Origin of the sequence: Brumimicrobium salinarum (assembly GCF_002844555.1) — a bacterium.
GTDB lineage: Bacteria > Bacteroidota > Bacteroidia > Flavobacteriales_D > Crocinitomicaceae > Brumimicrobium > Brumimicrobium salinarum.
Map to the genome: position 1 here is coordinate 1 of NZ_PJNI01000002.1, position 57,671 is coordinate 57,671.

The 57,671-nt window shown below is 33.4% G+C and carries 51 protein-coding genes and 3 pseudogenes (1 of these 54 running past the window's edge); 14 read left to right on the top strand and 40 right to left on the bottom strand.

Features of this window, described 5'->3' with window-relative positions; genetic code table 11:
- Positions 1 to 537 precede the first annotated feature (537 nt).
- The 16 genes and pseudogenes from CW751_RS03035 to dnaA form a co-directional block, all read right to left on the bottom strand.
- Positions 538 to 1,371 (bottom strand): DUF2797 domain-containing protein, encoded by an 834-nt coding sequence (locus CW751_RS03035; protein WP_101333531.1) that lies wholly within the window; start codon positions 1,369 to 1,371, stop codon positions 538 to 540.
- Between the two features lie 12 nt (positions 1,372 to 1,383).
- The gene (locus tag CW751_RS03040; RefSeq protein ID WP_101333532.1) at positions 1,384 to 3,030 is read right to left on the bottom strand and encodes a nucleoside transporter C-terminal domain-containing protein; all 1,647 of its coding nucleotides are present in this window, start codon (positions 3,028 to 3,030) and stop codon (positions 1,384 to 1,386) included.
- Positions 3,005 to 3,610, bottom strand: a complete 606-nt coding sequence (locus CW751_RS03045; RefSeq protein WP_101333533.1) for a bifunctional nuclease family protein — start codon at positions 3,608 to 3,610, stop codon at positions 3,005 to 3,007. Before CW751_RS03045 ends, CW751_RS03040 begins: the two co-directional genes overlap by 26 nt.
- A gap of 102 nt (positions 3,611 to 3,712) precedes the next feature.
- Positions 3,713 to 4,654: an electron transfer flavoprotein subunit alpha/FixB family protein gene (locus CW751_RS03050; RefSeq protein ID WP_101333534.1), complete on the bottom strand. Its 942-nt coding sequence runs from the start codon at positions 4,652 to 4,654 to the stop codon at positions 3,713 to 3,715.
- Between the two features lie 24 nt (positions 4,655 to 4,678).
- On the bottom strand, positions 4,679 to 5,419 hold the full coding sequence (locus CW751_RS03055) for an electron transfer flavoprotein subunit beta/FixA family protein (RefSeq protein ID WP_101333535.1): 741 nt from the start codon (positions 5,417 to 5,419) through the stop codon (positions 4,679 to 4,681).
- A 494-nt stretch (positions 5,420 to 5,913) separates the two neighbouring features.
- Entirely contained in the window at positions 5,914 to 6,090 is a 177-nt protein-coding gene (locus tag CW751_RS15350; RefSeq protein WP_165779202.1) for a hypothetical protein, read from the bottom strand.
- Between the two features lie 191 nt (positions 6,091 to 6,281).
- A complete protein-coding gene (locus CW751_RS03060) occupies positions 6,282 to 6,686 on the bottom strand; it encodes a 3D domain-containing protein (protein ID WP_101333536.1) in 405 nt (134 codons plus the stop codon).
- A gap of 190 nt (positions 6,687 to 6,876) precedes the next feature.
- A complete protein-coding gene (locus CW751_RS03065) occupies positions 6,877 to 8,538 on the bottom strand; it encodes a SulP family inorganic anion transporter (RefSeq protein ID WP_101333537.1) in 1,662 nt (553 codons plus the stop codon).
- Between the two features lie 405 nt (positions 8,539 to 8,943).
- On the bottom strand, positions 8,944 to 9,612 hold the full coding sequence (locus tag CW751_RS03070) for a peroxiredoxin (RefSeq protein ID WP_101333538.1): 669 nt from the start codon (positions 9,610 to 9,612) through the stop codon (positions 8,944 to 8,946).
- 145 nt (positions 9,613 to 9,757) lie between these two features.
- Positions 9,758 to 10,687, bottom strand: a pseudogene (locus CW751_RS03075) (efflux RND transporter permease subunit); the annotation flags it as partial.
- Positions 10,621 to 11,100: an efflux RND transporter periplasmic adaptor subunit gene (locus tag CW751_RS03080; protein ID WP_101333539.1), complete on the bottom strand. Its 480-nt coding sequence runs from the start codon at positions 11,098 to 11,100 to the stop codon at positions 10,621 to 10,623. The gene CW751_RS03080 and the pseudogene CW751_RS03075, both read right to left, overlap by 67 nt.
- A 95-nt stretch (positions 11,101 to 11,195) precedes the next feature.
- Positions 11,196 to 12,500: a TolC family protein gene (locus CW751_RS03085; protein WP_101333540.1), complete on the bottom strand. Its 1,305-nt coding sequence runs from the start codon at positions 12,498 to 12,500 to the stop codon at positions 11,196 to 11,198.
- Between the two features lie 120 nt (positions 12,501 to 12,620).
- Positions 12,621 to 13,469 (bottom strand): hypothetical protein, encoded by an 849-nt coding sequence (locus tag CW751_RS03090; protein WP_101333541.1) that lies wholly within the window; start codon positions 13,467 to 13,469, stop codon positions 12,621 to 12,623.
- A gap of 53 nt (positions 13,470 to 13,522) precedes the next feature.
- Positions 13,523 to 13,864, bottom strand: a complete 342-nt coding sequence (locus CW751_RS03095) for a hypothetical protein (protein ID WP_101333542.1) — start codon at positions 13,862 to 13,864, stop codon at positions 13,523 to 13,525.
- Between the two features lie 134 nt (positions 13,865 to 13,998).
- Complete coding sequence (locus CW751_RS03100; RefSeq protein ID WP_101333543.1) at positions 13,999 to 14,412, bottom strand: hypothetical protein; 414 nt, start codon at positions 14,410 to 14,412, stop codon at positions 13,999 to 14,001.
- 306 nt (positions 14,413 to 14,718) lie between these two features.
- Entirely contained in the window at positions 14,719 to 16,149 is a 1,431-nt protein-coding gene (dnaA, locus tag CW751_RS03105; protein WP_101333544.1) for a chromosomal replication initiator protein DnaA, read from the bottom strand.
- 302 nt (positions 16,150 to 16,451) lie between these two features.
- Here dnaA and CW751_RS03110 point away from each other — a divergent pair, with 302 nt between their 5' ends.
- From CW751_RS03110 to CW751_RS03125, 4 genes are read left to right on the top strand one after another with little or no spacing between them, the layout of a single operon-like run.
- Positions 16,452 to 16,883, top strand: a complete 432-nt coding sequence (locus CW751_RS03110; RefSeq protein WP_101333545.1) for an acyl-CoA thioesterase — start codon at positions 16,452 to 16,454, stop codon at positions 16,881 to 16,883.
- Positions 16,883 to 17,845: a formimidoylglutamase gene (locus tag CW751_RS03115; RefSeq protein ID WP_101333546.1), complete on the top strand. Its 963-nt coding sequence runs from the start codon at positions 16,883 to 16,885 to the stop codon at positions 17,843 to 17,845. The genes CW751_RS03110 and CW751_RS03115 overlap by 1 nt, the downstream gene beginning before the upstream one ends.
- A 39-nt stretch (positions 17,846 to 17,884) precedes the next feature.
- Positions 17,885 to 20,167 (top strand): patatin-like phospholipase family protein, encoded by a 2,283-nt coding sequence (locus CW751_RS03120; RefSeq protein WP_165779203.1) that lies wholly within the window; start codon positions 17,885 to 17,887, stop codon positions 20,165 to 20,167.
- Positions 20,151 to 20,492, top strand: a complete 342-nt coding sequence (locus tag CW751_RS03125; RefSeq protein WP_101333548.1) for a translation initiation factor — start codon at positions 20,151 to 20,153, stop codon at positions 20,490 to 20,492. The genes CW751_RS03120 and CW751_RS03125 overlap by 17 nt, the downstream gene beginning before the upstream one ends.
- A 368-nt stretch (positions 20,493 to 20,860) precedes the next feature.
- On the opposite strand, the gene CW751_RS03130 is transcribed toward CW751_RS03125, so the two are convergent.
- Complete coding sequence (locus CW751_RS03130; protein WP_101333549.1) at positions 20,861 to 21,715, bottom strand: Cbp1 family collagen-binding glycoprotein adhesin; 855 nt, start codon at positions 21,713 to 21,715, stop codon at positions 20,861 to 20,863.
- Between the two features lie 83 nt (positions 21,716 to 21,798).
- Between CW751_RS03130 and CW751_RS03135 the strand changes: the two genes are divergently transcribed.
- On the top strand, positions 21,799 to 23,583 hold the full coding sequence (locus CW751_RS03135; RefSeq protein ID WP_101333550.1) for a M61 family metallopeptidase: 1,785 nt from the start codon (positions 21,799 to 21,801) through the stop codon (positions 23,581 to 23,583).
- 48 nt (positions 23,584 to 23,631) lie between these two features.
- Here the strand turns inward: CW751_RS03135 and CW751_RS03140 are convergent, their stop codons facing one another.
- The 5 genes from CW751_RS03140 to CW751_RS03160 all read right to left on the bottom strand — a co-directional run bounded on the left by CW751_RS03140 (position 23,632) and on the right by CW751_RS03160 (position 29,064).
- Positions 23,632 to 24,765: an alginate O-acetyltransferase AlgX-related protein gene (locus tag CW751_RS03140; protein ID WP_101333551.1), complete on the bottom strand. Its 1,134-nt coding sequence runs from the start codon at positions 24,763 to 24,765 to the stop codon at positions 23,632 to 23,634.
- A gap of 3 nt (positions 24,766 to 24,768) precedes the next feature.
- Positions 24,769 to 25,794 carry an MBOAT family O-acyltransferase gene (locus CW751_RS03145; RefSeq protein WP_205677774.1) on the bottom strand — a complete coding sequence of 342 codons (1,026 nt, stop codon included), beginning with the start codon at positions 25,792 to 25,794 and terminating at the stop codon, positions 24,769 to 24,771.
- 599 nt (positions 25,795 to 26,393) lie between these two features.
- On the bottom strand, positions 26,394 to 26,981 hold the full coding sequence (locus tag CW751_RS03150) for an acyl carrier protein phosphodiesterase (protein ID WP_101333552.1): 588 nt from the start codon (positions 26,979 to 26,981) through the stop codon (positions 26,394 to 26,396).
- A gap of 3 nt (positions 26,982 to 26,984) precedes the next feature.
- On the bottom strand, positions 26,985 to 27,986 hold the full coding sequence (locus tag CW751_RS03155) for a PorP/SprF family type IX secretion system membrane protein (RefSeq protein WP_101333553.1): 1,002 nt from the start codon (positions 27,984 to 27,986) through the stop codon (positions 26,985 to 26,987).
- 7 nt (positions 27,987 to 27,993) lie between these two features.
- Positions 27,994 to 29,064: a T9SS type B sorting domain-containing protein gene (locus tag CW751_RS03160; RefSeq protein ID WP_101333554.1), complete on the bottom strand. Its 1,071-nt coding sequence runs from the start codon at positions 29,062 to 29,064 to the stop codon at positions 27,994 to 27,996.
- Between the two features lie 743 nt (positions 29,065 to 29,807).
- Between CW751_RS03160 and miaE the strand changes: the two genes are divergently transcribed.
- The 3 genes from miaE (at position 29,808) to CW751_RS03175 (ending at position 33,961) form a co-directional block, all read left to right on the top strand.
- Entirely contained in the window at positions 29,808 to 30,389 is a 582-nt protein-coding gene (gene miaE, locus CW751_RS03165; protein WP_101333765.1) for a tRNA-(ms[2]io[6]A)-hydroxylase, read from the top strand.
- 91 nt (positions 30,390 to 30,480) lie between these two features.
- Positions 30,481 to 33,432, top strand: a complete 2,952-nt coding sequence (locus CW751_RS03170; protein ID WP_133122108.1) for a glycosyltransferase family protein — start codon at positions 30,481 to 30,483, stop codon at positions 33,430 to 33,432.
- Positions 33,425 to 33,961: a hypothetical protein gene (locus CW751_RS03175; RefSeq protein WP_101333556.1), complete on the top strand. Its 537-nt coding sequence runs from the start codon at positions 33,425 to 33,427 to the stop codon at positions 33,959 to 33,961. Before CW751_RS03170 ends, CW751_RS03175 begins: the two co-directional genes overlap by 8 nt.
- Here CW751_RS03175 and CW751_RS03180 read toward each other — a convergent pair.
- A complete protein-coding gene (locus tag CW751_RS03180; RefSeq protein ID WP_101333557.1) occupies positions 33,951 to 34,856 on the bottom strand; it encodes a C40 family peptidase in 906 nt (301 codons plus the stop codon). The two genes, CW751_RS03175 and CW751_RS03180, sit on opposite strands and share 11 nt — an antisense overlap.
- A 471-nt stretch (positions 34,857 to 35,327) precedes the next feature.
- Between CW751_RS03180 and CW751_RS03185 the strand changes: the two genes are divergently transcribed.
- Entirely contained in the window at positions 35,328 to 36,908 is a 1,581-nt protein-coding gene (locus tag CW751_RS03185; RefSeq protein ID WP_101333558.1) for a S41 family peptidase, read from the top strand.
- Positions 36,909 to 36,963: 55 nt separating this feature from the next.
- Positions 36,964 to 37,488, top strand: coding sequence for a DUF1573 domain-containing protein (locus CW751_RS03190; protein ID WP_101333559.1), 525 nt, complete (start codon positions 36,964 to 36,966; stop codon positions 37,486 to 37,488).
- 426 nt (positions 37,489 to 37,914) lie between these two features.
- On the opposite strand, the gene CW751_RS03195 is transcribed toward CW751_RS03190, so the two are convergent.
- The 16 genes and pseudogenes from CW751_RS03195 to CW751_RS03265 form a co-directional block, all read right to left on the bottom strand.
- On the bottom strand, positions 37,915 to 38,226 hold the full coding sequence (locus CW751_RS03195) for a rhodanese-like domain-containing protein (protein ID WP_101333560.1): 312 nt from the start codon (positions 38,224 to 38,226) through the stop codon (positions 37,915 to 37,917).
- 22 nt (positions 38,227 to 38,248) lie between these two features.
- A complete protein-coding gene (locus CW751_RS03200; RefSeq protein WP_101333561.1) occupies positions 38,249 to 39,025 on the bottom strand; it encodes a sulfite exporter TauE/SafE family protein in 777 nt (258 codons plus the stop codon).
- Positions 39,013 to 39,435 (bottom strand): FixH family protein, encoded by a 423-nt coding sequence (locus tag CW751_RS03205; protein ID WP_101333562.1) that lies wholly within the window; start codon positions 39,433 to 39,435, stop codon positions 39,013 to 39,015. Before CW751_RS03205 ends, CW751_RS03200 begins: the two co-directional genes overlap by 13 nt.
- A 15-nt stretch (positions 39,436 to 39,450) precedes the next feature.
- A complete protein-coding gene (locus CW751_RS15880; RefSeq protein WP_317045784.1) occupies positions 39,451 to 39,942 on the bottom strand; it encodes a FixG Ig-like domain-containing protein in 492 nt (163 codons plus the stop codon).
- Positions 39,943 to 39,954: 12 nt separating this feature from the next.
- Positions 39,955 to 40,862, bottom strand: a pseudogene (gene ccoG, locus CW751_RS15885) (cytochrome c oxidase accessory protein CcoG); the annotation flags it as partial.
- Between the two features lie 104 nt (positions 40,863 to 40,966).
- Positions 40,967 to 42,433, bottom strand: coding sequence for a c-type cytochrome (locus tag CW751_RS03215; protein WP_101333563.1), 1,467 nt, complete (start codon positions 42,431 to 42,433; stop codon positions 40,967 to 40,969).
- 2 nt (positions 42,434 to 42,435) lie between these two features.
- On the bottom strand, positions 42,436 to 42,639 hold the full coding sequence (locus CW751_RS03220; RefSeq protein ID WP_101333564.1) for a cbb3-type cytochrome c oxidase subunit 3: 204 nt from the start codon (positions 42,637 to 42,639) through the stop codon (positions 42,436 to 42,438).
- Positions 42,640 to 42,646: 7 nt separating this feature from the next.
- A pseudogene (gene ccoN / locus CW751_RS03225) lies at positions 42,647 to 44,832 on the bottom strand (cytochrome-c oxidase, cbb3-type subunit I).
- Entirely contained in the window at positions 44,807 to 45,040 is a 234-nt protein-coding gene (gene ccoS, locus CW751_RS03230; RefSeq protein WP_101333565.1) for a cbb3-type cytochrome oxidase assembly protein CcoS, read from the bottom strand. Before ccoS ends, ccoN begins: the two are co-directional and overlap by 26 nt.
- Positions 45,041 to 45,251: 211 nt before the next feature.
- Positions 45,252 to 45,683 carry an FKBP-type peptidyl-prolyl cis-trans isomerase gene (locus CW751_RS03235; RefSeq protein WP_101333566.1) on the bottom strand — a complete coding sequence of 144 codons (432 nt, stop codon included), beginning with the start codon at positions 45,681 to 45,683 and terminating at the stop codon, positions 45,252 to 45,254.
- A gap of 238 nt (positions 45,684 to 45,921) precedes the next feature.
- Positions 45,922 to 47,661, bottom strand: a complete 1,740-nt coding sequence (locus tag CW751_RS03240; protein WP_101333567.1) for a hypothetical protein — start codon at positions 47,659 to 47,661, stop codon at positions 45,922 to 45,924.
- 516 nt (positions 47,662 to 48,177) lie between these two features.
- Positions 48,178 to 48,339, bottom strand: coding sequence for a DUF1328 family protein (locus tag CW751_RS03245; protein WP_101333568.1), 162 nt, complete (start codon positions 48,337 to 48,339; stop codon positions 48,178 to 48,180).
- A 154-nt stretch (positions 48,340 to 48,493) separates the two neighbouring features.
- The gene (locus CW751_RS03250) at positions 48,494 to 49,483 is read right to left on the bottom strand and encodes an endonuclease I family protein (RefSeq protein WP_101333569.1); all 990 of its coding nucleotides are present in this window, start codon (positions 49,481 to 49,483) and stop codon (positions 48,494 to 48,496) included.
- 165 nt (positions 49,484 to 49,648) lie between these two features.
- The gene (gene glyA / locus CW751_RS03255; protein ID WP_101333570.1) at positions 49,649 to 50,923 is read right to left on the bottom strand and encodes a serine hydroxymethyltransferase; all 1,275 of its coding nucleotides are present in this window, start codon (positions 50,921 to 50,923) and stop codon (positions 49,649 to 49,651) included.
- Positions 50,924 to 50,938: 15 nt separating this feature from the next.
- A complete protein-coding gene (locus CW751_RS03260) occupies positions 50,939 to 51,703 on the bottom strand; it encodes a C40 family peptidase (RefSeq protein WP_101333571.1) in 765 nt (254 codons plus the stop codon).
- Complete coding sequence (locus tag CW751_RS03265) at positions 51,700 to 52,290, bottom strand: DinB family protein (RefSeq protein ID WP_101333572.1); 591 nt, start codon at positions 52,288 to 52,290, stop codon at positions 51,700 to 51,702. Before CW751_RS03265 ends, CW751_RS03260 begins: the two co-directional genes overlap by 4 nt.
- Before the next feature lie 624 nt (positions 52,291 to 52,914).
- Here CW751_RS03265 and CW751_RS03270 point away from each other — a divergent pair.
- Entirely contained in the window at positions 52,915 to 53,172 is a 258-nt protein-coding gene (locus CW751_RS03270) for a hypothetical protein (protein WP_101333573.1), read from the top strand.
- 146 nt (positions 53,173 to 53,318) lie between these two features.
- Here CW751_RS03270 and uvrB read toward each other — a convergent pair whose 3' ends face one another.
- On the bottom strand, positions 53,319 to 55,310 hold the full coding sequence (gene uvrB, locus CW751_RS03275; RefSeq protein ID WP_101333574.1) for an excinuclease ABC subunit UvrB: 1,992 nt from the start codon (positions 55,308 to 55,310) through the stop codon (positions 53,319 to 53,321).
- 236 nt (positions 55,311 to 55,546) lie between these two features.
- On the opposite strand from uvrB, the gene CW751_RS03280 reads away from it, so the two are divergent.
- The 3 genes in view from CW751_RS03280 to coaBC are tightly spaced (at most 17 nt apart) and all read left to right on the top strand, a layout consistent with a single transcriptional unit that may run on beyond the window.
- The gene (locus tag CW751_RS03280) at positions 55,547 to 56,539 is read left to right on the top strand and encodes an outer membrane protein assembly factor BamD (protein WP_101333575.1); all 993 of its coding nucleotides are present in this window, start codon (positions 55,547 to 55,549) and stop codon (positions 56,537 to 56,539) included.
- Positions 56,540 to 56,549: 10 nt separating this feature from the next.
- Complete coding sequence (locus CW751_RS03285; RefSeq protein ID WP_101333576.1) at positions 56,550 to 56,867, top strand: DNA-directed RNA polymerase subunit omega; 318 nt, start codon at positions 56,550 to 56,552, stop codon at positions 56,865 to 56,867.
- Positions 56,868 to 56,884: 17 nt separating this feature from the next.
- Positions 56,885 to 57,671 carry the 5' portion of a bifunctional phosphopantothenoylcysteine decarboxylase/phosphopantothenate--cysteine ligase CoaBC gene (gene coaBC, locus CW751_RS03290; RefSeq protein ID WP_101333577.1) on the top strand. The gene runs 413 nt beyond the window's last position, so 787 of the gene's 1,200 nt are visible here — the first part of the coding sequence; its start codon is at positions 56,885 to 56,887; its stop codon lies off the right edge, out of view.

Here is a 57,671-nt window from a genome sequence, read left to right on the forward strand (position 1 = left end):
GAGTAAGACGACGCCACTTTTTTAAAACCTCATACATTTATTTGTGTGAGGTTTTTTTAGTTTGTTGAGGTTTGTATCTATTTTTGTTGATGGTACTGTCCATCTGCTGTTGGAAGATATGATGCTTCAAGCTTAAATGTTAATTGTTGGAATAGATGTATGCTTTTTAGTAACCTGTTTATGTCTTGTAAATTTAACTTAACAATTCATTTATTGATAAATATTACTACTATAAGGTTTTATACACGTAAAATTTGAATGTAGTTTGTTGACAGAACAGGATTTGTTGGTCTATTGAATCCATTCTTTTTTATAGAAGTTTAATCTTTATCTAGCTTTTGATACAGATCTAACTCATTTATACAAAAATTGGTAGCCTACATTAAAACGGTTCATCAATATCCTTGTTTTAGGTACATGGTTTGTAACATGTTTATATATTTTAGAATCTAGATATTATTCAGATATACTTTCAACACTATGATAAGCAACAGAAAATACTTGTATTTGTACACCCTATTCACCCAAGAGATTGATTTACTCTATGCTATGTGTAAATTCTACTTGATAACTTGTGTGTCTACGGATATTCATAACCCTGTTGTTATCAAGAATAATATATTGGCCTTTGATTCCTTTTAATTGTCCAGAAATTGTAGGTGATTTGTCAAGATTTATACTATTAATTTTTTGCGGATATTCCATTACTGGATAACTCAAATCTATAGGTTCGTCATCATCGGTAATGTATTGTGCTATATCATCTGGTAATAATTCTTCCAATTCCCATTTTGCTTCTTCCAGATCAATAGATTCATCTATATCGTTGCGTAGCATTTTTCTCCAATTTGTTTTATCTGTAAACTGAGATTTTAATGCAACCTCAATTACACCAGCTAAGTATCTATTTGGTGTTTCTGCTAATTTAATTGCTTTTACAGCTCCTTGATCTATCCAGCGGGTTGGTATCTGTGTATTTCTTGTAACGCCAACTTTTATTACATCACTTGCAGCCAAATAGACAATATGTGGTTGATTATGATGCTTTTCCTCCCATTCAATATCTCTTCCCTTGCCTAGATGTGCTTCACATAACTCGGGTCGTATAATACATTCTGCTGATTCAGGAGCATTTTTGAAACATGGATAACAAAAGCCTTGATTAAATGAGGTTTTAGTTTTTCTACCACATTTCTTACATATTATTGTATTTTGAAATTCAAATTTTATTTCTTGACCAATTAATTTATTTAAAGGAATAGACTGTTGATCTTTTGTTGCAGAATCATAGAAAATAAGCTCATATTGTATTACACCCGCTACTATTTTAACTGGCATTTTACGTAATTCACCCTTAAAGTTTGCTTTCATACCTTAGTCTCATTAAAATAACATTCCAACCATTGTCGCTGTTAGCATACATGCCAATGTTCCAGCAATTAAAGATAATACACCATATTTTGCTAAAATAGGTTTTTTACTTGGAGCAAGCGCACCAATTCCACCTACTTGAATTCCAATAGAAGCAAAATTGGCAAACCCACAGAGTACATAGGTTCCTATAATCAAAGATTTTCCAGTTATTTCATCTTGTAACTCTCCTAAATGAGGATATGCGACAAACTCATTAATAATTGTTTTTTCTCCAAGTAGCTGACCAATGATCATTGTATCTTGCCATGGTACTCCCATTAACCAGGCAACTGGAGCAAGTAGATTTCCAACTATAAATTGAAACGATAATTCAGTATATAAACTTGAATGATTAGCTATAATTTCATTTAAACCGGAATAGTATCCCAATTTGCCTAACATGAAATTTGCTAATGCAATTAACGAAATAAAAACTATTAGCATGGCAGCTACATTTACAGCTAACTTAAGCCCATCAGTAGTTCCATTTGCTATTGCTTCTAATGGATTAACACCTAACTTATCTTTCGGGATGGAGAGATCCTTGTTAATCTCCTCCGTTTCTGGAAGTAATATTTTTGAAAACACAATAGCTGCAGGAGCAGACATTAATGAGGCGGTGAGTAAATGTTTCGCAAAAAAGACTTTTTGTTGAGGATCATCACCACCTAAAAACCCAATGTATGCTGCCAAAACACCACCAGCAATTGTAGCCATTCCTCCAGCCATTAGACATAGAATTTCACTTTGCGTCATTTTACCTAAATACGGCTTCACTAATAAAGGAGCTTCTGTTTGACCTAAAAATACATTTCCAGCTGCGGATACACTTTCTGCACCTGATAGGCCCATTAATCTTTTCATGACCCATGCCATTCCATAAACTACTTTTTGTAATATACCCCAATAGTATAGTAAACTCGATAATGCAGAAAAGAATATAACCGAAGGCAATACCCAAGTCACAAAGTTCTTAACTAAAGGTGACATCTCTCCTGTTATGACGCTATTAAAGACGAACATTGCTCCTTCGTGAGCCATATCAACCACTTTCACAAACGCTTGTGAAATAAAATCAAAACCATACTCTATGAATGGAACTTTTAAAATTAATAAAGCCAATACAACCTGTAATAAAATACCTTTAAATACTAGTGGCCAATTGATGCGTTTTTTGTTTTTACTTAGCAGAAAGGCTATGAAAATTAGAGATACAATACCTAATAATCCTCGAAAGATACTACCAAAAGAAAGTGTTGTTTGAAGATTCTTATTTTCTTTTAAATATGTAATTCTGTTTTCATTTTGATCTAAGGCAAATTTACCATTTTCCATTGTGAGAATAGGAAACAGCTCCGTTGTAGATGCTGAGTCACCTTCACTCTTTAAAATGAGTGTATTGTCTTCTATCAAATAATTACCTTCTTTTTGCCGTGTTAAGATGGTGTCATTTGTTTTAAAGGTTCCATCTTGATTTAGTTGCAGTGTAAACTTCCTTCTAAACCATTCTTGGTTTTCATTATTTTTATCAACTTCTTGTGCATTTATTTGTATAAATACAGTGAGAAGTCCTATCAGTAGAAGAATAAATTTAGGAAGTACGTTTGTTAATTTCATCTCTTATTTTTGATGCTAACTCATAATTTTCATTTTCGACTGCTCCGTCTAATTTTTGTTCCAACTCTTTTACGGTAAGTTTAGACAAACTATCACCTTTCTTCTCCTCAGAAATAGGTTTTGTGTCTTCACTTGGAATGGGAGCGCCTAAATTACCCTCTTCGTCTTCTGGATTAATTTGAATACCTGCAGATTTTAAAATCGATTCATAAGTAAAAACATCACATTTAAACCTAACAGCAAGCGCTATTGCATCAGATGTTCGAGCGTCTATTTCGATTTCCTTTCCGTCTTGTTCACAAATTAATTGAGAGAAGAATATTCCTTCTTTGAGGTTATAAATAATCACTTCTTTCAATTTTATTTTGTAAGCATCAGCAAAACTTTTAAAAAGATCGTGCGTAAGTGGGCGAGAAGGTACCATATTTTCAAGCTCTATGGCAATTGCTTGTGCTTCAAATCCACCAATAATGATTGGTAATCTACGTTTACCGTTTAATTCTGAAAGCACTAAAGCATACGCGCCAGATTGGGTTTGACTGTATGATAAACCTATAATTTCAAGTTTTACTTTTTCCATAAGTGGCGAAAGTTCATTTTTTGAATAATTTAATAACAAATTAGGGAAGCATTCGCCTCCCTAATATGAATATTCGTAAAAATAATATTAATTATTGAATGTTTAGTTCGAAGCTTTGAATTTTTTTACCGCTTCTGTTAATTTCGGTAAAACTTCAAAAGCATCTCCAACGACTCCATAGTCGGCAGCTTTAAAGAATGGTGCTTCCTCATCTGTGTTTATTACTACAATAACTTTTGATCTGTTAACACCAGCTAAATGCTGAATAGCTCCAGAAATACCTGCTGCTATGTATAGGTTTGGACTAATTGCTACACCCGTTTGGCCTACATGCTCGTGGTGAGGACGCCAGTCTGAATCAGCAACTGGACGTGAACAAGCTGTTCCTGCGCCTAACGCCTCAGCAAGATCTGTAATTAAATTCCAGTTTTCAGGACCCTTCAATCCACGTCCTCCAGAAACAACGAGTTCAGCTTCTGGAAGTGGAATATCTCCTTCAGGCTTCTTAATGTCTTTCACTTTAACTTTAGTTTCACCTGCATTTCCTGAAAACTCTTCAACATTTGCTTCGCTTCCAGATGCTTCAGGTTGAATGGAGTTTGGCAATAAAGCGATAATTTGTTTTTCTGTATTTACTTTTACAAATCCATGCGCCTTTCCTGAGAAAACATTTACTGCTACAGTTCCGTCCTCCTTTGGAACATCTGTTGCTCCTGCAACAAGGCCTGCATTTAATTTAACAGATAGACGTGGTGCAACTGCTTTACCAATTAAATCATTTGAAAATACAATTGTTTTCGCTCCTGTCGACTCAGCAGCTGTTGCAACCATTCGTGTAATTTGTTGCTCATCAATACCTTCAAAGGATCGGTCAACAAGAACTTTGTTTGCACCATATTTACCTAGTTCGGCAAGCATGGTATCGTCTGCTTTACCGTTTGTAACGACTGTTACATCACCAATTTTACTTGCATAGGTTACAGCTTCAAAAGCATTCTTTGCAATTTTATCACTGTTACTATTTATATATACTAATACTGACATGTTTTTTTAATTTTTTGGAAGTGTTTATATTACTTTTGCTTCATTGTGCAACAATTCAACCAATTCATCCATATTATTTGGATCAATTAATTTAACTGCAGATTTTGGTGCTGGTAGCGCGTATTTAACAAATGTTGTTTGTAAAGCAGCTCCAGATGCATCTACCACTTTTAATGGTTTTTTACGTGCAGCCATAATTCCTCGCATATTTGGTATACGTTGTTCAGCCATACCTTTAGCACAACTTACAACTAAAGGTAGATCAGCTTCGACAGTTTGAACTCCACCAATTATTTCTTTATCTAAAGTAGCTGTATTACCGTCAACTTCCATGCTTTCTGCTAATGAAATGAATGGCATATCCAAATGCTCAGCAATCATTCCGCCAACTTGAGATCCGTTGTAATCAATGGTTTCTTTACCTAAAAGTACGAGATCGTATCCTTCTGATTTTGCGTAATTAGAAATTTCTGCTGCTACTTGACCTGCGTCTTCTGCTTTCACATCTATTCTTACAGCATCATCAGCACCAATAGCTAACGCCTTACGAATTGTTGCATCATCCTCTGCGGTTCCTACAGTTACTGTAGTCACACTTCCTCCATGTGCTTCCTTTAATTCAATTCCTTTTACTAAAGCATACCATTCATCGTAAGGATTAACGATATATTTAACGCCACTTTCATCAAATTTAGTATCACCATCAGTGAATGAGATTTTTGTGGTTGTATCAGGTGCTTTACTTATACAAACAAGTATTTTCATATCTATATTTTTTATTTTTTAGTCTTTTACAAAAATATAAAAAGATTCCTCTTAACCATGATTTTTTACAAGGTATGCATAGTAATTTTGATTTATTGTCTTTTTTCTGTTGAAAAAACTCTAAAAAGATGAATTATTTAATCAAATGCTTATCCTTTATTCTGATTCTTTTTATTATTTGATGATATATAGTTCTAATGGGTTACCAAGATAGAGTGGTAATCACTAATTCTAACGGTGTTTTTTTTAAATTTTCAAGCGAGAATTGTTTCAACTAATCTTATAAAGTTAATTTAATAAAAAAGAAAAAGGGATTCCTCAGTTTACAGTTAAGTCTTTGGGGTAAAATACCTGTCATTCCAATGGAGTCCCGAGCACTCGGGACGACGAGGAATCTTTTTTTTAATGATAACGACCTATCTTGGTAACTCAATAGCTTTGTTTTTTTGCTAATGTGGTTTTATCAAAAATTAAGTAGAATTAATTTCTCTTTCTTAAAGAGACCAACTTAAACCCATCGAAAAAGTAGTGTAATCTGGACCTTTATTGGATTCGAATAATCCATTTAATCCGTAATTTGCGTAAACACTAAAGTTTCTACGTCCAATTCTTACACTTCCATCTACTTGGAAAGGATTCAAATGATAATGACCTTTTTCAATGTCTGTCATATTCAAATCATTTTCTGAAAAAGAAATAAAAAAATGTACGTAGTTCTATAAATTAATTTCATCAAAAAGAAGGGACTGAGAATTCAAAACTAACTTTTTCATCTGAAACAATGATTGTTACCAATTCAGAAGGTAATTCAGCGTCGATTTCAGGTATGAATAACTATCAATTCTCAATTATTCCAACGTGTCTACGTATATTTTAACTGTTTTTTTCCCCATTCACGGGCTTTTTCAACGTTTACGCCCATGTAAATATCGATTTTATTTTTCCAACGGCGGTTCATTTTGTCTTTTACAAGGTAGTAACCGTCTAGGCCTTCAATTTTAATGCGGGTATTGTGGTCAAGTCCCATTCCAATTAAATCTCTAGACACAGCAATTGTTTTCATGCCTGGTTTTAAGGTGTCTCCCCAAGCTGCAAGTGCTGGATTTCCACTAGTTTGATGATGAAGAGAATTGTAGGCTGATGCTGTAACTGACATTTCTTTCCACTTGCTGTATTCTGGAATCACACGGACGGGTTTTGCCTCGTTAACACATGCAGTGAGCAGTAGAATGGAGAAAAATAAAAGTAACAATCTGTAATGAATCATAAAAACCGTTTTATACCGAAATTAATATTCAGTTGGAATCTAATAGTTTAATAAATTCTGACGGAAAAACAATGGCTGTATTAAATTACATATTAGGAATTATGAATTTCGAATTGAAGAATTAAAAGTACACAATTCATAATCATTAATCGATAATCCAATTAACCAATTAAAAATTAATAAATAACCATTACAACTTGTATTCCGAAAGCGGTTTTGGAAAATCCTCTGGATTAGCAGCCAAGTGATATCTTGGATCATCAATGTCTTCAATAATTACTTCCTTGAATTTCGGACTCGCTTTATACATCAGCTGTTTACAATCTTGACTGAGGTGTTTTAAATGAATCGTTTTTCCTGCTTTTTCATATTTCTCAACGATGTTGAATAAAGCTTCCAAAGCAGAATGATCGCTGATACGGGACTCTACAAAATCGATTTCTACTTTTTCTGGATCATTTTTGACATCAAACTTATCGTTGAAAGCTTGAATGGAACCAAAAAATAAAGGTCCCCAAATTTCATATACTTTCGTTCCGTCTGCTTTAAATCTCTTTCTTGCACGAATTCGTTTAGCATTTTCCCAAGCGAACGATAAAGCGGAAATAATAACACCTACAAATACCGCAATCGCTAAGTCGAATATTACTGTTACAGCTGATACAATGATTAAAACCACTGCGTCAGACTTTGGTATTTTCTTTAAAATTCTAAAGCTTGACCAAGCAAAAGTTTGAATTACCATCACAAACATTACCCCAACCAAAGCTGCGATTGGCACTTGTTCGATGAGTTTGTCGGTAAACAAAATAAAGGTAAGTAAAGTTAAGGCCATCATTATTCCAGACAATCTACCACGACCGCCATTGTTGATGTTAATAACAGTTTGTCCAATCATTCCACAACCTCCAGTTCCTCCGAAAAGTCCAGACATGATGTTTCCTGTTCCTTGAGCAATACATTCTTGGTCTCCGTTTCCTCGTGTTTCTGTGACTTCATCCACCAAATTCATGGTCATTAAGGATTCAATTAATCCCACAGATGCCGCTAAAAATGCATAAGGAAGTATGAATTTCAAGGTATCGAGGTTAAGCGGTAAATTTTGCCATAATTCTAAATTTGGTGTTGGAATTTCACCTTTTAAGCCTGTTCCACCACCTTCTCTAATGTAAGAACCCACCGTTGAAACATCTAAATCGAAACCAACAACAATTAAAGTTGTGACTAAAATTGCAGTTAAAGCTGCGGGAACTTTTTTCGTTAATTTAGGCAGAAACCAAATGATAGCCATTGTAACAAGAACTAAAGCAATCATAATATAAAGCTCTGTTCCCTGCATAAAGGTACTGATGTACTCTGTAGCGCCGCTATCTGTTACAACGGGTGATTTGTGCGAGAACATTTTGACTTGAGCCCAAAAGATAACAATGGCCAAACCATTCACAAATCCTAACATTACGGGATGGGGAATTAATCTCACAAAACGCCCAAGTTTAAAAACACCCGCAAGTACTTGAATAATTCCCATTAAAATAACACAGGCCATTAAATAAAAGAATCCCATGTTTTCAATGGGCTGATCCATGAGCATACCTTTGGTGTGACCTTCCGCAATCATAGAAACAAAAATAACTGCAACGGCTCCAGCAGCACCAGAAATTAATCCAGGTCTTCCACCTAGAATAGCGGCAACTAATCCCACAACAAAAGCTCCAGTTAGTGCCATTAGCGGATCAATTTGAGCAACAAAAGCAAAGGCTACAACCTCTGGAATCATTGCCAAAGATACCGTTATACCACTAAAGATATCATTCTTTGGATTATGAGAAAACTTTCTAAAAAATTGCGTCATTGTCTTAATTTTGAGGGCGCAAAAATAGTGTTATTATCGTCAACCGCAAAGTATTGAGTTGTTTTATAGGTTAAGAATAACTTTTCCCTAATTTATAGTTTCTTTCAAATCAAACTTTCCATTATTACTCTTCACTCTTCTGATTATTTTTTTCAAACTCTTAGGAGCTATTTTGCTTGTTTATCTGGCAAGAAAGTAACCACATTAAATGTGTTTTTGATAAATCAATACCCATAAATTTAAGGAGTACAAATTGTTGGTTTTATGCCCTGAAGTTCCCTAATTTGTTAGATTTTCTGTTTTTTATAGAAGTATGAGTAATTATGAAATAATTTAGGTGCTAGAAAAAGTAGGGTATAAAAAAAGCCTTCAATAGGGAAGGCTTTTTTCAAGATTTTGTAATTTCTATTTGATGTCTTTTTTGGCCAAGTACCATGTTGTTTTCTCTAGCGACTCATCTTCTAATCGTTCATTTAAATCATCTAATGTGCTTGGAGCTGGAACGATAACTTTATCGCCACGTTTCCAATCTAAAGGCATTGCTACCTTATGTTTGTCTGACATCTGCAAAGCATCCAAAGAACGTAATATTTCATCCATATTACGACCAACATTTAAAGGATAGTACATAATTAAACGTATTTTCTTTTCGGGATCAATAAAGAACACCGCTCTAACTGCTGCTGTTTCACTTTCATTGGGTTGCAACATTCCGTAAAGTTTAGCAACATTCATGTCAATGTCTGCAATAATAGGATAGTCAAAATAAACTCCAGTTGTTTCTCGTACGTTTTGCACCCATGCTAAGTGGGAATGTAAACTGTCAATACTTAATCCTAAAAGCTCAGTATTTAAAGCGTCAAACTCTGCTTTTCTTTGTGCAAATCCACTCATTTCTGTTGTACATACAGGTGTGAAGTCGGCAGGGTGTGAAAACATAACTGTCCACTTGTCCTTTGCAAATTCAGACATTTTTATTTTACCTTTTGTTGTTACTGCTTCAAAATCAGGAGCTGTATCACCAATTCTTGGCATGGGATAAACTTTTTCTAAATAAACTTCTTCTTTTTCCATTTTTCCGTATTTTTGTTATTCTTTTTTCAAATATACTGACTTAATAAGGCTTTAACTGTAACTTATGATACAGTGCTGCTGTAATAAATATGAGATGTAGATAGGTGTTGCTTTCCTTCAAAGTTAAACGCTTTATTCACACTGTCTATTTCTCACTGTCCTTCCTAAACGACCAGTAAAATATTTGTGGCAAAACGGTAAGAGAAAGTACCATACAAATCAATAATCCACCTACAATCATAATAGCCAGTGGTTTTTGTATTTCCGATCCCATACTTGTGGAAAGCGCAGCAGGGAAAAGTCCCATAGAACCCATCAATGCAATCATAACAATTGGGCGGATTCTACTGTAAACACCTTCGTTGATGGCTTCTTTAAGTTTCATTTTACGCATATTTTCTTTCATAACTGCGATTAAAATGATACTGTTAATGGTATTAACACCAAATAGAATGATAAACCCGATTCCCGCTGAAATTCCGAAAATGGTTCCTGTTATCCACAAAGAAACGAAACCGCCGATGAACGCAAATGGAATTGTACTGGCTGCAACTAAGGTGTCTTTTACACTTCCAAAGTTGAAGTAGAGTAGGAAAAGAATAAGGACTAAAACCGCAGGAACAATGACCGCTAATTGTTTTGTTGCACGTTCCTTACTCTCAAATTCTCCTGCCCAAACCATTTTGTTTTGCTTCGGCAAAGAGATGTTTTCATCAACAATGCTTTTGGCTTCGGCAATTGTAGAACCTAAATCTCGACCTTCAATGCTAAATCCAACCGCAATGTATCGACTCCCACCTTCGCGATAAATAAAGGCTGGACCAGTAATGTATTCGATGGTTGCGATTTCTCGTAAGGGGATTTTCTTTCCTGAGGATGAAGGAATTAAAATATCACCGATCTTTTCAGCATTGTCTCTCGATTCTTTTTGGAAACGCAAACGAACATCAAACATGCGATCTTCTTCGTAGAACTTTGTGGCAGCTGTTCCCCCAATGGCCATTTCAATTACCGCTTGTGCGTGTTGTATGTCTGCCCCATAACGGGCAATTTTATGATCGTGTAATTGTATTTTTCTACTGAATTAAAATCGTGCTGTGCAACAGTTAGCTTTGAAGCGAGAATCTTTTGTTGTGCTTTCCATTCTGTAAGTTCTGTACTTTTTACTTTGGCTAAAACCTGCCCTTTTTTTACATAATCGCCAAGGGAGAAATTCGTGTTTACAATAATTCCATCTACTAAATTGCTGAAGTGAATGACTTTATCAGGATTCGTTTCGACACTACCCGAAAGTGCAAATTCATTGACCATTAACTGTCTTTTTGTATGTTCAGTTTTGATGTTTGCTTTGAAGCTTTCTTCTAAACAATATGTTTTCTTTTGCGGAATTTCAGACGCTACTTCTTTCTTTTCAGAACAGGAAGTAAAAACTAGCGTAACGACTGCAAAGCTTAGGGTGAATCGTAAAATTTTATTTAATATGGTCATATTTCTTTAATTAATGTGTCTAACACGTTTAAATATTTCTAGTACTTTATTTTAAGAATTATCCGTTTTTTACTCATTTCAAACGAACGAGCAGGTTATTTTATAACATCTTTTCCTACTGCATAATTCAGTTCTTCTGCTTTATTCATTAATTCTATTTCGGATTGAAGAATGATATTTTTGTTTTCTAAGTAAGCTTCCAAAAAATCCAAATATTGAATAATCCCCATGTTTTTATTCTTGAAATTTTCAGTGTAAGCAGTTAAGACTTGATCGAGTTCTTCAGTGTAATTTTCCTCTATAGCTTCAGAAAATTGTAGGGCTTTTCGAAGTTGAAACACCGCCAGGGTAATTTCTTTTTCAATAGCAGAAGTGGTAAACTCTTCTTCTAATTCGGCTTGTTTTATAGCCAATTCTGCTTTGCGAATATTTCCTTTGTTTCTATTGAAAATAGGCAGGTCCAAAGCGACTCCAAAGCCCACAAAATCTGTATAAATGGCATCACCACGATTGTATTCACCAATCAATGAAAGATTGGGAATACGTTCTGCTTTTTCAACCTTTAATAAGTGTTGCGCATATTCTTGCTGAAGTTTAGAGATCTGATATTCTGGCCGATTTGTTCTTGCGGTATCTATAAGGGCAGCTATGTTTAACATTTCCAGATTTGAAAAATCAGCTGCTAAGTTCTCTTGCTTAAGTTGAAAAATCGTGTTGCTAGGCAAATGCATTAGCTGTTTGAGCTGAAAGGATGTTGTTTCTATTTCGTTTTCAAGTTCTCTAAGGTCATTGAGGATTTCCAAATTCATTGCTTTCAAGCGGAAAAATTCACCTTTGTTGAGAAAACCTGCGTCTACTTGGTTTCTGTATGCATCGGTTAACTGTTGAATTGACTCCAATTGTTTTGAATAAACAGAGTGGTAGTTTTGCAGATAATTCATTTCATTTAAAAGCATACGAAATTCAATTTTTAAATTCCGCAATACATTTTCAAAGTAACGTTTTGATTGTTCGATATTGACTTTCTCTAAAGCCATTAATTTCTTTCTTTTCCCTGCAGTAATGATCAATTGTTCTATAGAAATTCCAAATTGTTGATTGCGACCAAAATCTCCACTTAATGGTGGAACCAATTCCTGCCCTTGAATTTTAGATTTTGGTTTCCACAAATTCACTTGGTCTATGGTTAAGGTAGGGTTGGGCCAAACTTTAGCTTGAATAAGTTCTGCTTCAGCTTTAGAAATAGCTAAATGTTCCACAAGTAAGCTTAAGTTGTTTTGGAGAAAAAGGGTTTCTGCTTCTTTTTTGTTGAGGGATAAGGTATCTTGCGCATAAATTCCACGAGAGAATATGCCAAGAAATATCAGCAAGCTTATTTGAGTAATTATCCTATGAACCATCAGTTATTTTTTGATGGTGTAAACATCTTTAGAACAACCTTAAAAAGACCTTAAAATGGATAAAAATTAGCTTAAAATAGGAAGGAGGCAACGGAAAATTGAATTTTTATAGTTGGTGTTTTAATGGATTTTTTCCACAAATCTACTGCTTATCCAGCCTAAGAAATTGGATTCTAATTTATTATTGTCACCAGTCATATACAAGCTCCAATTTGGTTTTTTATTGTTTTTCATGATGACAAACCACCAAATACGTCCAGTTTCGTCTGTTTCTTCTGCAATAGCTATACCTTCTGACCCTTTTGGATACTCAGCAAACTGATTTCCTTTTTGTTGATAACCAATAGTCATGCTGTCGTTGATGGCTGGAGTTATTCTTAAGAAATACTTTTCGTTTATCGTTTTAAATGCGACAGGCTTTTCAAATGTTTTTTTGGGAAGCTTTAGTCCAATATGAAATGAATGTTTTGCTTGCAGCTCATACTTAAAGCTCGTTCTTAGCGATAATGGAGTATATTTTTCAATATGATTGACAGTACCAGCACAACACGCGTAGTTGTTTATGGTGAAGGATAGTGGAGTGAAACCATCAAACTTAGAAAGCTCAATGAACTCGCCAAATAATCCAATCACTTGTGCGTAAGTTCCATTGGTATTTCCTTTCATAAAGATGATGCGATTGCTTTCAGTTCCTACAAAACCATTATAAATTAAATCGAAAATGCCATCGCAGTTAAAGTCTGTAACATGAAGCCTATTTAAAAGTGACGTATCGCCGTCTTTATATGAATTATAAACCCAATGAAATTCATCTTTGTCTTTCAAAAGTTCTAATATTTTAGTCTTTTCAGTTTTTGAAGTTGGAATAATCCATTCATTCAAATCTACCTCTTTATCAAATCTCCTGGGCAGTTGACCAAAAACAGAAAGAGTTAGGAGTAGAGCGATTAATAGTATTGGAATTTTCATTGCTGTATTGTTTTAGAAGTCTGTTATTTTGCCATTTATTATAATTCAATATTTTATACCAAACTTTCATTAAAAATTATTTCAAATACATTTTCATTGTTTTGTCTGGTATAGTTAATTTTAGCTTCGTGAATGTCATTGTTGATTATTATATTTTCCAACAAGTCATCTTTCATAACAATATAAGATTTTAAGATACCATTTTCATAATAGCTTTTAAAATGATAAAACTTACCAGAGAAACTTTGATATGCGGTGGTATGAGACTTTAATTTTCTATCCTCTTCTGAATCACTATTGTCCCAATATTCTTTTTCATTGAGAATACGAATTCCTTTATGCTCACCACAGGCTAGGAGAGAAATAGACAATAGCATATAAATTAAAAACTTCATGTAGGCGTGTTTTATAAAGACACTTTAAAATTACATAATTATTTTAATGTATACTTGGGTTTTTGTTCAATCAATTTATAACAGTTAAGTTTTAAACCAGTGTTTTATATGGTCTGTGGGAATAATCGAGTAAATTAATTCGTTTTAACATTTCCGTCAGAAGCTATTTCTAAATCAACATTAGCGTCAACATATAAATGACCTTTATTTTTTTTGTTATTTGATTTAAAAGTAACTTCATAAGTTCCGTGATCCAAATTCCCTAAATTAATCTTACAAATGGCTGGAGAAATAACAGTGAGTCCTGCATCTGGAACTTTAATGTTTTTAAAATGAATATAAATTTTATTCTTTCTTAATTTCTCACAATAAATAATTTCATAACCTGTAGTTCCATACATTTTTTCGGAAGACACATTAAATATTATATTTTCATTTGAAACTTCTGTTTGGACAATTAAATCAGAAATAATTTCTTGCTTGTTTTCGTCTTTCCTGCAAGAATAACTCGCTAAAATTATAAATAAAAATAGTAGTATGTTTTTCATTTTTAGATTGTTTTGAATGTTATCTTTTGTTGGTTAAACGTTGTTTATAATCTAAAATTGTTTAAACACAATAAAGTTTTTAGGATTAGCCTCACAAATCGAAATGTTTTTTTAAGGTCATCACGGTTTAGCTTCACAAGTTAATGTGAACTTTTTCATCTCCAAAAGCCCTGTTTTGACTTAATCACGCGCTGACTCAAAATACAAAAGCACAAAAATCAAATTTTGTGCTTTCAAAAGACTTGTTTTGCAACTAAAACAATCTACAAAATCCTATTTCGTAGAATATTCGATAGTTATTTTAGTTTATTGAATTGCTAATTTCTTTTCTAAATCAGTAAGATAAGATTTGAATCGTTTATCAGTTTCAGATAAATTGGTTACCGTTCTACATGCATGCAATACAGTCGCGTGATCTTTACCACCACAATGTGCACCAATATTAGCAAGCGAAGATTTAGTCATCTTTTTAGAGAAGAACATGGCAATCTGGCGTGCTTGTACAATTTCTCGTTTTCTTGTTTTAGATTTTAGAATCTCTATTTCTATATCAAAGTAATCACAGACCACTTTTTGAATATATTCAATAGAAACTTCTTTGGCTGTATTTTTAACAAACTTGTCAATCATTTGCTTCGCCAAATCTAATGTTATTGCTTTCTTATTTAAGGAAGCTTGCGCAATTAGAGAGTTTAAAGCACCTTCAATTTCTCGAACGTTACTATTAATACTGTAAGCTAAATATTCAACTACTTCACGAGATAATTCAATTCCATTACCATACATTTTCTTTTCCAATATGGCAATTCTTGTTTCAAGTTCAGGCGCTTGTAAATCTGCTGAAAGTCCCCATTTCATTCTACTCAAAAGTCGTTGTTCAATTCCGTGAATGTCAACAGGTGCTTTATCAGCTGTTAAAATAATTTGTTTCCCGTTTTGATGTAAATGGTTGAAAATATGGAAGAAAACATCTTGAGATTTTTCTTTTCCTGAGAAAAACTGAACATCGTCAATGATAAGTACGTCCATCATTTGATAGAAATGAACAAAATCATTTGATGTATTATTTCCGATAGCATCGATAAATTGATGCACGAATTTTTCTGAACTTACATATAGAACTGTTTTATTTGGAAAGTTATTTTTGATTTCTATTCCAATAGCATTGGCTAAATGTGTTTTACCTAATCCAACTCCGCCATAAATAAGTAATGGATTAAAGGCGGTTCCTCCTGGGTTTTTAGCAACAGCATATCCTGCAGAACGTGCTAGTCTGTTACAATCTCCTTCTACAAAGTTTTCAAAAGAGTAGGAGGGATTAAGATTAGAATTAACATCAATCTTCTTTAAGCCTGGAATTACAAAAGGGTTACGGATGTGATCTTCTCCAACCATTAAAGGTACTGAAACAGGTTTGTTTTTTAGAGAACTGTTCCCTGAAGTAGGCATTTTCACTGTGTATGGAGTGGAATTAGGTGTATTTCTTTCCATTACAATGCTGTATTCTAATCTTCCATCAGGACCAAGTTCTTTTTTAATAACTTTCTTCAATAATCCCACGTAATGTTCTTCTAACCATTCGTAGAAAAAGTGTGAAGGAACTTGGATGTTTAAAACATCTCCATCTAACTTCACGGGTACAATCGGTGAAAACCAAGTTTTAAAAGCTTGCAATGGAATATTATCCTTGATAACTTTCAGGCAAGCTTCCCATTTTTGTTCATGCAACTGGCTCATTTATTTCTTTTAAAGGTGTTTATAGCAAATTTATAGCGTCATGAATAAATAATTTCATTTCATAACAGGAGCAAATATTTGGATAAAAAAGTTAAAAAAAAATGAAATACCTATTGACTTTTACCTTTTTTTTACTCCTGTAATTATTTGAAAAATATCTGTCATTTATTATCGTTCGTCATAAAATTATATTATTTTAATCGAAAAAATTCAACAAAAAAGTAAGATTCAAAATCTTTCAATATTGTCTTCGAATATACATATCTTTTTTCTATTATTCACTTTAAATTGTTAAAAACTTTATGGAAAATAATATCCAGCCAATATACGCACATTCTACCCTAATTCGAGTGCGATATGGTGAAACCGATCAAATGGGCTATTGCTACTATGGTAATTATGCACAGTACTTTGAAGTCGGTAGAGTAGAGGCTTTGAGAGCGTTAGGTATGTCATATAAGAAGCTTGAAGACCTTGGTTATATGTTGCCAGTTGCTGATTTTTCTGTACAATATAAAGCACCTGCTTTTTATGATGATGAGCTGAAAGTAGTGACCAAAATTGTTCAATTAAAAGGTGTGCGACTTTATTTTGATTATTCTATTTTTAACAGCAAAAATCAACTCATTTCAACGGCAAAAACTACTCTTGTTTTTGTAAGCAAAGAGAACAGAAGACCTGTAACGCCTCCAGTTGAATTCAGTAAAATATTTAATGAACAAGCACAAGAATAATGGAAAAACAATCTTCATATTTTCATTTTAATAAACTAGATACAAAATCAATTGAAAATCTAATTTCTAAACGTAAAGGTGAAACAAAAATAGGTGAATGTTTGGGGAACGCCTCAACAGCTAAATATGTCATTATTGGTGTCGAAGAGTCTATTGGTCCAAGAGCAAACCTTGGCAAAAAAGGTGCTGAAAATGGTTTTAAAGCGTTTTTACACAGTTTTTTAAATATGCAATCGAATGAAACGCTGACGGGTAAATCTGTCCATGTGTTGGGTAGTGTTTCAGTAATTTCTGATGAGCCTGATGACTTGAGAAGCCTTGTGACGAAGCTTGATGCTTTTTTATTGGCTGTTTTAAAAAATAACTTAAAAGATTTTCAAATACCTATTGTAATTGGAGGTGGACACAACAATGCTTTTCCATTGATTCAATTCTCTTCAATGCGTTTCAATACTCCTTTGGATGTTGTTAACCTTGATGCACATGCAGATTATCGACTATTAGAAGGGAGGCATTCTGGAAATGGTTTTTCTTATGCTTTTCAACATGAATATTTAGCTAAGTATTTTGTTTTGGGTTTACATAAAAGGTACAATAGCCAACAAATATTGGATGATTTAAAAAAGGATCATCATTTCTTTACCTATCATGAGGATTACGTCATGAATAAACGATCGTTTGCATCTGATTTACTGAATATTAAAAAGGAATTAAATAAGGGCAATAGGCCTGTTGGCATAGAGCTTGACTTAGATGCGATTGCTGAAATGCCAAGTAGTGCATTCACACCAATCGGATGGTCAATAGAAGATGCACGAAGATACATAACCGCTATGAGTGCAGTGAACAAAATAGCTTATCTTCATTTGCCTGAAGGTGCACCGATGAGTGAAAAAGAACAAATAATTGTGGGGAAGACACTCGCTTACTTGGTTTGTGATTTTTTATACAATTGTAATTAATGTCATTCGTTTTACTATCTTTAATGTATGATCCAAAAAGTGCTAAACTTACTGAATGCTATACGGGCGTTTTTCCCAATTAATTTGCTCTTTGCTCAAGTTAAATACAACATTATTGTACTTTTTTACTGGATTTTCTTATTTGCTGTGGTGAATAGTCAACTAGGAAATGGAATTGGGTTACCGTATTTATTTCTTTCTCCAGAATATTTGGGAGCTTCGGGTGGGATTTCCTTTTTGTTATTAGGTGTGAGTATTGGCGGATTTATTATGGCTTTTCATATTTATAGTTACATACAGATAGGTCCCAAATATCCTTTTATAGCTACCTTATCTCGTCCTTTTTATAAATTCTCTGTTAATAACAGTCTAATTCCTTTAATATTTGTAGTTAATTTATGCGTTAATATCTATAATTTTCAAATAAGTCAAGAATATTTAGAAGATGTTAAAGTGATTTATCAACTCTTGTCTTTAATTTCAGGGGTTATACTCTTTATTTTATTTTCCTTGCTTTATTTTTTCCCCACAAATAAGGATTTATTTTCGATTACAGGAAAAAATAAAGCCCATTTTCAAGCTAAAACAAGTAATATTAAAGCTACTCTTCACAAAAAGCAAACTTGGTATGAGCCGTTTATGAAGAGTAGTTTTGATCGATATTATTATATCGGATCTCGTTTTAAAATTAAGCAATCTCGGAGCAGTGCGCATTATGATATGAATGTTTTGAACAAGGTGTTTTCACAAAATCATATCAATGCCTCTGTATTTGAGATTTTGTTGGTCGTATCTTACATATCGATTGGTTTTTTTAGAGATTATGATTTCTTTCAAGTTCCAGCAAGTGTTAGTGTTATGATGATTTTAACAATTGTCATTATGCTGATCAGTGCCTTGTTTTCTTGGTTCAAGGCTTGGACCTATCCGATAATTATAGCATCTTTTGTTTTGGTGAACTTGATAAGTACAAAAACTGACTTTTTTCAATTCAAGAGCTTTGCCTTCGGTTTGTCATATCAAAAAGAAGACCTTGCAAAATACACGAAAGCTTCTCTTTATGCGATGGATTATTCTGATACTGCAATACAAAATGATTATGAAAATTATGTAAAGACTTTAGAGAACTGGAAATTGAATTCGGGTACTAAAAAACCGAAACTTGTAATTTTAAACACCAGTGGAGGAGGTTTGCGCAGTGCCATGTGGACTTTTAGGGTATTGCAAGAACTCGATGGAATAACGGATAATGAGTTTTCCAAACACATTCAAATGATTACAGGAGCTTCAGGTGGAATGATTGGTGCAGCCTATTACCGAGATCTATTGATTGAAGAATTGAATGATTCTCTTGTCTCCCGATTAGATAAAAAGCATTTGGATAATATTTCTAAAGATTTATTAAATCGATTGTCTTTTTCTATTTCTACTAATGATTTGTTTTTCAGGTACCAAACCGTAAAAATAAATGATCATTATTACAGTAAAGACAGAGGTTATGCTTTTGAACAAGAATTAATTTCAAACCTTGAAGGTGCTTTTGATCATACTTTAGGTTATTACACTGATTTTGAACGTTCGGGAACAGTTCCAACCATGATTTTTACACCAACAATTGTAAATGATGGGAGAAGACTTTTGGTTAGTGCTCAACATCATGGCTATCTTCAAGCAACTGATCAATTAGATGAGCGTGTAGGACTAGAACCACAAATAGAGAATATAGAATATTTAAAATATTTTAAAGACAATGAACCTGATCAAGTAAACTTTACATCTGTGTTACGTATGAGCGCAACCTTTCCGTATATTATGCCTATGATTACGATGCCTTCACAGCCAGGAATGCAAGTTATGGATGCTGGAATTAGAGATAACTATGGCACTAAAACAACTGTTCGGTATTTAATTGCATTACGGAAATGGATAGCAGAAAATACAAGTGGTGTAGTTATTCTTAAAGTGAGAGATACTAAAAAGACATTAATTGGAGAAAAGTATGAGGATATCGGACTTTTTGAACGATTGCTTTTACCTTTTGGTAATATGTATGGTAACTTTCCACGGGTTCAGGACTTTAATCAAGATGAATTGCTTTCCACTGCTGTTCGTTCTATAAATTATCCAATTGAAGTGGTCACCTTTAATTTAAGGGAGAATTTTAAAGATAAAATTTCTCTTTCATGGCATTTAACCCAAAAAGAAAAGCAAAAAATTAAAAACGCAGTTTATTCTGATGAAAACAGTAAGTCTGTTCAGCGTTTGTTAAACATTTTAAGATTCGAAACAAAAGAAAATATAAAAGATGGCAAAGAAAAATAAGAAAAGCAATCACGTAGTTTATAGTACGAATCCGAACTACACGTATGATGAAGAAACACCAGAGCAAGAAACGTTGCCTAATAATGAGCAGTTATTGTATGTTTCAATTGATCGCAAGAAGCGCAAAGGTAAAGATGTAACGCTAATTGAAGGTTTTGTTGGTTCGGAAGATGATATGAAAGAACTTGGTAAGAGGCTTAAATCTGCTTGTGGAGTAGGTGGGTCTGCAAAAAACGGTGAAATAATTATTCAAGGAAATAAACGCGACCAAGTAATGGAGCTTTTACAAAAAGAAGGATATAAAACGAAACGTAAAGGAGGGTAATCTTTATCCTCATTCTCATCGTTCACAAGGACGCTTAACAATTCAACGTTCGAAGTATTGGATGTTTTTGCTTAAATTATAGTGAATTAGTATCCTGCTTTCAGGAAGTACATCCTGCTTTCAGGAAGTAAAAAACAAGCTTATTGGGGATAGAAATCTATAAGAATCTTCTTATTTTCTATATCGATATATATTCTTTGGACTTAAAATAAAAGAATAGTTGTCTCAAAACTTTAATATGACTACCTTATTTTTAAATTTCAAACAAATTAACATACAAGAGTATATTCTTAGCGTTCTTATGCTCAACGCTTTGAGTTTCCTTACATTTTAGACAGTTACCTTTATTATTGAATTCAATTTTTCTGCTATTTCACAGTAATTACTAAGTAATTAGAGATTCTCCAAAATTTATCCGCATCTAAAATGATTAATTTGTTGTTCTTCCATTCGTATGAAGAAATCGGGTGATCTGTCACCAATTCAGGTTTCTTACCCACAACGGTGATTTCTTTTACTTTTGTTTTGTCCATAGATTGGAAATAATCTTGATTAAGATCTTCCGCAATATTTGTTTTCTTACCAATACCAATAAATCCACCTTCACGAACAAGGACTTGATTGTCAATTAATTCATCTAGAGTTCCATAAGCATAATGAACAGTATTCATTTCTTTCATTACATCTAATGCTAATTCTACTTGTTCTTGATACTCATCAAAAAGCTCAGAATATTCCATGTCTAAATCAGCTAAAGTACGTTGTAGTGACGCTATTTGCTCATCTCTCGCACGAATTTGCATAACCAATCGATCTGTCATGTTTTCAAGTTCGCTTATCCTCAAATCTTTATCTTGAATTTTCTTTTTGAGTACATTTACCGTATTGGCATTTTGTTTTCTTAAAAAGTTAATGTGTTGAATTTCTTTTAAAATCCATTCTTGATCCTCATTTGTTAACTCTGGATTGTTACTTCTTACCCTAATTTCTTCTTCTTTAATATTAATTTTGGCAAGATTTGACTGTACTTCATTAAAGAAAGAGATGGCTTCATTTAAAACAGAATCTTTTTGGTTACTTTCTAGTTCAAGTTGAGCAACTTTGTTGCGCAATTCTATCACTTCTTTACTTGTTGTTTCTGTTGATTCCTCTGTTGTTGATGTTTGCTCTTCTTTACATGCAAATACTACAAATACTAAGCTCAATAAAAATAAGTACCTCATAAGTTTGTTTATTTATTTCGTAATGCAAAATTAAGGAATTCTTTGGGTTAATTGTATCTTTGCGCAAAATCAATGAATTAATTATGAAAAATTATAAGTTATTTCTCTTTGTTTTACTGTTCAGTTCTGCTGTGTTTAGTCAAGAAATCAGACATGAATTATCTATGCCAGCTCCAGAAACACATTACTTTCATGTGGAAACTGTGTTGACAGACTTCTCTGAAGAGTCGGTTGTGATGACCCTTCCAGTTTGGACTCCAGGATCATATTTAGTTAGAGAATTTCCTAAAAATATTAATTTAGTAAGGGCTAAAGATGAAAATGGAAATGCACTCGAGGTGAACAAGACATCTAAAAACAAGTGGAAAATTGAAAAAGGCAACGCAAAAAAAGTTACTGTTAATTATGAGGTTTATGCTTTTGAACTTACAGTGAGAACATCTTTTCTTGATAAAACTCATGGGTATTTGAACGGAACAAGTGTTTTTATGTTTCCTGAAGGACATCAAAAATTGGGTGGAAAATTAACTGTGATTCCTCATTATACTTTTTCAAAAATAACGAGTCCATTAAATAAGGTAAGTGATGGAGTAAGTAGAGATGACCGTGCAGAAACATTTTCTTTTAAAGATTATGACGAATTAGCAGATGCACCCATCGAAATCGGTAATCAAGAGACATTTAGTTTTATGGCTGCGGGTATAAAACATAATGTAGCTATTTATGGACCAGGAAACCATGATGTTGAAAAATTGAAAGTGGATATGGCGAAAATTGTTGAAGCAACAACTGCTGTTTTCGGTCAAAATCCAAACGACGAATACTGGTTTATCATTCATAATACCGATTCTAGAGGTGGTGGATTAGAACACATGAATTCAACAACGTTAAATGTTGATCGTTGGACTTATGGTCCCGAAAATTACATGAGTTTTTTATCATTAGTTGCGCATGAATATTTTCATGTTTGGAATGTAAAAAGATTAAGACCCGCAGCACTTGTTAATTATGATTACAGCAATGAAAACTATACAGACTTGCTTTGGGTAATGGAAGGATTTACCTCTTATTACGATGAATTAATTCTCAGGAGAGCTGGTTTTTATTCGGAGCAAGATTATTTAGATGTGTTTAATAGTACTATTAATTATGTTGAAAAACAACAAGGTAACAAAGTTCAACCAGTTACTCACGCTTCTTTTGATGCATGGATCAAAGCTTATCGTCCAAACGAAAACAGTAGGAATACAACCATTTCTTATTACTCCAAAGGTGGACTTTTAGCACATGCAATCGATGCCATGATTATTAAAAAATTTAAAGGAAAAAAATCATTGGATGAATTTATGCAAAAATTGTATAAAGAATTTTATGCTGATCAAAATACTGGAATGACACCTGCACAATTTAAAAGTGCTTTAGAAGAGTTTTATGGCGATTCGCTTGATGAGTTTTTCGATAAATATGTTGAAAGCACAGAAACTATTCCTTATTCAAAATATTTTGAGCCACTTGGATTGAACATTAAACAAACAGGAGGTGAACGAATTTCTTTAGGAATTTCAACACGTTCTGATAAAGGTAAATTGATTATTTCAAATGTTGTAGCAGGGAGTTCTGCTGAAAAAGCTGGCTTGTCACCAAACGATGAGATTATTGCTTTTAATGGATTTAGAGTGAACTATAAGGATTTAAATAGATTCCTAGATATGCTAGATGCTGGAAATGATTTTAATTTAATTATTTCAAGAGGAAAGCAATTAATGAGTATCGATGCTAAAATGGGGATAATTGAAACACCACATTATTCTTTTGATTACTCTTCTAATAAATTAGGTACGTACTGGTTGAGGGAGAAAATGAGATAAACAAATATCAAGGTGGCGACATGGTTGAAATATCAAAAAGCCACCTTTTTAGTTTCCGTATTTTTTTAAGGTGTTTTCAGGATTTGTCTCTAAACCAATAAACACCACAACATCGGGTTTATATTGTTCAACAATTTCTTCATTTACTTTGAATTGCCAAGCATCAAATATAAAGAGACTTTCAGCGAAAGACTCTCTAATAAATGGAATCAAAGCTGCACCGAAGGAATCCCTAATAAACAGTATGCGCACTCCATTTTCTATACGATCATTTTTGTACCTTCTTTCATATTCCCAAGGATATGCAAAACCAGGAACTGGAGTAAATCCAAATTTCTCTGTGGTGGTTGAATGGTAGGAATTAGGCATAATAGATTCACTTATTTCATACAGTTCTGGAATGCCTAATACATTGTAGTGATAACCTTCTTGGAGCGTATCTTTTTTCCATTTTAATGCAGTTGCTGAAGGTATATTTTGGTTTGGAAAGTGTTTTCTAACCTTTTCTATAATAATTTCTGAAACAATGCTTCCAGCGCGTTGATTCCAATGATTATCTAATTGAAAGTACAATTTGTGATTGTCTTTTTGCTTTTTTAATACCTTATCGGGATAAATGAGTAGCCCTGGTAGGGATTTATCTAAATGTTTTTTCAGATTATGAATCCTGTTTTTTTGTGATGCCTGAATACTATAAGGTAATTGTTGATCATAAATTTGATGTTTCATTGGGGCAATCACCCAAAAAATAGGTATTTCCTTTTTATCAAAATAGTCTTTTCTTCTTTTCCATTCATTGGTAAATTCAGTTAATTGCTTTTCTGTAAAGTTTTTCCTTCCCCCTAATATTTCTAGTTCAATTCCTCCTTTAAAGTTCCAGCCATCGCGACCTATAAGCGTTTTGTTGGGATGTGGAGAGGTGTTAAAAATGTAGAACTTGGTTTGGTGATAAATATTTAAGAGCGGCGATCGAAAGAAGAAATTATCTGAAAAATATGCGTTGAAGTCAGTAGGAAACCTATCTAATTGATTAATTTTTAAAGAAACATTATCTTTAAAAGCTCTATTTTCATCCTTTCTTTGAAACCCTTCAATTTTCAAGAAACTTAAAATAAAAGGAGCCATTATTAGGATCAAAAATAGTATCGGAAGTTGATATTTAATTAATTTATTTTTTTTCATTTCTTAGAATCTAAAATAAATAAATGGATTATACGATCCAGAATTAATGTAGATAACACAGATTATGAAAACCATAATAACACCTGTATCTATAACTGTTTGACCGATGTAAGTTTGCATGAAGTTTTGTTTAAATAGAAAATCCTTTACCTTTTTAAAGAAAAGACTACTTGAAAATGCAGCAAGCACAAGGATGATTATTTTTTCATCGTTGAGATACATCATAAAGCTGTTTTTGTCTAACGTTTCAAAGCTAAATAGTTTAAAAATATATGCTAATGCTTCTGAGAAGTCTTCAACTCGAAAAAGAACCCAACCGATCATAACAATCAACAGGGTGTAGGCCCATTGTATAAAATTAGGAAGTTTAGTAAGTGTATGCTTAAATCCAATACGTTCAATAATTAAAAATAAACCATGAAACAAGCCCCAAATAACGAAACTCCAGGTAGCACCATGCCAGATTCCTGTTAGAAAAAATACTGTTATTAAATTTACGTATGTTTTGTATTTTCCGTTTCTATTTCCACCGAGTGGTATATATACATAATCTCTAAACCATGTTGATAGTGAAATATGCCATCTTCTCCAAAATTCTTGAATACTTTTTGAAATATAGGGAAAGTTAAAGTTCTCCAAGAGTTTAAATCCAAACATTCTGCCTAATCCTATGGCCATATCAGAATATCCTGAAAAATCGAAATAAATTTGAAATGTATAAGCAATTATTCCCAGCCATGCAGTAGAGGTAGATAATGAATCTATTGGATTGATAAAAATTAAGTCTGCAATTTCTCCGCATGTGTTGGCAATAATTACTTTCTTAAATAGACCTAAAACAAAGCGGTTTACACCAGATCTGAAAAGTGTAAATGTGGATACGCGTGTTTTTATCTGATCAACAATGTCGTTATAGCGTACAATTGGACCTGCAATTAACTGTGGAAATAAGCTAATGTACAGTGCAATATTGGAAAGTGAAGTTTTTTGTAGATTTTCATTCCGGTATACATCCCATAGTAATGACATTTGCTGGAAAGTAAAGAATGATATTCCCAAAGGTAAAACAATGTGCTGATAGGGGATAGGTGTATGTTCTAAGCCAGTGATACCTATTAGTTGATTGAGATTTAATATAAGAAAATCTAGGTATTTAAAAATGACTATAATGAGAATATTCAGTGTTAAACCAAAGGATAACCAAATGCTTCTTTTTTTTTCTGTTGACTTTTTTCTATGCGTTTAACAAAAAAATAATTGATGAGAATGGATCCAATCAATATGATACTGTAGGAAACACCTCCCCAAGCGTAAAAAACAAGACTGAATAATAGTAATGTATAGTTTCTAAACTTTTTGGGTGTGAGATAGTAAGCGCTCAATAAGAGCGGGAGAAACGCAAAAAGGAAGACAATACTATTAAATAACATTGAATTTACTGATTATTGTTTTTGACTATCGGTCTCGATTCTTTATGGTATAAATTCAAACAGGTAAAGTTAAAATTTAAAATTAGAGCAATGTGAATTTCAACCCATAAATTAAATCTGTACCTGTAATAAACGTAATTTTTTGATTGAAATTTTATCAAGCTCTATTTCTTAACGGTTCAAAATTTTTCATTCCTGTTAAAAAGTAACTTTTGCGTCTTTCATGTAATTGTGAAATGTGTTGGTAATCTCTTCTTCGTATTTAGTATATACCCTAGCCGACTCAAATAAGTTGTTTTTGAAAGAAATTCGCTTCGATAAACCTGTTGCTGCTTTATTCATTCCTTCTAGTGATTTATAACCTTGAATCCACTTTTGTTCATGAATCAGATTCATCAGATGAATAAAATCATTAGGATAGGTAAAAGAATGATTCTTAAAACTATGACTTTGAGTTTGAATAGCATATTTTGTAAATCTATTTACAAAGTCGTTGAAAGGTTCTGAATGATATTGCTGCCAATGAATCGCTAATAAATGGTCAAAATACAAATCTATGGCAATACCAGCAATTTTTGGTAAATCCTCATATAAACTTCGCCGTAGCTCTACAACATCAGGATGATGATCTACGTAATCATCTATTTTCCGATGTAAAGTCACACCATTTTGAACAACTTTTGGTAAATATGAATAATCTCTACCTTTTACAAAATCACCGTAAATATTAGCAAGTTGTAAAGCGAGATTGTCTTTAGAAAAATAGAGATGTCCTAAATAATTCAAGTTTTAATAAATAAATCTAGCTTTTCTATTCAACATGATATCATATATAAATGAAACTTCAAATCCACCAACACTTTTAGAAGCTGGTAGCATTGCATTTATATTCGTATCGTAGGCTGCAGAAATAGTCATCCCTTTAAAGGAGAACTGAAAATTAGCAATGATTGATTGTTTTAATCTATGGTAAATACCAAAAGAGAAAACTGTTGGCGTATAAAATAAAGTTCTTAAAGAAGGTTCTTGTAAGTAAAAATCAAAGTTTGATCCAAAAATTATATTTTGATTAGGCCCTTGGAAAGCCGCCAGTACATTTGGAGAAATTCCAAAATAACTCATATCGAAACGATGACTCATACCAAACTGACCAATATACCTTCTATATAAATCATCTCCAACATTGAAACGCATGTCTGGCTCTAAAATGTGTTGAGTTGAGAATCCAACATATACCTTGTTTGAAGGTGACGATTGAAATTTATAAAATAATCCAGCACCTAAATCAAAATTTGCAGTAGATGTATTCCCAATTGCTTCTGGTGGCATTCCTTGGTTAAACTCATAACCATTCCATTGACTTCCCCAAGTCAAGTTTCCACCACCTAAAGAACGCTGATATAAACCAGGAGCAACTCCAAGTGAAATTGAATTGTTCTCATTGAAAAAAATGTGATAAGCAATTGGCACACTTATGTTATTAACCATATAACGACCGTCACCACTCATATCGTTTATAAATGAGGCTCCGATTCCTAGATAACCGTTTCTTTCACGTGATTTTAAAAGCTTGGCTTCACCTGATGCAGAAATAGTCTGGAAAGGTTTATCCGTAACCGTTAAATATTGATATCTAAAGTTAGCAAATACCTTTAGATCATTATTTTGTGTTCCAACAGCAGCAGGGTTATGTTGCATGTTATTATTAAAAAACATACTGAAGTTTTTCCCTTGCTGCCCGAAAACAAAAGAACTTAAAATTATAGCAAGTGCTAAAAATATAAATTTCATAATAATATTATTTTATAAGTGTAATATTGCCTGATTTTTCACCTTCGGTACCGTCAATAAGTGAGTACCTCAACGTGTAAACAAAAACGCCTTGGTTTAGTGTTTCACCATTCATGGTTCCGTCCCAGCCTTCATCTAGTTCAGTGGAAGAAAATACCATTTGACCGTATCTATTAAAGATTTTAAAGTCAATTTCTGTAATTCCTAAGCCCAATACCTTGAGTGTATCATTTAAACCGTCTTCATTGGGTGAAAAAGCACTTGGTACTTCAACGATTTCCTCGAAATTCACATAGACCATTACGGTGTCTCTACCTATACAACCATTTAAACCTTCAAGAGATGGATAGTATGTTGTAGTTAATAGAGGTGTGGCAATAGCGTCATAACAAGTTGAGCAATCCAAATCATCTGCTGGATCCCAAAAGAATATTCCTGGATCAATAGGATTAGCTTCTATTAAGGCAGCACCTCCAATATCAATAATTGTATCTCCATACCCTTCAATAATTGGTAAATCTTCTACGATAACGGTAGAAATAATTTGATCAGAACCAGTATCGCTTGTAATATTTAAAGTCACGTCAAAAACTCCAGCACTGTCATAACAGATGTTTTGTGGGTTTTGTACATTTGACATTTCAGGTTCCGCATCTGTAAATGTCCAACTCCATGATGTAGGGTCACCAGTAGAAAGATCCGTAAATGAGATACAATCGCCTTTACATACCTTTAAAGTATCTGCGGTAAATGCTGCAGTTGGTCCAGTAGCACAATTGCTAACAGTTACTTGGTAAGTAATATCATTAGTTCCGTTATCATCTGTAATTGTTAAGGTGACATCGAAAGTACCTGCTGTTGAATAGCAAATACCTGTTGGGTTTTGATTTGTAGAAGTTGGTGTATCTGCTCCATTAAATGTCCAGTCCCAAGTTGAAATATTGGTTCCTGTTGATGCATCAGTAAAATCAATACAATCATTAATACAAATATTAAAGTTTGGAGTTGTAAAGTCAGCTGTTTGACTATAACCAAAAGATACACAGAGTAAAGTAACGAAAAGTGCTAATTGTTTCATTGGTTTCTTAAATGTTTCATAGATTATTCTAATTGTTCAAAAGTAACAAAATTTTTATTAAATTATAATTGTTGTCTAAATAATACCTTTAAAAATTTACGAGGTTGTCTGATAATTCAGTGTCATACGCTACTTAATAAACCTAGACTATTGTTTTGGCTAAAAGCTAAGTTCGGAGCGCTTGGGATTCCATCCCGAGCCCTCGCCATGGAATTCCATTGATTTTGTTACTCACCTTGTTTATTTCAATTGTGTTCGTGAGCTCCCGTTGGTCGGTTGTTTCGTTTTTTTATCAAGAACCGCAGCGATGCAAGCTCACTTCAACAGGTTCAGCGCATCGCATGAAAACCATTGAAAAGTTTTAAGGAATTGAATAAAAAAATGAAAAGAAAGAATTTTTGAATTGGAAAACCTAAGTTGTGTGTAATGATTTTTTAATCGGACAATAGTATAAATTTATCTACGTGTTGTTTTTTATCTATCGAGTATTTGCCTTCATACAAAAAAAAATTGCTTAATCTACAATGTTAAAATGGATAAGTTTTTAAAAACCAGATATAAAGAATATAGATTTTATGTTTTGGAATTCTTTCGTGCACAGTGTTTTACTATCCAAGCATTGCAGTAAAGGATTAAAGCTTGAGCGTTTGTTTTGTTCTATATGGAAATCAAATGAAAAGAACGAAATTTCCTTCAGAAGATTGGTATTTGATGTTCAAAGTCTATTTTTGTGTAAAAAAATTATGTTAGGATTAAAATTACCAACCGATCCACGATGGGTAAATATCGTTGAGAAAAATATTGAAGAGATACTCACTGATCATGCATATTGTGAACAAAAAGCAGCATCTAATGCGATAACGGTAATCGTGAAGTTTCCTGAATATCCTGATGTCGTTGAAGCAATGGGGGAGTTGGTGAAAGAGGAAATGGAGCATTTCCAAATGGTTCATCGAGAGATTCTTAAACGAAACTTAAAGTTGGGAAGAGAACGAAAGGATGAATACATTCATGATTTATTGGCATTTATTAAAAAAGGAGGAAGCAAAGAGCAACAATTTGTTGAAAAAATGCTTTTTGGAGCTATGATTGAAGCTAGGAGCTGTGAGCGGTTTAGATTGTTGTCTGAAAATATATCAGATCCTGAATTGAGGGTGTTTTATAGAGAATTGATGGAAAGTGAGGCCCGACATTATACGATGTTTTTAAATTTTGCAAAAAAACATGCTTCAACAATAGATGTTGATAAAAGATGGCAAGACTTCCTTACTTATGAGGCAGAGCTTATGAAGAAATATGGCAAAAAGGAAACCATACATGGTTAAAATTTTGACCTAGCTTATTATTTACTCCATACTTTAATTATATTTACGAATTAATAAAACGCATAAAACATAGCGCCAAATGTCTTCTACGATGAGAAAAATCAATTTAAAATCCTTACTTAAGCACAATTGGATACATTTATTAGCCTTCGCTTTATTTATTATTACAACGCTAATTTATTTTCAACCTCAGTTTTCAGGCTATGGTTTAAAACAACACGATATTGAACAGTTCAAAGGAGCTTCCAATGAAATAGCCCATTATAGAGAAGTAGCTGATGAAGAACCGTTATGGACAAACTCTATGTTTGGAGGAATGCCATCGTATCAAATTTCAACAAAATATGATGGGAATATTTTGTCCCATGCATACAAAGCGTTTCATCTATGGATGAGTTCCCCCGCAGGTATGTTTTTCGCTTATTTATTAGGTTTCTATTTGATGCTTTTGTTTATGAAAGTGAATCCTAAAGTTGCTATTTTAGGTGCTTTTGCCTTTGCTTTTTCTTCTTATTATATAATTGTTTTACAAGCTGGACATAATACCAAAGCAGCGGCTATTGGATTTGCTCCTCCGCTCATTGGAGCTTTTTATATGGCTTATCGTCATAATTTGAAATGGGGGATTTTATTAACCGCTTTATTTATGACCTTGGAGGTTATGTCAAATCACGTTCAGGTGACCTACTATATTGGAATGATACTTCTATTCTTGGGAATTGCTGAATTTATTTATCAATTAAAAAACAGACGTTTACTCCATTTTGCTAAGGTAACAGGTGGTTTGCTCATTGCTTATGTGTTTGCGCTAGGAATGAATTATGGAAACCTTTCTTTGACCAATGACTACGCTAAACATACAATTAGAGGAGGAAATGATATTACAATTGGCGTAGATGGAAGCGCTAATAACAAAAACACCACTTCTGGACTTGATAAAGACTACATTACACAGTGGAGTTATGGAATCAAAGAGTCAATGACGCTAATTTCACCAAATATAAAGGGTGGAGGCAGTGCAGCATTGTCTAATAGTCAGTTTTCTGATTTATTGCGTGAGCCTGAAATGCGTTCAAAAGCAACATTGGTTGCACAAAACAATATTTATTGGGGAAATCAGCCGTTTACTTCAGGTCCTGTTTATATCGGAATTATTGTGTTTTTTCTTGCCGTTTTAGGAATGATTTACCTTAAAGGTCCTTTTAAATGGGGACTTTTAGCGGCAACTCTTTTAGCATTAATGCTTTCATGGGGTAAAAACTTTATGGGGCTTACAGATTTTTTTATTGATTACATTCCTTTCTACAACAAATTTAGAGCAGTTACCATCATTTTAGTTGTTGTGGAATTAACTATTCCACTATTAGCAGTTTTATTTTTAAATGAATTATTTAAAAGAAAGGAGGAGATTAAAGACCGTATTCAGCCTTTTTATATTGCTTCGGGAATTATGGCTGGACTTTTAGTTATACTTACATTTACAGGACTCGGAGATGGTTATCTCTCAAATGAAGAAGCAAACCTAGTTTATGGATACGAAGATCAAGTTCGGGCGCAATTGGCTAACGAAGACCCTCAGGTATTATTAGAAAATGGTATTGATATTAATAATCCCAATCAGGTGCAACAAGTTGTCGATCAACAAATGAAAAGGGTAGATAGTCAGTTTTCAGCTTTAATTGAAGTGCGGAAATCAATTTATCAGAGTAGTATGCTTCGATCACTCTTGTTTTTGGTAATAGGATTTGTTCTGATTTGGTTATACCTTAAAAAGCCAATTAGGAAAGAGTATATTTTATTTGGTCTTTTGGCCTTTATACTCATAGACTTAGTTCCTATTAGTTTAAATTATCTCAATAATAAAAAATCGAACGGCAGGGCGTATGATTATTGGGTGAAAAGTACAGAAAAAGACTTCCCTGTATCACCAACCAAGGCAGATAAACAAATCTTGGAACAAGAGATTGCACAAGATCCAACTTTAAAAAAGAAAATTGAAGCGGTTAAAGTTGATAAAAATGGACCGCGAGGGCGTGTAAATAATGATGAATTATGGTTGAAGAAGTTTCAAACTTTAGGTTTAAATACGAATTATCGTGTTTATGAGCCTGCTCTTGGATTCAATAGTTCTCGTGCTTCCTATTTTCATAAGGCTATTAATGGTTATCATGGTGCGAAACTAAGAAGAATTCAAAATGTTAAGGATTTCCATATTAATTATAACAATATGGATGTCTTAAATATGTTGAATGTAAAATATTTCATTCAAAAGAATCAGGTGAATAGAAATCCTATGGCACTTGGGAATGCTTGGTTTGTTAAAGAGGTAAATGTGCAGCCAACGGCCAATCAAGAAATACTGGCTTTAGGCAATAGGTTTTTGATTGAAAGTACGCAGGCAGCACAATTAATTGTAAACAATAAATTAAAAGCATCTGATACCATTTCGGGTAGAGAAAAGCTGAAGTTGTTTACTGGAGATACCATTACATTAGATATAAGTCCTGTTGTTAATTCAGGAACTAATTCTAGTTATGTGGTGGATGTTAATGGACAGACTAATTGGATTCCGACAGCTGAATTGAAAAAAGATAGTTTAAATAGTTTTGAAACATTGGTTAATATCCAAAAGATACATGATTTTGATCCTCAAAATGAGGTGATTATCAATGAAGAAGATGCCACTCGTTTGCCTTCCCTTACTTTTAGCGGAAATGGACAAATTGAAATGACATCTTACGCACCTAATGCTCTAACCTACAAAGTGGACATTGATGAGCCACAATTCGCAGTCTTTTCAGAAATATATTATCCAGATGGATGGAACGCTTATGTTAATGGTGAAAAAGTTGATATAATGCGGGTAAATTATTTATTGCGTGGAATGTTACTTGAAGCAGGAAGTTATGATTTAGAAATGAAATTTGAAGTTCAAAAATATAAAACTGCCAATATGATTTCTTTTACAGGTTCACTTTTGCTAATCCTTTTGATATTAGGATTTGCGATTAAGGACTTCATTTTAAACAAATCAAATGAATAGACCAATCGGGATATTAAGTTTGTTGAGTGTAATTGTATTGCTAATACTTGCCTTGTTGATGATCTTTGGTGTTATAAATTTCATTAGCAACTTCAAGTTTGTTTCTATTTTAGCAGTAGGCTTTATCACATTTTTCTCTTTAGCTTGGTTAGTCAAAAGAAACGAATTGTCCAAGCCAATATTTGTCTTGCTATTATTAATTATCCTAGCTCCTTTGTTCCTTCCAATTATAGGGTTGTTTAATCCTGATTGGCTAATCGAACATTGGAACTTCCTCAGTGGAGGTATAATTTTCCAGCTTGGAACCGGAGTCTTTGCGTTAATGGGTGGTTTTATTAAGAAAGGTATGCCGAAAGCTCAACACTTATTAGGTATTATAAACTACTTACTATTCATTTTCTTATCAGTAATACTCATTTTTGAGGTTCAGACACTTCTAAAACCTATGCTTTTTTATGTATGTGGAGGTTTTATTTCAGTATTAAGTATTTTGCTTATTTTCATTAAAAGACCCACAATTAGTCTTTAAAGTAAGTTCCAAAACCAGCAATTCTTTGTTTCCAATAGGAAGATTGATAAATATCTACAATTGAAATACCTATACTGGTACTGGCATGAATCATTTGAATACTATTATTGTTTAATGAATATACGATTCCAACATGTGATATTCCTGAACCATTATCAAAAAAAACCAAGTCTCCAGGTTGAACATTTTTACGTTTAACTTTTGTGGCAAATTTATATTGATCAGCTGCCCTTCGGTTTAATTGCTGATTCATTTCTTGTTCTGCCAAATAGCAAGTAAAACCACTACAATCAAATCCTTTAGGTGTATTTCCAGCCCATTTATATGGAATTCCTAATAGTTTTTCAGAGGATTGAATTAAATTCATGCGTTGTGCAGAAACATCAAGTACATTTTCTACAATTGGTTTGTTTACAGGTTCAAGCAAATCCTCCTTCATGTCAATAACTTCGGGTACATTTTCTAAAACAGATTGGGTTAAACGTTCTATTTGTTTAAAAGTTTTATCATCACCTTTTAGCTTAAGTTCATACATCCATTGCTTTAAATCACTTTTTAAAATACTCAGTTCATATTGATGTACTTTTAAGACTTCTTTTCCTTCTAAACTTTTGTTGAGTTCTTCAAATGTTTCAATGGCTTCTCCAACCGCATATTGATGCCTTTTTCTCCACCGATCACTTTGAGCCAATTGTAGCTGAGAAAGTGCCAAGTAATAACTTGGAACAAAAGAAAAATCGTAAGCCGGATTGTCTAATAGTCGGTTTGCTTTTCTGTAAACACTTTTAAATTGTTTTTGATCATAACGCATTTCAAGTTGATCGAATTCCATTACTTGAGCAGTTAATGAACAATGAATCGAAAACAGAAATAACACAAATATTGCTTTGTACATGAATTTTTGGACTTTTTACAAATTTAAACTAAAACCCCATGGAAAACTGTGCCACTATGGAAGAATAGATTAACAATTGTTTGTTTAAAAGACTTAGCTCAAATTATTAACTTCATCTCGATAAACTCGATACATTGCGTTGAGCTCGCAAGCTCGGTTCATGAGAATATTCTAAATTTTAGAGGCGTAGCTTCTTTTAAAGATAATGATATTCTATAACAATAAATTTCAATTGAAATGTGTTATCAAATGAAGCCAAGTAATAAAACATTGCTCCCCAAAACTTAGAATAGTTTTATACCCTACAAGGTCAGAATAAATGTCTAAAATCGATTTATTTTTCATTTAAAGAATGAAAAGGGTTGAATAATACAGGTTAGATTGAAAACAAATCTTTATATTCTGCGTTTATATTCATCCGAACTTTTATTTTTGGACATAGATTTGCAGTAGACCATAAAAAACAAAACAATGAAAAGATTATTATTTCTATTTTTAACTGTTCTCGTTACCACACATACAATTAGTCAAGTAGATGATCCTGACATGATGCGAATGTATGAAGTGTATACATATATTGATCGAATGTATGTTGACAAGGTGCCTAACCAAAAGATTTCAGAGGCTGCTATCGTTTCAATGTTGGAGGAATTAGATCCACATTCAACATACATACCAGCAGATGAAGTAAAACAAGCCAACGAACGCATAAATGGTAGTTTTGTGGGTGTAGGAATACGATTTAATATCTTGAAAGACACATTATTGGTAGTTAACCCAATTCCTGGTGGACCTTCCGAAAAATTGGGAGTTATGGCAGGGGATCAAATCATTAGTGTAGATGGAGAAACTATAGCTGGCGTTGGATTAAAGAATTCTGGAGTAAGAGAACGATTGCTCGGAGAGAAAGGAACAAAGGTTAAAATCACTATTCTAAGAAATAAAAAACAAACCATTAAATACACTGTCACACGAGATAATATTCCAGTTCATTCAGTGGTGAGTGCTTACATGGTTGATGATAAAGTTGGTTATATCAAGCTGACGAACTTTTCAAGAACAACGAAAGATGAAGTGAAAGCGGCAATTAAAAAATTGAAAAAAGCAGGAATGAAAGATTTAATTTTTGATTTGCAAGGTAACGGAGGTGGACTGCTTTACGCCGCCAAATATGTTGCTGATGAATTTTTAGCTGATGAAAAGTTAATCGTTTATTCTGAAGGTAGGAAACAACCAAAAAGTGTTTTAAAAGCAGATACTAAAGGAGATTTTGAAAAAGGAAGATTAATTATGTTGATTGATGAAAGTTCAGCTTCAGCGAGCGAGATTTTATCTGGAGCCATTCAAGATTGGGATAGAGGCCTAGTGATTGGACGTCGTTCATTCGGAAAAGGATTGGTGCAAAGACCAATTGAACTATCTGATGGATCGCAATTAAGATTAACGATTGCTAGATATTACACTCCGAGTGGAAGGTTTATTCAAAAACCTTATGAAGATTTGAATGCATATAGAAATGACTATATGGAACGTTTTGAACATGGAGAGATGATGCATAAAGACAGTATTAATTTACCCGATTCATTAATCCACAAGACCCTGATTAAAGAAAGAGACGTATACGGAGGTGGTGGAATAATGCCTGATATATTCGTGCCATTAGATACGCTTGAATATTCCAACTTTTATAAGTCATTGAGTCGATCAGGAGTGATCAATACGTTTTCTTTAGCTTATGCTAACGAGAATAGAAAAAAAATCAAACGGCAATACAATACAATCGAAAGTTTTAAAAATGAGTTTGAGGTAGACGAAAAATTCATGAATGAGTTCTTTGATTACGCAGTGAAGGAAGACAGCTCTTTAGCAATGGTTGAAGAAGATTATGCGATTAGTGAAAACCTTTTAAAAATAAGGTTAAAGGCAATGGTTGCACAAAATATTTGGGATTATCAGGCGTTTTATCAAATTTTCAATGTGAAAAATGAAATTTTCATGGAAGCGTATAAAACTTTACAGACTGGTCGTTACGAAAAAGTAGGATTAAATTAATTTAAGAAAATACATTTTATATATTTGTGTTTGTAACTTTAAAGAATAGATAATTATGAAAAAGATACTTTGGGTATTTTCAATTGCTTTTATGACGTTTTCTTGTACCAATGATAATGGAGTAGATGCAAACATTGAAGTGAAAGAGGGAGAGAAGAGATCAAAACTTTCTGCTGGATCGCAGTCTGCTGAAGAATTAAAAAAAGCAGCTGAAGAAAGAAAGAAAAAACAAGAAGAGGCAGAGAAGGAGCGATTAGCTAATCAAACAACAATGGAAATTACTCCAAATGTTTATGATTTTGGAGCTATTCCAAAAGAAACTCCTGTATCAACTGTTTTTACTGTAAAAAACACAGGTGATAAACCACTTATCATAAATGATGCTAAAGCTTCATGTGGATGTACAGTGCCTCGTAAACCAGAAGAGCCTATTATGCCAGGAGAAGAAGGAGAATTGGAGGTAACTTTTGAATCTAATGCAGCTCAAGCGGGAAAACCTATGAATAAAACAGTTACTGTAACTGCAAACATTCCAGGATCAACAAAAATGGTAACTATCAAAGGTATGGTTGACAATTAATAGTCGATAGATAATGTGAAAAGGAGCAATATTGCTCCTTTTTTTATACCCAAAACTTTGGTTTTAGAATTAAGCTAAGTCTAAAAACGAGTTTAATTGTTGTTGAAAATAAGAAATGTGCTGAACCGAGCTTGCGAGTTCAACGCAATGTATCGAGTTTATCGAGATGAAGTTAATAATCCGGGTTAAATGTAGAGTCGTTTTAAAACAGCTAAATTGGAATTATTTGAGCTTAGTTCCTATTCGATGCCTGATTAGTAAAATAGAATTTACTACCACTAATCATAGCGGAATCAATATATTCAATTTTGGAAAATCCTCATGTGTATATTAAAATAAAATGCCTATGCGATACTTTACCAATAAATATATCAAAGCCGTCAATCATCTGAACAAACGGTTAACTGACAAGGTAGAATTCAGGTATTACTTTTGAATTTCACCTTTCCAGTCGAGTATACCACCCACTAAATTGTATGTTTCCTTAAACCCCATTCGGTTCATAGCAATACACGCTTGTTCGCTTCTGGCACCGCTTCTACAATATATAAAATACGGCATATCTTTGTCTAATTTTTCAATGTCTTTTACGAAATTTCCAGGATCCATAATGTTGATCAATTTCGAGTGAGGAATAATTCCTTCTTCCCATTCTTCTGGTCTTCTAACATCGATAATGATTGCATTATTTTTAGCTTTTAAGAGAGCTTTCCATTCTTCCTGAGATAAGTTTTCCATAATTTACTTTAAATTTGGTAGACTATTTATCACATCCTTCCTCATCTTTTTGGGAGCAGCATGACATCTTAGCCTCAATATTTTTTGTTTCTTTTTTTGTTTCTTTCTGAGCAGAAACGACCATCTCCATTTTAGGACTAACGTAAGGAATTCCAAGGTTCATTCCTCGTAAAATCATAAAAACTCCTACTAATGAAATTAGGCTAGCCAATACCATTTTACGATTAAAAACTTGCATTTTCGCAAAATAATCTTTCATAGCTCCAAGAAAAAGAAAACCAGGTAATGTTCCTAAACCGAAGAAAAACATATACAACATTGCATTTTCTATTCCACCAACATTTAAAGCGCTGATAAGTGCAACATAGACCATTCCACAGGGTAAAAACGCATTGATAAAACCTATACCGATTAATTTTGGTGTACCAGCTGGTTTACTCTTCAAAAACCTTGACATTGCTTTCATCACCCATTTGTTAAACCATGATGTTCTTGCTTTTCCTTTGTAGTATGCACCCCATGCAAATATTATGATAAGAACTCCAGAAGCGATACTTAGCCATTGAAGTACACCTAACATAGATGCACTCAGACCAATCAAACCAACAATAACTCCCATTGTAGTATAACCAAAACTTCTTCCTAAAGAGTACGCAGTAATACCACCAGCAATTGTTGTTTTAGATTTACGATTAAGAGGTAAAGCCATGGCAATAGGTCCGCACATCCCAATACAATGTAAATTGGTGACCAAACCTAAGCTAAAGGCAATAAAAACAATATTTATTATTGAATCCATACGGTTTCTCTCAATTGAAAATTCTTATCGTTCACTTTCCAGTCAACAGTTAGGTAATATTTTCCTGCTGTAAGTTTTTCTTTGTTGATAAATACACTTTTCCCATCAGAAGCAATATTTACATCGCTATCTTTAGCATTTGCACGATAAAGTTTGATATGTGCTTTTTTAACTTCATCAATTGTGTTGATCTGTAAAAAAAGCCCTTCTTCAGTGTTTTCAATTTCCAAATTACTTTCGTTGTTAATGGCATTCTGTTGCGCTGTTACTTCACGCTCGTACACCACTTCATTTTTATAATAATCTGGACTAACTAATTCCGTGGGGGTTTTAATTAATATAACTCCCATGTAAACGATAAACGACATAAATGCAACAAGTGCAATTGTAATTCCGTGACCCCAATTCATCTCTCTAAAATTTAATTATAATAATGGTCCAATAAAACTTGTTTTGACCTTGAGCAATTCTTCATCGTCTCCCATTACGCGAATTTTTAACTTTTTCTGTCCTCTTTTCAGCTCATTGGCATCCAATTTTATTATAAAATTGTTCTTTGTACTTTCCTCAGGGCCTAAATGTAAGGGAGATTTTGTAACGTTGATTTCACCCTTAATATCATCTTCGAGTTTTAATGAAATCTCAAAAGAATCCTTGGATTTATTGATTAATTCCAATTCGTATATGTTACTTATCATCCCATTATCTAATGTTTGATAAGAAGATCCTCTTTTCTTCAATACAACAGCTTGAAAATCTGTTCGTGTTCCGATCAATGTTCCCCATATTACTAAAAGTAAAACTAGAAGGGCAGAGTAGGACTTCATTCTTTTGGTAAATTTGAATTTTTTACCGCCTTCAATATTACTTTCAGAGGCGTATCGGATGAGTCCTTTAGGTAAGTTTACCGCTTCCATGATATCATCACAAGCATCAATACATGCTGTACAATTGACACACTCTAATTGAGTTCCATTTCTGATGTCAATTCCGGTAGGACAAACATGAACACATTGTTTACAATCGATACAATCTCCTTTATTTTCTTCCGCTCGAACTTCATTTTTTTAAAACGACCTCTTGGTTCACCACGTTTGTGGTCATAAGCAACAATAATAGAGTCTTTATCAAGTAAAACACCTTGTAAACGGCCATAAGGACAAATGGTGGTACACACTTGTTCTCTTAAAAATGCAAATACACCGTAAAAAACGAGTGAAAAAACAATCATTGCGATAAATCCGCCTAAGTGCGCAGTTAATGGATCGGTTTGAATTTTCCACAATTCATCTGCTCCAATAATGTAGGCTAAAAATGTATTTCCAATTAGGAATGAAATCAGCAGAAATATGGAATGCTTGGCTGTTTTCTTAAAGATTTTTTCTCGATTCCATGGCTGTTTATTAAGCTTCTTTTGATGCGTCCAATCTCCTTCTATCCAATATTCAATTTTACGAAACACAAATTCCATAAATATTGTTTGGGGACAAATCCAACCACAAAAAATACGTCCAAAAACTACAGTAAATAAAATTATGAAGACAATGAGCAAAATCATTGTGAAGGCAAATATGTAGAGATCTTGTGGCCAAAATACTTGTCCAAATAATACAAATTTACGTTCGAGAATACCTATTAAAACTAAGGGTTGACCACCAATGTTAATATGTGGAGCAGCAAATAGAAGGACCAGTAAAAAAATACTTAAAACGAGTCTCCATTTATGAAAGAAACCTTTTGGTTTTTTAGGATATACCCAGATCCTTTTACCGTCTTCATCAACAGTTGAGATGGAGTCTCTAAATTCGTCTTCGTATAAATCATCTACATTTGCCATAACATTAAATTGTTTATTTGTAGAGTGTTTAAAATTTGAGAAATACACCAATTCTTTTTGTGATTAACGTAAAGAATTGGTGTATTTAATATAATAAGTGGTATTTATTCCACTAGTTCACCTTCAGGTGCTTTACCACCATCAGCTTCTGTAACTTCATCAAAGTGTAAAACATAAGATGAAACTTGTTGTATTTGAACAGGATTGAATTTAGATTCGTGAGCAGGCATTCCTTTAGGTGCTCCTTTTTTGATCACCTTAAAAATGTCTTTTACATCGCCACCATACACCCAATAATCATCTGTTAGGTTCGGTCCAATTTCACCACCACCATTTTCGGTGTGACAAACAGCACAATTATTTTGATAGAGCGCTTTTCCTTCCATAAGGTCAGCTTGATCTTCCATCAACGTCGCATTTGTCTCATCAATATTCATTGCATTTGCTTTACGGTATTCAGCAATTTGTATTTCTGCTTGAGCAATTGACTTATTATATTCTGCTTCTTGCAAATCTCCAGTTCCAAGTATATGATAATGGAAAACATAAACAATACCGAAAATTATTGAGATGATAAATCCAGCTACCCACCATGGAGGCATAGGGTTATCTAACTCTCTAATACCATCATAGTCGTGTCCTAAATCAACTTTATATTCGTCTTCAATTGCTACACCACCTTGTAATGCTTGTGCTAATGAACTTCTCGAACTTTCTTTGGTACCGTCTGCATTAACTGCTACCTCCTTGGGCTTTATCAGTCTCAAAGTTTTGTAGAACATTCTAATCATGTGAAGTAAAAATGCTAAGAGAAGAAGTGTTATAATAACTAAAGCATTCAAATCTGCGGAGGTTACATAAACCCATAGCTCTAAGTCAGCAGCTTTAGCATTGGGTGCAGAAAAAGACAAGGCATTAGCGATTTGACTACTTCCAATAAATCCTAACACCATTAAAATAGTTAATGTTTTATTGTCCTTCTTTGATCGGTTATGAATTTCTGCAATTTTCTCTCTGTATAATTCAGAAGCCATCAGGGCAGAAGTACTTCGCGAAACAACATATATTCCCAATAGTAAAACAAGGATGATAAAGAGAAACACCTTAAACATCGTTAAATTTGATTCATAATTATCAACATAAGTTACATTTTCAGCATCGCTAGTAGCACTTGTACTTGATACTTCATCAGTTGGTAATGTTGAAGCAGGTGCAGGCGGTTCCCATGCGTCGGCATAATCGATTACCGCTTTTGCTTCTTCGAGACTGATGTTTTGTGGTGGCATAAAAGCTGCACTAAAATCTTCAGCTTCTTTAGCACGTTCACTTTTTCCAGACGCTACTAATTTTGCTGGATTTAGAACCCATTCATAAAGGTTGTCTTCTTCACCTTCCCATTTGGCTTTAACTCCAATTAAGTTTGGACCTGTAGCATCCTTGCCTAATATATGGCAAACGCTACATTTTGATTCGTATAATGCTTTGCCGTCCTGACTGTTTGCAATGAAAGCGAAACCGAGGGATAAAACACCTAGAAGGATTGATTTTTTTAAGTTCATTACTTTTTTCATAATTAATCTTTAGTCTCGTTAGTATCTTGTGAATCCTGGTCTTCCATTAAAGGTATATGACTATATGATTCTGTTTCGGATTTTGTCATTTTAAATATTCTCCAAAGAACTGCTGCGAAGAACAGAACAAAAATGAGGAGAGAGATGATGGGGAATATTTCTATTCCCGCAATCTCTGACATATTATGTTTAATGTATCTAAGCATATTTTAATTATTTCATTGATGTTTCGATTTCTTCATCACCAGCTTCAGCAGGAACAGCTTTAATATCTGTACCCAATCGTTGTAGGTAAGCAATGATTGCGACGATTTCTTTGTTTGCAATTTCATCGACACTTACGTTACTTTCTTCCTTACTTAAATCATTAACAATGTTGCTAGCAATTTCTTTTGCTTGTTCTTTAAGGTCTGCAAGAGCTTCCTTCTCATAACCTTCTGGATAGGGTACACCCAAACTTTGCATTACAGTAATCTTTTTCTCCAAATATTCTGTATTTAAGTCATCCTCTGCAAGCCATGGATATGCAGGCATAATTGAACCTGGTGACCATTGTTTTGGGATGATCAAGTGACCATAATGCCAAGAATCACTTCGCAGTCCACCTTCTCGAGCTAAATCAGGACCTGTTCTTTTAGATCCCCATAAGAATGGATGGTCGTATACAAATTCTCCAGCTTTGGAGTATTCTCCATATCTTTCTGTCTCAAAACGCAACGGACGTACCATTTGAGAGTGACATTGAACACAACCTTCTCGAATATAAATATCTCTACCTTCTAATTCAAGAGGTGTGTAAGGTTTAACTTGAGCTATTGGTTTTATGTTTGATTTTACTGCCATAGTTGGTATAATTTCCACGGCTCCACCAATTGCAATCACAATTATACTAAACACAAGTAATCTAACAGGTTTACGCTCGATAACTCGGTGCCAGTATTCATCTTTTTCGTCATGCTTTTTATTAATTGAAGAGGTTACTTCAACCACCTCATTGTTAGCAAATGTTCCTTTTTAGCAGTTTTAATTAAGTTGTATCCCATTAATAATACACCTATGATGTAGATTAAACCACCGAATGAACGCATGATGTAAAATGGTTTCAATGCTGTTACCGTAGTTAAGAAATCAGGATTTGCAAGCGTACCATCTGGATTGAATTCTTGCCACATTAATCCTTGACTAAATCCAGCCCAATACATAGGTATTGCCCATAATACTATTCCAAATGTTGCAATCCAAAAGTGAGCGTTAGCTAACGATTTTGAGTAGAGTTCTGTTTTGAAAAGTCTAGGGAATAAATAGTAAAGCATTCCAAATGCAAGCATTCCATTCCAACCTAATCCACCAACGTGAACGTGTGCAATTGTCCAATCAGTAAAGTGGGTTAATGAATTAATATTTTTCAAAGAGAGTAGGGGACCTTCAAAAGTGGCCATCCCGTATGCTGTCAATGCTACTACGAAGAATTTTAGTACAGCACTGTCTCTTACCTTATCCCAAACACCACGAAGTGTTAATAATCCGTTTAACATACCACCCCAAGATGGTGCAATCAACATAATTGAGAATACAACACCAAGAGATTGTGCCCAATCTGGCAAACTAGAGTATAATAAATGGTGAGGTCCAGCCCAAATGTATATAAATATTAAAGCCCAGAAGTGGATTATTGATAATTTGTATGAGTAAATAGGCCGATTTGCTGCTTTAGGCACAAAGTAATACATCAGTCCTAAGAATGGTGTTGTTAAGAAGAAGGCAACTGCGTTGTGTCCGTACCACCATTGTACTAATGCATCTTGAACTCCTGAATACCAAGAATAACTTTTCATAAAGTGTACAGGTACTTCAAAAGAATTAAAAATGTGTAGTACAGCAACGGTAACAAAGGTTGCTAAGTAAAACCATATTGCAGTATAAATGTGTTTTACACGTCTAACCAAAATAGTAGCGAACATATTCCAACCAAATATTACCCACATTACTGCTATAGCAATGTCAATTGGCCATTCCAATTCCGCGTATTCTTTTGTAGAAGTGAATCCCATTGGTAGTGTAATAACTGCCGAAACAATTATTAATTGCCAACCCCAGAAGTTAATATAACTCAACTTGTCACTCCACATACGTGTTTTAAGTAAACGTTGCATGGAATAATAAACTCCTGTAAATATTGCATTTCCAACAAATGCGAATATCACTGCGTTGGTATGTAGTGGACGAATACGACCAAATGAGATAAGTTTATATCCAAGGTAGTCGTTAAAAAAATCAGGGAATGCCAATTGAAGTGCTGCCACTAAACCGACCAACATTCCAATAACTCCCCAAAAAATTGTTGCATACGCGAAGTATTTTACAATTTTATTGTCATACTTTACTTCTATTACTTCCATTTTTATTTATTTGGTTGTTTTTATTTGTTTCTTCTTTAACTTCTTTTACCTCTTTTACCTCTTTTACCTCTTCATCGTCATACAAAATGCGCATGCCTGGTGTAACGTCATCGTCGTATTGCCCTGTTTTATTTGCCCAAATAAATGAAGCCAAAAACACCAAGGCTATGAGTAAACTTACGATCAACATTAAATAGATGATTTCCATGGTGCAAATATAAATAGGTTTATGAATATTTAACAAAAATCGTAGACGTAAAAAATATGATTTATATCAGTTATAATTTAGACTAATTCTAAATAGTAGCGCAGCCTACATGGTTTTTTATGAATCAGATTTTAGTAGTATTTTTTTTTAGATTAGCACATAAAAAAAGGTGAGATTTAAACCTCACCTTTTTTTTAAAATATTTGTTTGTTTATCCGTTGATTCCAACGATTTCTACATCAAATGTTAATTCTTGTCCCGCTAATGGATGGTTACCATCTACAACAATAGCATCATCTTTCACTTCTTTTACAACCAATTGAATTTCATTTCCATCTGGTGTTTTTGAAACTAAGCCCATTCCAACTTCTGGTTTAATTTCCTCAGGTAAACGATCTTTTGGTACCTCTTGGATTAATTCCTGACGTGGCTCTCCATACGCTTCAGCAGATGGGATAACAATCGTTTTCTTTTCATTCACCTTCATGTCAATTACTCCGTTTTCGAAACCTGGAATCAATTGTCCTTTACCTACTTCGAATTCCATTGGCTCACGCTCTAATGAACTGTCGAAAACTTCGCCGTTTGCTAATTTACCAGTGTAATGTACTTTTACTTTGTCATTTTGTTTAACTTGACTCATACTATCTGTCTTTGTGTATTAATATCTAATCAAAGCATTTTTGCTTCAATTTCTTGCAAAGGTATAGCTTATGTGGTGAAGTCCAAAAATATAGCCTTGTTTTTTTGTGAGTTACAAAAAATTAACTGAAATTATTTTCATTTTGTTCCTTAAATTTAACAAGCCTATAGATTGTATCTCAAGCATAACTTTTTTCGATTAAAATGAACAATAAGGAATTCAATGTAAATTGAAAAACTTACAACTTAGCCTTGATCTTTAGAGCTTCTATATGATTTTTAGTCAATTGAAGTTCTTTTGAAATTTGCTTTTTTTGCGCTATAAAATAATTGGGTAATTCTCTGAAATTATCTCTATAATATTTAATACTGTTTAATAAATTTAGAGCATACTTTTTAACTTGTTTTTCCTCTTTTGGTGAACGATTGTGTTCTAACTCTTGAATTTTGTTTTTGAAGTCCTTCAGGTATAGTCGAAGTTCCTTGATATACATATTTGGACGATCGGTACGTTCAATTACATTATCTCGATGATAAATGTGATCACAAATGTTAGTTAGCTTCATTGTTTTTGAAAAATAGGCTAAGTTTGGACCTGGACAAATTGAAACTCCTCTTCCTTCTCTGCTTGTATCTAAATTATGTTTTAATAAAGTGGATGTCCCTAATCCCACACAAATACATGACTTGTCTGTGATTTTCTTAACTCGTTTTTGATAAATTTCAGTAGATAGCTTTTCTGCTTGAAGTGCCTGTATTTTAAGGTGTTGATATTGTCGGGAAGCAGTGCATATATTATGATTCGTAAACTCTTTATTTTGTGCTAAATACTTTTTAGGACATGAACTTCCGGGTCTTTTGTTGTTAATATTCGTCTTTTTCTCCAAATCTTTTGAATTTCCTCTAAGATTATTTAGTGGTACTCCAAGTGGAGAAATGTTACTTAAATAGAGGTCACTTTCCCTTGCTGTTATAAGCTTTTTGATCGTTTTTTGATCAACAGTTGTGGCTTGTGGCACTAGTAGAAAAGGCGTTCCCCAGCCAACGCTATCAATTTTGTAGTGTTGAATAAGAAATTCTTGTTCTTCTGCTGTACCAACACCTCCTTGAGCAGACAATCGGATTGTTGGTTTTGTAATCGGTACATTTTTATTCTTCAATTGAAGTCCTTTTATAAACAAAGGATATAACTCATTAAAGATATCTTCTTTTTTGTCTCTAAACTCTGCCAAAATAGGACCAAGTAACATTCCGTTCGTTGAAAATGCGTGTCCACCGCAGTTGAGTCCAGATTCTATTCTAAATTCTGAAACCCATAAACCTTTTTTGGCGAAGAACTTACCTTGAATGAGTGCTGATCTATAATCGCTAACTTTAATAATGATTTTTTTGTTAAAATTACACGCTTTGTCTGGAAAAAAATCTTCAAAATCTTCGAAATAACTAAAGAGCTTTGGATTCATACCAGCAGATAAAATCAAAGATGAATTGAGTTTGCTTTTTGCGAAACCTCTGAGGGCTGCGTGTGCATCATTATGAGTAGTTGGCAGGACTTCTTTTTTATGATTGTAATTTTCCTTGTCTAATTTGGTCATTATATTAACGTCAATGCTTCCTAGGTGCATTTGATGTATTGCAGCTGATTCTGGTTTGTCGATTTGCGAACCATGAAGCAAACGGAAGTATTTTTTAATCCCTTGGCTTGATTTTTTTAAATGATTAAATTTTTCCTCACTTATATCTTGGAGTAAATTAAGAAAGCTAGTAATTCTTTTTGCTCTATAATCATTGATTTTATTTGATATCTCTATATAGTTGCGTTGGAATTTGTTACAATATACTTTCCGCAATTTTTCCATTAATTCATCATCTACCAAAGAGACAACAGAGTCAATGCCAAATTGAGCAACTTTTATTGGGGTGTCCAATGTATAACCAATCCCCATTACAGGGATATGGAATTGATGTAATTTCGTCATTTTTTGTCATTATAATTAAGGTCGAAAATTAAGGATATCGGTTAAGAGATTATATGATTTACATCAGCCATAAAGAATAATAAATAACGAAGACATTTAACTTGTGATTCCCCGCGATTATACCAATAACATTTTTATAGATTTCTCCATCCCAAAATCTTTGATTTTTGGGATGATCGAAATGACAGTCGTATGGGGTCAAATTAGTAAAAAAGAAGAAAAGCTCTGCTTTTCTTCTTTTTTCCATTTGTCCTAGCCTGAAACCTGTCTTTTCGACAGAATCCCAATTTGTTGGGATGACGAGAAATCTTTATATATATCTTTTGAATTTCATTTTTTACAATAAAGGTCTTACAGATTGAGGATTTTAACTTAAAAGTTGACTATTTTAACTTAACTGTTTTCATTTTAAATCATGAAAGAAATCGCGATTAAATTTAGGATTTTGTTTATTAAAATAAAAGTGGAGCTTCTCGTAAAAGACACTTCACTTAAATATTATATAAATAGAAAGACTTATTTTTTAAAGCCTCCAAAAATTAAACTCAATATAATTAAAGCTAAAGCGATGAAAAATACAATTTTCGCAGCGTATGCTGCTCCAGCTGCAATTCCACCAAATCCGAAAATAGCTGCAACAACAGCGATAATAATTAAAGCAATCGATAATCTTAACATAATAGTAAATTTTAAAGTTTAAGTAATAGTTGTAAAACTTGTTTAGTAGCATTACAACGTTAATTGATTTTAAAATAGTAATTATCAATTAATTAAAATTAAAACTGCTCAATCTTTAAGATTTTTTAGGTGTTTTAATCAATAGATGTTAATTTTATTGAAGTTGTATTTTCTTCTCTCTTGTGCCATCACTGTATATGTAAATTAGCAACATATTGGGTTGTGGTTGAACTTCTCGTCCTGTGATATCCATTATTTTTATTACAGTTTTTGTTGATGAAATTGTTTCATTTTGTATAAAAGTTGTTGAATCCTCAGGAGTTTCAGGATCTGTGGTTATCGTCGAGTCTCCCCAAATCAAATCAGCATAACCAGGTTCATCAATAAATGGATTTCTGTTGTTTTGGAATTGATAATAAATAACATCATTTCTGGTTTTCTCCCAATTATCTACAGGATCTTCATGATGCCATTCCATCAAGTCTGATAGAAGTGCGTGTACAGGATCAGATGTGCTATTATTAGTTGGTAAATAATCAACCACTTCAAGATCTGGCTCGTTATTACCGGTTCCTTCGTATCGAGTAGCCATATAGAAAATCATTCTCGCCACATCGCCTTTTACTTCTGCTCTGGGTTGCCATAAATGTAAAATGTCATCGTAGTAATTCCCGGTAGGTCCGCTGTGGTTATGAGGTGTAGTGGCATTACCAAACCATTTGTTTCCTCGGTCAGAATTGACTTGTATATTACAGGGTCTTAGGTGATGAACGTCTGTACCTGGCCCTTTAGAGGTTCCAAAATTTCCATGGGATTTTGCCCATACATGTTCACGATTCCATCCGCTACCGCCATTGTATTCTTGTGCTGCATTTACTGAAGCTCCAGTATACAATAGAATTACATTGTTGAAGTTGTTTGGATCCTTGTCTGTTTGCTTTAATATGTCCCAAACATCTGTTCCACCAGCAGAGTAGGAGAACTCTGTGTGATCTTTAATTATTTCATGAAGTGCTGTTTTAAGAGCTTCTCCTTCAAGCCCTTCTGCGTTATTATAATATCCAGCTGGGACCTGACTAAAGCTTAGATTGATAAAAAAAAGAGAAAGTGTTATTGTAAATAATGTGGATGAAAAAAAATGCATATATTATTTGTACTTTTGTAATATTGTTAATATTCTATTAAGATGTTAGCTAGACGAAATTATTTTGAAAAGGGTTTGTTTTTCCTTTAAGTTAAGCCAATAATTTTTTAAAAAATAAAAAAAGGTCACCTCGTCTATGGTGACCTTATATAAAGTGAAAAATATTTAGTATTTAAACAAAGGGTAGTTCGACATCAATGCTTTAACCTCTGAAATTACTGATTGAGTTATTTCTTCATCATTCATGTTACTCATTACTTTGTCCATCAACTCCACAATTTTTGGAATATCTGCATCCTTTAGTCCTCGGGTCGTAATTGCTGGTGTACCAATTCGAATACCTGAGGTAACGAAAGGCGATTCTGTATCGAAAGGAACCATGTTTTTATTAACCGTTATATGGGCATCATTCAGTGCGTTTTCAGCATCTTTTCCTGTAATTCCTTTAGATCTAAGATCTATTAACATACTATGATTGTCTGTACCTTTTGAAATGATTTTGTATCCGCGTTTAACAAACTCATCGGCCATAACTTTTGCATTTGCCATAACTTGTTTCTGATATTCAACAAATTTAGGGTCTAACGCTTCACCAAATGCAACTGCTTTTGCAGCAATAACATGTTCTAATGGTCCGCCTTGAGTACCTGGAAAAACAGCAGCATCTAACAAAGAAGCCATGGAACGTAAATTTCCATTTTTCCATTTGATACCAAATGGATTGTCAAAATTCTTCCCCATCATGATTACTCCTCCACGAGGTCCACGAAGTGTTTTATGTGTAGTTGAGGTAATGATGTGACAATGTTCCATTGGGTTGGCAAGTTGTTTTGTAGCAATTAATCCAGCGGGATGAGAAATATCTGCCAAGATTAGTGCGCCAATTTGATCTGCAATTTTTCTGATTTTTGCGTAATCCCAATCTCTACTGTAAGCGGATGCTCCAACGATAATCATTTTCGGTTTAACTTCTTCGGCTTTTTGCGCTAAGTCGTCATAATCGATTAATCCCGTTTCTTTATCTACTCCATAAAAATGAGGATTATATAATTTTCCTGAGAAGTTAACAGGAGAACCATGGGTAAGGTGACCACCATGAGATAAATCAAATCCAAGAATTGCATCACCGGGCTTTAGGCATGCAAGCATAACTGCAGCATTGGCTTGAGACCCTGAATGTGGTTGTACGTTGGCCCATTCTGCTCCAAACAGTTTGCAAACTCTATCAATTGCTAATTGCTCTACTTGGTCAACAATTTCACAACCACCATAGTATCTTTTTCCTGGAAGACCTTCTGCATATTTATTGGTCAAAACAGATCCCATTGCTTCCATTACTGATTCACTAACAAAGTTTTCAGAGGCAATTAACTCGATTCCGTTTACTTGTCTCTCTTTCTCAAGACCTATTAGATCAAAAATTTCGTTATCTCTTTTCATTTTATATTGTTTTTTTTAAATATATCGTCTTATGCTGTGATATTGGTGGGAATAATATTCACTTTCCCTATTATAAATTCCTTTACTATCTAACTGATCAATTCTTACACGACCATGTGCATGTATGATTTCATTTTCATTTAATAGTATTCCAACATGTGTTATTTTACCAGTAGTTGTTGATTCAAAAAACGCCAAATCTCCTGCTTTTTGTTTACCGAGTTCAATATCCTCACCTTGCTTTACTTGTTGAGAAGCATCTCTTTTCAATTGAATACCTATTTGTTGATAAACAGTTTGCGTTAAGCCTGAACAATCAATGCCAAACCTTGTTTTTCCGCCCCATAAGTAGGGTGCATTCAAATAACTTTTTGCGCATTCAAGTAGGTCTTTAGTATCTTGTTTGGGAGTATTATTTTTCCATTCAAATGACAAGTCGTTAATAGAGAACTGCTTCTCTTTCGACAAGACAGGACTTCCTGAAAGAATAAGTTGCTCTCCCCAAGGTGTTTTTAAAGAAAGTGTGTTGTTCAATTGGTAAGTTTTTACTTTGGCGATGGCTTCAGCTTCTTGAGTGTTTATTTTAAGTAGTTGTTTTTCATCAACCCAACCTTTGTATTGATCATGATTAATGATTATCTCAACCCAATTTTTTATGGAAGAAATGCAGGTTACCAAATCACCAAATAATAATTGCGTAACCATTTCAGCTGTATCGTTTGGATTACTTCGAACTGGAATAACCGTTAGTTTACATATAGCCTTGTATGCTTGACTCATTTTTTCTTTGGAAAATTGGGGTGATTTAGAATATTTCTAATCTGTTGAATATGCCTTTCGTTGTGATAAATAACAAACATGAGTGCATCGCCTAGTCTTAAACGAACAATTTTGCTAATTGAAATAGGTATTTTTATTTTTTTCAAATTTACCTGTTCGGCCAATTCTAAAATGTTAAGTAATTGATCTTGATTATTAATAAAATTCCGAACAGCATGTTCTTCAATAATTGTTGTGTTTAATGTTGGATTAAACGCTTTAGGAGCTCTAAATTTTCGTTTTATATTATTTAGTCGACCAAGTTTCATAGACTTCCAAGCACTTCTGCCAAGTGGCGACGGTACAAAAGTCTCTTTGGCATTATCGTGTTTTGTGTTTTTTATTTTATCAATAAATACCTTGTGATAAAAGTCTGAATAACTGTTTAAGTGGGAAAGTACCTCTTGAATGCTCCAGTTTTCCTTACTTGAACGCCAGGATAATTGATTTTGACCTAAATGAATACACTTTTTAGAAACCAAAGCAATGTTTGAATTGGTAATCTGTTTGAGATTCGATAATAATTCTATTGATAAATAACCCTTCATAGTTGAATTCTTGAACAATTCAAAATTAACATCATTTATCAATAGTAGCCAAGATTTTGGTTTTATTTTAAGCTTTTTAATTGAAAAAAATGAATTGATGTATAAGAGATGCCAATTTACGCATGAATATGATATAAGTTAACTAACATTGATTGTAACAAAATAAATATACGATTAGAAATGTATTATACTAAGTACTAAGTTTTTAATTAAGCATGCGAACTACTATTATATACGGGTATCAATTAAATAAATGTTAATGCTTATCAGGAACTTTACAAGTAGTTTATAAACTACAATATAGAGTACTCTTTATAACCTGACAAGATTTTTCAACCGGTTGGAAAGTGAAATTTGCGAAGGATCTTGTCAGTTAACCGTTTATTAATATGGTCGACGACTTAGATATATTTATTGGTAAAGTATCCGATAGGTATTTAAATGTTTAATATTGTTCGTTTGTGTTTCCTCCAGTAAGGATGTTTAAAGAAAGGTCACCATCAAAATAGAAATTTCCTCTAAAATCAAAAATAAACTGATGAATATAACGGGGTAAAGTGTATCTTTACAAATTAGAATTGATTAAGTATAAAGATTTATAAATAATTTTAAAACCCAATTTATATGGCAAGTGTTAGAAATTTAAAAAAGAATGTAAACAATATGATTTATGACGTAGTTGATGAATGCTACAGTTTACAATTGTTCAATGAAAGTAAAAAAGAAGAAACAGATGCTTTTATCGATGATGCAGCAGACTTTCAAGAAGAAATCATGGGGGATATCAAGAAGGCTAATAATAAAGCAGATTATAAAGCGATAGAGGAAAAGGTTGTGAAAACACAAGAAGAGTGGATTACACGTTTAAACAAAATGCAATAAGTTATATACTCAAACCGAAAAACCATCATTGTTCATAAATTGATTAATGATGGTTTTTTTATGTGTAATTAATTCTAAACCAATCTTTTAACTAGTTAGTTGGGAGGAAATTTTTCCTGTAAGATTAGTCAGAGATTTAATATATTTTATTCTTCTTTTTCGTCAACTAACTTTTGCAAACGATACATCTCATCTCTTAATCGAGCAGCTTCCATAAAATCTAATGCTTTAGCAGCTTTCTTCATCTGACGTTCGGCATTTTTTATGCTTTTATTTAATTCTTCATTACTCATGTATTGTTCCACAGGGTCAGCTGCAATAGGGGAGTTGTTCTCTTCCTCTGTACGATAATGAAAGGCATTTTTATTTCCTTTGTTTAAAGCCGTTGGAACCATATTGTTATCCTCATTGTATTTCATTTGAATAGCTCTTCTGCGGTTGGTTTCATCTATCGTACGTTCCATCGATTTAGTAACCTTATCTGCATACATAATTACTTTACCCTCAACATTTCGCGCTGCTCTACCTACTGTTTGAACTAAGGAGCGTTCGTTCCGTAAAAAACCTTCCTTGTCAGCGTCTAGTATAGCCACTAAACTAACTTCAGGTAAATCTAAGCCTTCTCTAAGTAGGTTAACACCAATTAAAACATCAAAAACACCCTCTCTGAGTTGTTGTAAAATTTCAACCCGTTCTAAAGTATCGACTTCACTGTGAATATACCGACATAGAATTCCTAATCTGTCAAGATATTTTTGAAGTTCCTCTGCCATTCTTTTTGTTAATGTCGTTACTAGGGTTCTTTCTTTTTTATCTATTCGAATTTGAATTTCTTCAATAAGATCATCAATCTGATTTAAACTAGGTCTGACTTCAATTTCAGGGTCCAGTAAACCGGTAGGGCGTATAACTTGTTCTACAACCACACCGTCTGATTGTTCAATTTCAAAATCAGCAGGTGTTGCACTAACGTATATAGTTTGGTTAACTATGGATTGGAATTCTTCAAATTTTAAAGGACGGTTATCCATTGCCGCCTGAAGACGAAAGCCATATTCAACTAAATTGATTTTTCTCGCTTTATCACCGCCGTACATAGCTCTAATTTGTGGTAATGTGACATGACTCTCATCAATAACCATCAAAAAATCATTGGGGAAGTAATCGAGCAAGCAGAAAGGACGTGTTCCAGGAAGTCTTTTATCAAAATAGCGGGAATAATTTTCTATTCCTTGACAATAACCTAGCTCTCGAATCATCTCTAAGTCATATTCAGTTCTTTCAAGTAAACGCTTAGCTTCAACGTGCTTGCCTTCTTCCTTAAATTTGGCAACCTGTATCACCATGTCATCCTGTATTTGTTCAATAGCAGCTTTCGTCGTTTCAGGTGAACTCACAAAAATATTTGCTGGATAAATATTGATAGCATTTAATTGATCTATTCTATCATTGCTTTCAGGGTTTATGGTATAAATTCCTTCTATTTCGTCACCCCAAAATTCTACACGAAGCGCATAGTCAGCATAGGCAAGAAAAATATCAACTGTATCTCCGGTAACTCTAAAAGTACCCCGTTTGAATTCATCACCAGCTCTCGAATATAGGTTTTCAACTAATTTGAATAAAAATTTATTTCTTAAAATCTCATCTCCAACTTGAATAGGAATAATACTTTTTTCAAACTCGTTTGGATTTCCAATACCGTATATGCAAGAGACAGAAGAAATGACAATTACATCTCTTCTTCCAGATAGGAGAGCAGAGGTAGCTGATAATCTTAATTTTTCAATTTCATCGTTAATGGCTAAATCTTTTTCAATGAAAGTATCTGTAATAGGTAAATATGCTTCAGGTTGGTAATAATCATAATAAGAAACGAAATATTCCACAGCATTTTCAGGGAAAAATTGCTTGAATTCATTGTAAAGTTGCGCAGCTAATGTTTTGTTATGAGACAGGACAAGCGTTGGTTTGTTAACTTCCTTTATTACATTGGCAACTGTAAATGTTTTACCACTTCCTGTTACACCAAGTAAGGTTTGATTTAACACATTTTCGTTAACTCCTGCCGTAAGTTCTTTGATGGCTTGTGGCTGATCTCCCATTGGATCGAAATCGGAAACTAATTTGAACTTCATCCTGCAAAATTAAAGATTTTAAGTCACTAAAACGAAATATTGAAGCCATGATCAGGTAAATTATGTATAATTTATGCGGTGAAAAATAAATAGGTTTACCGCATTCAAATAATAAAATTCTACTTGAATTGTTTAAAAGCAATATTTCTTCAAAACTTGCCGTTCAATTTATGTAACTTTATGTTAATCTACCATAAAAATTGCTTTCAAATGAGAAAAGTTATACTTTTGCGCAAATGAGATTGATTCAGCATATATTATACGTTTTTTTGTTTGTGACGCTACTTACGTCTTGTAGTGATTATCAAAAAATTGTGAAAGGAGACGATTACGAAGAAAAGTTCTTGTTTGCAAATCGTATGTATGAAAAAGAGAATTACAGTCGTGCTCTTGCGTTGTACGAACAAATTTATCAACGTTTTCCAAATACAGATCAAGGACAGGTTGCCTACTATCGAATAGGAAAGTCTTATTTTTTGGAAGGAGATTATTACATGGCAGGTTACTATTTTAACCAATTCTCCATCAGGTATCCAACGAGTGAAAAAGCCGAGAAAGCTTTGTTTTTAACAGCAATTTGTTCCGTTAAGAACAGTCCAAATCCTGCTTTAGATCAGGAAGAAACAGATTTAGCTTTAAATGATTTGCAATTATTTGTGCAGCGATTTCCTGAAAGTGAATTGATAGATTCTTGTAATCGAACAATGGATCGTTTGCGATTAAAATTAGAGACTAAAAAGTTTGAATCAGTAAAATTGTATGCTAAAATGGAGAGGTATCGTGCTGCTGTAGCATCATCAAAATCTTTTCTTGATGAATATCCACGCTCGCATTTTTTAGATGAGGTTACACGCATTAAGTTCGAAAATGCATATAAACTAGCGATGAATAGTGTGTTCAGTAAGAAAAAAGGAAGAATCGAAGAGGCGATGGAAACCTATACCAAATACAGTTATTTGTTCGATGGTAAAAGCTATCAAAATAGATTGGAAAGATATAATAACGACTTAGTTGAGGAATTAGGTTTTGTAGCAGAAAAATACAGTTTTAATGGAATTGTTAACGCTTATGAACAATCAAACTCAAATTCTACTCAGAAAAAAACTCATTATCTAGAAGAAACAATCAAAAGATTTGATAACTTTGCAACAAAATACCCAGAATCTTCGTTATTAGAGAAGGCGAGAAGTATTAAAGACAAAGCAGAAAAGGAATTAACCAATAGTTAATAATTAGAATATGAGTTTTAAAAATAGTAGGGCAGAACGTTCAACAATTACACGTGATACTGTTGATTTAGAAAGTGAAACAGGTAATATCTACGAAACCATTGCAATTCTCTCTAAACGAGCAAATAAAATCAATGTTGATTTAAAAGAAGAATTAACACAAAAGCTTCAAGAGTTCGCATCATCTACAGATAATTTAGAGGAGATTTTTGAAAATAGAGAGCAAATAGAGATTTCTCGTTTTTATGAACGTTTACCTAAACCAGCAGCAATGGCTATTGATGAATTGGAAAGAGGTAAACTTTTCGTAAAAAGCATTGAAGAATAATTAATTAACACATAATCATGTGGGAAGGAAAGCGAATTGTTATCGGTATTACTGGTGGTATTGCTGCGTACAAAATTTCTTTCTTAATTAGAATGTTAAAAAGCAAAGGGGCAGAAGTTAAATGTGTTTTAACTCCTGCCTCTTCTGATTTTATATCACCACTAACAGTAGCTACCTTATCGCAAAACCCAGCATATTTAACGTTCTGGAATAAAGATAATGGTGAATGGACAAATCATGTGGATCTTGGAGCTTGGGGAGACGTGATGTTAATAGCGCCTTTAACGGCTAATTCTTTAGCAAAATTGTCAAATGGGTTTTGTGATAATTTACTTACCGCAACCTATTTGTCTGCAAAGTGCCCTGTTTTTGTTGCTCCTGCAATGGATTTAGATATGTATGCTCACCCTACAACATCTCAAAATCTGGATCAACTACGTAAACAAGGTGTAAATATAATTCCTGCAGAAACTGGATTTCTTGCAAGTGGATTAACAGGCCAAGGGAGAATGGCTGAACCAGAAACCATAATGGATACATTGACAGAACATTTTACGATAAGTCAATCCATGAGTAACCAAAAGGTTTTGATTACTGCAGGACCAACTTATGAATCAATTGATCCAGTTAGATTTATTGGTAATCATTCTACAGGTAAAATGGGCTTTGCTTTAGCCGAAAACTGTCTAAAAAGAGGTGCTGAAGTTGTTTTGGTTACAGGACCAACACAATGTAAATTAAGTCATTCACGTTTAACAAGAATTGATGTTCAATCTGCAAATGAAATGTATACAGCCGTTCATG

Coding starts and splice junctions, on each gene's coding strand:
- CW751_RS03035 (WP_101333531.1), bottom strand. CDS start 1,371: ATGAAAGCAAACTTTAAGGGTGAATTACGTAAAATGCCAGTTAAAATA.
- CW751_RS03040 (WP_101333532.1), bottom strand. CDS start 3,030: ATGAAATTAACAAACGTACTTCCTAAATTTATTCTTCTACTGATAGGA.
- CW751_RS03045 (WP_101333533.1), bottom strand. CDS start 3,610: ATGGAAAAAGTAAAACTTGAAATTATAGGTTTATCATACAGTCAAACC.
- CW751_RS03050 (WP_101333534.1), bottom strand. CDS start 4,654: ATGTCAGTATTAGTATATATAAATAGTAACAGTGATAAAATTGCAAAG.
- CW751_RS03055 (WP_101333535.1), bottom strand. CDS start 5,419: ATGAAAATACTTGTTTGTATAAGTAAAGCACCTGATACAACCACAAAA.
- CW751_RS15350 (WP_165779202.1), bottom strand. CDS start 6,090: ATGACAGACATTGAAAAAGGTCATTATCATTTGAATCCTTTCCAAGTA.
- CW751_RS03060 (WP_101333536.1), bottom strand. CDS start 6,686: ATGATTCATTACAGATTGTTACTTTTATTTTTCTCCATTCTACTGCTC.
- CW751_RS03065 (WP_101333537.1), bottom strand. CDS start 8,538: ATGACGCAATTTTTTAGAAAGTTTTCTCATAATCCAAAGAATGATATC.
- CW751_RS03070 (WP_101333538.1), bottom strand. CDS start 9,612: ATGGAAAAAGAAGAAGTTTATTTAGAAAAAGTTTATCCCATGCCAAGA.
- CW751_RS03080 (WP_101333539.1), bottom strand. CDS start 11,100: ATGACCATATTAAATAAAATTTTACGATTCACCCTAAGCTTTGCAGTC.
- CW751_RS03085 (WP_101333540.1), bottom strand. CDS start 12,500: ATGGTTCATAGGATAATTACTCAAATAAGCTTGCTGATATTTCTTGGC.
- CW751_RS03090 (WP_101333541.1), bottom strand. CDS start 13,469: ATGAAAATTCCAATACTATTAATCGCTCTACTCCTAACTCTTTCTGTT.
- CW751_RS03095 (WP_101333542.1), bottom strand. CDS start 13,864: ATGAAGTTTTTAATTTATATGCTATTGTCTATTTCTCTCCTAGCCTGT.
- CW751_RS03100 (WP_101333543.1), bottom strand. CDS start 14,412: ATGAAAAACATACTACTATTTTTATTTATAATTTTAGCGAGTTATTCT.
- dnaA (WP_101333544.1), bottom strand. CDS start 16,149: ATGAGCCAGTTGCATGAACAAAAATGGGAAGCTTGCCTGAAAGTTATC.
- CW751_RS03110 (WP_101333545.1), top strand. CDS start 16,452: ATGGAAAATAATATCCAGCCAATATACGCACATTCTACCCTAATTCGA.
- CW751_RS03115 (WP_101333546.1), top strand. CDS start 16,883: ATGGAAAAACAATCTTCATATTTTCATTTTAATAAACTAGATACAAAA.
- CW751_RS03125 (WP_101333548.1), top strand. CDS start 20,151: ATGGCAAAGAAAAATAAGAAAAGCAATCACGTAGTTTATAGTACGAAT.
- CW751_RS03130 (WP_101333549.1), bottom strand. CDS start 21,715: ATGAGGTACTTATTTTTATTGAGCTTAGTATTTGTAGTATTTGCATGT.
- CW751_RS03135 (WP_101333550.1), top strand. CDS start 21,799: ATGAAAAATTATAAGTTATTTCTCTTTGTTTTACTGTTCAGTTCTGCT.
- CW751_RS03140 (WP_101333551.1), bottom strand. CDS start 24,765: ATGAAAAAAAATAAATTAATTAAATATCAACTTCCGATACTATTTTTG.
- CW751_RS03145 (WP_205677774.1), bottom strand. CDS start 25,794: ATGTCATTACTATGGGATGTATACCGGAATGAAAATCTACAAAAAACT.
- CW751_RS03155 (WP_101333553.1), bottom strand. CDS start 27,986: ATGAAATTTATATTTTTAGCACTTGCTATAATTTTAAGTTCTTTTGTT.
- CW751_RS03160 (WP_101333554.1), bottom strand. CDS start 29,064: ATGAAACAATTAGCACTTTTCGTTACTTTACTCTGTGTATCTTTTGGT.
- miaE (WP_101333765.1), top strand. CDS start 29,808: ATGTTAGGATTAAAATTACCAACCGATCCACGATGGGTAAATATCGTT.
- CW751_RS03170 (WP_133122108.1), top strand. CDS start 30,481: ATGAGAAAAATCAATTTAAAATCCTTACTTAAGCACAATTGGATACAT.
- CW751_RS03175 (WP_101333556.1), top strand. CDS start 33,425: ATGAATAGACCAATCGGGATATTAAGTTTGTTGAGTGTAATTGTATTG.
- CW751_RS03180 (WP_101333557.1), bottom strand. CDS start 34,856: ATGTACAAAGCAATATTTGTGTTATTTCTGTTTTCGATTCATTGTTCA.
- CW751_RS03185 (WP_101333558.1), top strand. CDS start 35,328: ATGAAAAGATTATTATTTCTATTTTTAACTGTTCTCGTTACCACACAT.
- CW751_RS03190 (WP_101333559.1), top strand. CDS start 36,964: ATGAAAAAGATACTTTGGGTATTTTCAATTGCTTTTATGACGTTTTCT.
- CW751_RS03195 (WP_101333560.1), bottom strand. CDS start 38,226: ATGGAAAACTTATCTCAGGAAGAATGGAAAGCTCTCTTAAAAGCTAAA.
- CW751_RS03200 (WP_101333561.1), bottom strand. CDS start 39,025: ATGGATTCAATAATAAATATTGTTTTTATTGCCTTTAGCTTAGGTTTG.
- CW751_RS03205 (WP_101333562.1), bottom strand. CDS start 39,435: ATGAATTGGGGTCACGGAATTACAATTGCACTTGTTGCATTTATGTCG.
- CW751_RS15880 (WP_317045784.1), bottom strand. CDS start 39,942: ATGGAAGCGGTAAACTTACCTAAAGGACTCATCCGATACGCCTCTGAA.
- CW751_RS03215 (WP_101333563.1), bottom strand. CDS start 42,433: ATGAAAAAAGTAATGAACTTAAAAAAATCAATCCTTCTAGGTGTTTTA.
- CW751_RS03220 (WP_101333564.1), bottom strand. CDS start 42,639: ATGCTTAGATACATTAAACATAATATGTCAGAGATTGCGGGAATAGAA.
- ccoS (WP_101333565.1), bottom strand. CDS start 45,040: ATGGAAATCATCTATTTAATGTTGATCGTAAGTTTACTCATAGCCTTG.
- CW751_RS03235 (WP_101333566.1), bottom strand. CDS start 45,683: ATGAGTCAAGTTAAACAAAATGACAAAGTAAAAGTACATTACACTGGT.
- CW751_RS03240 (WP_101333567.1), bottom strand. CDS start 47,661: ATGACGAAATTACATCAATTCCATATCCCTGTAATGGGGATTGGTTAT.
- CW751_RS03245 (WP_101333568.1), bottom strand. CDS start 48,339: ATGTTAAGATTATCGATTGCTTTAATTATTATCGCTGTTGTTGCAGCT.
- CW751_RS03250 (WP_101333569.1), bottom strand. CDS start 49,483: ATGCATTTTTTTTCATCCACATTATTTACAATAACACTTTCTCTTTTT.
- glyA (WP_101333570.1), bottom strand. CDS start 50,923: ATGAAAAGAGATAACGAAATTTTTGATCTAATAGGTCTTGAGAAAGAG.
- CW751_RS03260 (WP_101333571.1), bottom strand. CDS start 51,703: ATGAGTCAAGCATACAAGGCTATATGTAAACTAACGGTTATTCCAGTT.
- CW751_RS03265 (WP_101333572.1), bottom strand. CDS start 52,290: ATGAAGGGTTATTTATCAATAGAATTATTATCGAATCTCAAACAGATT.
- CW751_RS03270 (WP_101333573.1), top strand. CDS start 52,915: ATGGCAAGTGTTAGAAATTTAAAAAAGAATGTAAACAATATGATTTAT.
- uvrB (WP_101333574.1), bottom strand. CDS start 55,310: ATGAAGTTCAAATTAGTTTCCGATTTCGATCCAATGGGAGATCAGCCA.
- CW751_RS03280 (WP_101333575.1), top strand. CDS start 55,547: ATGAGATTGATTCAGCATATATTATACGTTTTTTTGTTTGTGACGCTA.
- CW751_RS03285 (WP_101333576.1), top strand. CDS start 56,550: ATGAGTTTTAAAAATAGTAGGGCAGAACGTTCAACAATTACACGTGAT.